The sequence below is a fragment of the Polaribacter aquimarinus genome (assembly GCF_003129485.1).
Lineage (GTDB): Bacteria > Bacteroidota > Bacteroidia > Flavobacteriales > Flavobacteriaceae > Polaribacter > Polaribacter aquimarinus.
In genome coordinates this window covers 115,344-173,014 of the sequence record NZ_QFFG01000002.1, presented here as the reverse complement: position 1 = coordinate 173,014, position 57,671 = coordinate 115,344, and the positions used below count along the sequence as shown (strand labels likewise).

The window sequence follows — 57,671 nt, the reverse complement described above, 5'->3', positions numbered from 1 at the left end:
GTTATTAGCATTCCAAGAATTTTTGAAGTTTAAATAATTAGCTTGATCTTCAACATATGATTTGTCTAATTGTCCAAAAATTACACCGTAAACAACACCGTTTTCAACATTTAAATGGGGAGTAAATAGAAAAAAATCTGGTCTTCTATAATCTCCAATAACTTCCCAGTTGCTTTTCTTTTCAGTTATTTTAGGTAATATTATTATTAAATGGTCATTAATATTTCCTAATTCTGATGCTGCCATTGAGAAAATTCCATTACAATCAAAATCAACACCATCCCAGATTCTTATAGATGTTCTCTTTTCTTGACCTCTTAAAACATCTATGATTTCAAAATTGATACCATCATTATCAATATGAGAAATTTTCCCATAAACAATTAAATCATTTAGATAAGATGAGCTTTGACTTGTAGCACAAAAAGAATCTGGTATCCACTGACATGCTATTAGTTTTATAGGTATTATAAAACTAAAAATGATGAATAAATATATATTTTTCATAATTTAATTTTTTCATTTTTTTCAAAAAACTAATTTGTATGTAACTGATTTTAGAATAATTACAATTTCGTTATAATCAATTATAATAGGCTAAGCTAAGTTTTTTTTTGAATTAAAAGAATAATAAGAAAACACCTATTTTAAAGTAAGTTAATGTATTAATTCATCAATTTTTTCATTAGGAATAAAACCTTTAAGCATTAAAAAGACGCCACAAACAATTAAGATAATTCCCATAATTCTTTTTAAACGATAAATTACAATTGGGGTTAGTTTGTTTTTAAGTTGTTTTGCTAAAAGAATTTTTCCTAAATCTGTTATTATGTAACCTATAATTACAGTAACAAAATACCAAAAAATATGAGTTGGATTCATGTCTAAAGTTGGTCCAACTACTACGATAATTCCCAACCAACCTGCTAAAACGCCTACATTTATGAAGTTGAGAAAAAATCCTTTTAAAAAAAGTTTAATGTAATTGTTTTGGACTGGTACTTCAACCATTTGGGCAGATTTTAAGGCTTCCTTTCGGTTCTGTTTATCAAAATAGGTAATGAGTCCATAAATGATAAGAACTAAACCTCCAATAAAGAATAATCGTGGGTCATCTTTAATTTTTTCTAACAAAGATTTACTGCCATAATAAGCGATTAAAATAAAAGAAATATCGCCTAAGATTACACCTAAATCAAAAGCAATTGCAGCTCTTGCACCTTTTAAGATGCTGGTTTGAATTAGCATAAAAAAAACAGGTCCAATCATAAATGCCATGAAGAAACCTATAAAAAAAGCATTTTTAAAGTCGTAAAAATCCATTGTTTAAAAATACTGTTTTTAATTGAAGCATAAAAAGAAAGGATGGAAAAACCATCCTTTTATCTCTTAAATTTATACTTCTAAATGTTTAAACATCGTCAAAATCAATTACAATTTTTGAAGTTGTTGGATACGCTTGACATGCTAGAGTTAATCCTTCTTCAATTTCGCTATCAGTTAAAATGGAATTCTTAGTCATTACTGCTTTTCCTTCAGTAACTTTACACATACAAGAACTACATACTCCACCTTGACAAGAGTATGGTGCATCTAAATCGTTACGTAAAGCTGCAGCTAAAATATTATCTGTTTGAGACATTGTAAAAGTAGTTTCTTCATCATCTAGTAAAACAGTAACTTCTGTTTCGCCTTCTTTAATTTGCCCTACATTGTCTTCAGTAATAGAAGCAGTAAATAATTCAAAATGAATATTTTCATCAGTAAAACCACGTTCAATTAACGTAGCAGAAACTTCGTTAATCATTGCTTCTGGTCCACATAAATATGCAGCATCAAAAGACGTGTCTTTATAATTATTGATATAAAAGTTCGTATGCGCTTTGTCGATTCTACCAAATAAAGAATCTTCTATTTGTTCTCTACTACAAATGTAATGCAGGTTAAAACGATTTGGATTGGCTTCTTTTAAATCATCTAATTCCCCTTTAAAAATAGTATCAGCTACTGTTTTATTTCCATAAATTAAGGTAAAAGTTGATGTTGTTTCACTACCTAAAACATCTTTTATCATCGATAAAATAGGTGTAATACCTGAACCAGCAGCAAAAGCAATGTAGTTTTTATTAGGTTTAGGTTCTAAAATAAATTTACCTTCAGGTTCAGAAATTTCGATAAAATTCCCTGACTTTAATTCTTTTGTAGCGTAAGTAGAAAAAGTTCCGTTTTCAACAGCTTTTATAGCTACTTTTAAATAAGAATCGCTAGGAGAAGAACAAATGGAATAGGCTCTTCTAACTTCTTTACCGTTAATTGTTTTTTTAAGTGTAAGATATTGCCCAGAATGAAATGCAAATTTAGATTTTAAATTTCCGGGTATATCAAATAAAAGAGAAACCGCGTCTGCGGTTTCTTTTATAACTTCTTGTATGCTTACTTTATGAAATGTTGCCATTAAAAATATCTGTTTTATACCAAATTATTTTCCACTAAATATTCGGCAATTTGAACTGTATTTGTAGCAGCACCTTTACGTAAGTTGTCTGCAACAATCCACAAATTTAAGGTATTTTCTTGAGATTCATCGCGTCTAATTCGTCCTACAAAAACTTCATCTTTGTCATGAGCATTCACTGGCATTGGATAAATATTGTTTGCCAAATCATCTTGAACGACAACTCCAGGAGTTTCACTTAAAATTTGACGAACTTCTGCCACATCAAAATCATTTTCAAACTGAACATTTACAGCTTCAGAATGTCCACCAGCAGTTGGAATACGCACTGCAGTTGCAGTTACAGCAAAAGAATCATCTCTTAAAATTTTCTTAGGTTCTTTAACCAATTTCATTTCCTCTTTGGTGTATCCATTTTCTAAGAAAATATCACAATGTGGTAATGCATTTCTACCAATTTTATGAGGATAAGCCATTTCGCCTTCAATACCAGCTTCTTCGTTATCTAATTGTTGAACCGCTTTTACACCAGTACCAGAAACAGATTGATAGGTAGAAATTACCACACGTTTCATATTGTATTTTTTGTGTAATGGAGCTAAAGCCATTACTAACTGAATTGTAGAACAGTTTGGATTTGCAATAATTTTATCATCTGCAGTTAATACGTCGCCATTAATTTCTGGAACTACTAATTTTTTAGTTGGATCCATTCTCCAAGCAGAAGAATTATCGATAACAGTTGTACCTACTTCTGCAAATTTTGGAGCCCATTCTAAAGAAGTATCACCTCCAGCAGAGAATAAGGCTACATCAGGTTTCATATTTACAGCATCTTCTAATGTAACTACGGTGTAGTCATTTCCTTTATAAGATAATTTTTTACCAGCAGATCTTGCTGAAGCCACAGGAATTAATTCTGTGATAGGTAAATTACGTTCTTCTAATACTTTTAACATTACTGTGCCAACCATTCCAGTTGCACCAACTACTGCTATTTTCATCAGTTTATATTTAATGATTTTAATTGTTGTGCAAAGATGCTAACAAAAAAGATTATGACCATCATTTTGAAAAAAATTTACCAATATAATTCGTAATGTTTAAAATTTAACAAGTTGATATAATTTTTCTTTTAAAAAGAAAAACCTTTCAAATTATATTGAAAGGTTTCTTGTTATTAATCGATGATTATTTGAGAAAAATTAAGCTACCATACTTAATTTATGTTTTTTTAAATTTTGAGACTTTGTGATTGACATCTTCATTAAGATGGATACAATTAAAGCGACCACAAATAATCCTGCAAAAATCATAAGGGTTGTATCTAAAGAACCTGTTTGTTCTTTAACCATATCGTAAATAGTTGGACCAATAACTCCAGCTAATCCCCAAGCCGCTAAAACCATTCCGTGAATTGCACCTAATTGTTTTGTGCCAAATAAATCGCCTAAGAATGCGGGTAAAGTTGCAAAACCACCTCCATACATGGTGATTACCGTAAATAATACAATTAAGAATACACTTTCAATTCCGATTTTTGGCAAGAAATAAAAGGCTAAAATTTGAAATGCAAAAAATATGATAAAGGTATTTGCACGTCCTAAATAATCTGATAATGTAGACCAAGTTATTCTTCCTAATCCATTAAACACTCCTATAAAACCAACTATTGCTGCTGCCTGCATTGGAGTGTAATCTAATTTTTCTTGCATCATTGGGCTTGCTGCAGAAATGATTGCAATACCACAGGCAATGTTTATAAACATCATAATCCAGATGTAGTAAAAACGAGGTGATTTCAAAGATTCATTTGCGGTAACATTAGAGATATCTTCTTTAATGGTTTTACCTTCTTCTGCAGTAAATCCTTCAGGAACATAACCTACAGGTGGTCTCTCTATATACCTTGCCGATGATAAAATCAGTATCATATAAATAATTCCTAAAATGTAAAAAGCGTTAGAAACACCAACAGTTTCAAATAATTTTGCCATAACTGGACCAAAAATTAAAGCTGCAAAACCAAAACCCATAATTGCCATTCCTGTGGCTAAACCACGTCTGTCTGGAAACCATTTTACCAATGTACTTACAGGTGTTATGTATCCCAAACCTAAACCAATTCCACCAATAACACCATAACACAAGTAGAATAACCATAAAGATTCTATTTGGACAGCCAACCCTGATCCTAATATTCCTACTCCGTAGAAAATTCCGGCAGTAGTTCCACTAATTTTTGGTCCCACTTTTTCTACCCATCTTCCTAAAAAAGCTGCTGATAATCCTAGTAATAAAATAGCAATTTTAAATGCCCATTTTATCACACTTCCTTCGACTTCAAATACGTCTTTTACGGGGTTTGTCATTACAGAATAAGCATATACAGATCCAATAGAAATGTGAATTCCCACAGCTGATGCAGCAATAAGCCATCTGTTTTTTAATTTTTTTGAATTCATAATAAAATTCTTTAGTTAATTTTTACTTTTTTAAAGTAGTTACTCAAGATACTTGATGCTTCCTTTAGTTCTTCTTGGGTGTTTTCTCTAGCACCTTTTAATTGATATTCCCATCCTAAAGCTTCCCATTTATGGATGCCTAATTTATGATAAGGTTGTAATTCTATTTGTTCTATGGTTTTATAATCTTTGAAATAATTTCCTAATTGATGCAATAGTTCGGGTGTATTAGTAATTCCTGGAATTAATACATAACGTAACCACATTTTTTTGCCAGATGCTTCTCTGTGTTTCGCAAAATTAAAAGTCGTTTCCTTGTTTTGGACCCCAGTAATTTTTCGAAAACCTTCTTCAGTCATATGTTTTATATCTAGCATCACCAAATCCGCATAATTGTCTAACAATTCTATTGCTGGATGATTTAATAAACGTCCATTGGTATCTAAATTGGTATGAATACCTTCTTCTTTTAATCGTTTAAAAAAAGGGACTAAGTTGTGAGCTTGTAACAAAGGTTCTCCTCCAGATACAGTTACACCGCCTTTATCACCAAAATAGGACTTCATATTTACTGCTTTTTTTACCAAATCTTCGATATGAATTTCTTCGCCTCCATGAGTATCTATAGTGTCTGGATTATGACAATATTGACACTTTAATTTACATCCTTGTAAAAAAACCACCATTCTAATCCCTGGACCATCATGAGTTCCAAAAGATTCTATCGAATGCACATTTAATATGTTCTCTTTTATTTTGATAACGCTAAGTTTTAATTGGAAAAGAAAGGGGTTCAAAAAATACTTGATGTGCTTTTCTTCCTGAAAAGCGAACTCGATAATGAGTTAGTTCTATTTTTTGAACCCCTAAGAAAATACATAAAAGGACTACATAGATCCGTGGAAAGAACGTGAAATTACTTCCATTTGTTGTTCTTTTGTTAATCGAATAAAATTAACAGCATATCCAGAAACTCTTATAGTTAATTGGGGGTGGTTTTCTGGATGCTCCATGGCATCTAATAAAGTTTCTTTGTCTAATACATTAACATTTAAGTGTTGTGCACCATGTTCGAAATAACCATTTAAAGACGCTACTAAGTTGTCTATTCTATCTTCTTTAGTAGCTCCTAAAGACTTAGGAACAATAGAGAATGTATTAGAGATTCCGTCTTGAGAATCTTTGTAATCAATTTTTGCTACAGAGTTTAAGGAAGCAATTGCACCATTTGTGTCTCGCCCATGCATTGGGTTTGCACCAGGAGCAAAAGGAACACCTAAAGCTCTACCATCTGGAGTTGCTCCAGTTTTCTTACCATAAACTACATTAGAAGTGATGGTTAATACGGACATTGTTGGGTCTGCATCTTTGTATACTTTTAACTTTTTTAATTCATTATTAAAGTCTTCTACAGCATTGTGAGCGAAAATATCCACTCTATCATCGTCATTTCCATATTTAGGGAAATCACCATCAATTTTAAAATCTACAGTTAAACCTTCTTCATTTCTAATTGGAGTAACTTTGGCATATTTTATAGCTGCTAAAGAATCTGCTACAATTGATAAACCTGCAATACCGTATGCGATATTAATTTCTGGATTAGTATCAATTAAAGCCATTTGTGCTTTTTCGTAGTAATATTTGTCGTGCATATAATGAATGATATTCATTGCGTCATTGTACACTTTAGCTACTTTAGTCATCGCGATTTTAAAGTTTTTCATCACGTTGTCAAAATCCAATACTTCGCAAGTACAAGGTTCAATACCATCTACCATTTGAGTTCCTGTGATTTCACATTTACCACCATTAATAGCTAATAATAGTGTTTTAGCTAAGTTAGTTCTTGCTCCAAAAAATTGAATTTGTTTCCCTATTTCTTGATACGAAACACAACAAGCAATTCCATAATCATCAGAACCTCTTAACTCACGCATTAAATCATCGTTTTCAAATTGAATTGAAGAAGTATCAATAGAAACTTTAGCACAGAAATTTTTAAAATTTTGAGGTAAAGTTGGAGACCATAATACTGTAATATTTGGCTCTGGTGATGGACCTAAGTTGTATAAAGTATTTAAGAAACGATACGCAGTTTTAGTAACTTTTGTTCTTCCATCATTTAACATTCCACCAATAGCCTCTGTTACCCAAGTTGGGTCTCCAGCAAAAATTTCATCATAGGCAGCCATACGTAAGTGACGTACCATTCTTAACTTCATAACGAATTGATCAATGTATTCTTGCGCCTCATCTTCTGTGATTACACCATTCTCAATATCTTTTTCAATAAAGATATCTAAGAAGGTAGATACATTACCCAAAGACATTGCAGCTCCATCTTGTTCTTTTACAGCCGCTAAATACGCCATGTAAGTCCATTGAACAGCTTCTTGTGCATTAGTCGCAGGACGATTTAATTCTAAACCATAATGATTACCCATTGTAATCATATCTTTTAAAGCTCTAATTTGCTCAGAAACCTCTTCTCTTAGTCGAATTACTGCGTCTGACATCGGACCTTCTATGTTGTTTAGGTCTTCTTTTTTTACTTCAATTAATTTATCAATACCATATAAAGCAACACGTCTATAATCACCTATAATTCTTCCACGTGCATAGTTATCTGGTAATCCAGTTAAAAATCCTAAAGAACGGAATTTTCTAATTTCAGCATTGTAGGCATCAAATACACCGTCATTATGTGTTTTTACATATTTTGTAAATAACTCATTAATTTCTTCACTAGGTTTTAAACCATGTTCCTGTAGTGCTTTTTGAACTACTTTGTAACCTCCAAAAGGCTTCATGGCTCTTTTTAGTAAACCATCGGTTTGTAAACCAACAATTACTTCATTTTCTTTATCAATATAACCTGCACCAAAACTAGCAACTCCAGAAATAGTTTCTGTATCAACTGAATGTACACCATTGTTTTGTCTTTCTTGTTTCATACCCTCTTTACAAACTTCCCAAAGTTTTTGGGTTTTTTGAGTTGGGCCAACTAAAAAAGTATCGTCTCCATAAAAAGGAGTTATGTTCTTAAAAACAAAATCTCTGACATTAATACTCGTGTTCCAGATACCTTGTTTAAATTCTTGTTCTTGTGGTTTTTCTAAGATTGCCTCTAATTCCATGATTTTATGTATTTAATATTTTATGTATTCTAAATTCTATAACAAATTTACCTTTGAAACCGTTTTTAAAATATGATAAAAGTTAGGTTTTTAAATTATTTAAGAAATCGTTGTAGTAAGTTTAAGTCTGATTTTGAGAAAGTTAAAACTTGGTAATTACTGTTTTAAATAAATAACTACATTTGCAAAAAAAAATAAGTTTAACCTAATTCGTATAGCATGCAACTGTACAATAAGTTAAGCGCTAAAGAACGCGCTGCATTAATTGATGAAGCTGGTAAAGATCGCATCACTATTTCTTTTTATCAATACCATCAAATAAAAAACCCACAGATTTTTAGAGACAAATTATTTTTAGAATGGAACCTTTTAGACGTTTTAGGAAGGACTTATGTTTCTTATGAAGGCATAAATGCCCAAATTTCGGTTCCCTCAGAAAATTTTTTGGACTTAAAAGAGCAATTAGATAGTATTTCTTTTTTAAAAGGAATTCGGTTGAATGTTGCTATTGAGCATGATAATAAATCATTCTTAAAACTAAAAGTAAAGGTTCGTAACAAAATTGTTGCAGATGGTTTAAATGATGAAACTTTTGATGTTACCAACAAAGGTGTGCATTTAAATGCTAAAGAATTTAATAAAATGTTAGCGAATCCGGATACGGTTTGTGTGGATATGCGTAATCATTACGAAAGTGAAATAGGCCATTTTGATGGTGCAGTAACTCCTGATGTAGATACTTTTAGAGATTCATTAGATATTATAGAAGAAGATTTAAAAGACCACAAAGAAGACAAAAATTTGTTAATGTATTGCACTGGTGGTATTCGTTGTGAGAAAGCATCTGCTTATTATAAACATAGAGGGTTTAAAAATGTTTTTCAATTAGAAGGCGGTATTATTGAATATACACGTCAGGTAAAAGAAGAAGGTTTAGAGAATAAGTTTTTGGGAAAGAATTTTGTGTTTGATCATAGAAGGGCAGAAAAAATTTCTGAAGATGTTATTGCTAATTGCCATCAATGTGGAAAACCATGCGATACGCACACCAATTGTGCTAACGAAGCCTGTCATTTGTTGTTTATTCAGTGTGATGAATGCTCAGAAAAAATGGAAAATACATGTTCTACAGATTGTCAAGAAATTATTCATTTGTCTTATGAAGAGCAAAAAGAATTGCGAAAAGGTAAAGGGAATAGCAATAAGATTTTTAAAAAAGGACGTTCAGAAAAATTGAAATTCAAAAACTAAGAAGATGCAAAAGATTGAATTAATGGCACCTGCAGGCAACTTCGAAAGTTTACAAGCTGCTTTAGACAATGGTTGTGATTCTATTTATTTTGGAGTTGAACAACTTAACATGCGTGCAAGAGCATCTATCAATTTTACCTTAGACGATTTAGAAGAGATTTCTAAAAGGTGTATTGCCAAAAATGTTCGTACCTATTTAACGCTAAATACTATTGTATACGATCATGATTTATCCATCGTAAAAACCTTGATTAAAAAAGCAAAGGAAGCAAATATTACCGCTGTAATTGCTATGGATCAAGCAGTAATTGCTATGGCTAGAGAACAACAAATGGAGGTGCATATTTCTACACAAATTAATATCACAAATATAGAAACTGTAAAGTTTTACGCACTATTTGCAGATACTATAGTATTGAGTAGAGAGTTGAGTTTACGTCAAGTAAAAAAAATAACCCAGCAAATAGAAAAAGAGCAAATAAAAGGACCTTCTGGAAGATTGGTTGAGATAGAGATTTTTGGTCATGGAGCTTTGTGTATGGCCGTTTCTGGGAAATGTTACATGAGTTTGCATTCAGCAAATTCATCTGCAAATAGAGGTGCTTGTAAACAAAATTGCAGAAAAAAATATACAGTTATCGATCAAGAAACTGGCTTTGAAATGGAGTTGGATAATGAATATATTATGTCTCCAAAAGACTTATGCACAATCGATTTTTTAGACAAAGTAGCTGATGCAGGTATTAAAGTTTTAAAAATTGAAGGTAGAGGTAGAGCTCCAGAATATGTAGCTAAAGTAATCAAATGTTATAGAGATGCTATTGATAGTCTTGCAAACGAAACCTACAATAAAGAAAAAGTAATTTCATGGATGCAAGAATTAGAAAAAGTCTACAATCGTGGTTTTTGGAATGGGTATTATCTAGGACAAAAACTAGGAGAATGGAGTAAAGAATCTGGGTCTCATGCCACACAAAAGAAAGTATATTTAGGTAAAGGAGAACATTATTTTGACAAAGCAAAAATTGGGCAGTTCAAGATAGATGCTTATGATGTTAATGTTGGTGATACGATTTTAATTACGGGACCAACAACGGGTGCCAAAGAAATGGAATTGAAAGAAATGTTTGTAAACGATAAACCTTCTGAGAAAGCCACAAAAGGAGATGAGGTTACTATGAAACTCGATTTCAAAATCAGACGTTCAGACAAGTTGTATAAAATTGTAAAAACAGAATTTTCTCAGAATTAATGGTTGTTATTACACTTCAAAGAAATAAATGTATTGGCTGCAATTACTGTGTAGAGTTAGCGCCAGAACAATTTCAAATGTCAAAAAAAGACGGCAAAACGGTCTTATTACATGCTATAGAAAAAAAAGGCTTTTTCACTATAAAATCTTTTGATGAATCTATTTTTGACACCTCAGTGGAAGCCAAAAAAGCATGCCCTGTTAAAATTATTGAAGTAAAAAGAATATAAAACCCTGTTTCTTAACACAAATAACAAAGTTTAACACTAATTCTAATTCTATTCATACAAATTCTAAAGTCAAGATTTAATGGCTAGTCTTTAAAACTATATTTGTTGTGTTGTTAAATAAAAAGAGTTGAGATAACTTTTAATAATCTATTTTTTCATTCTTTAAGAATACGTATATTTACGAATTAGACTTTGTTAAGTTGTTAATTTCTATCAACTTGATAATCAATTTATGAATCAAAAGTTTTTTAACTTTTAGAAGGTGTTTTTTAGTCTTATCACTAAAAACTAATAGCTAAAATCTAAAAACGATATAATATATTTACTTACATGGCATGTGGAAGTTGCGGTACAACAGAAAACGGAGTACCAAGAGGGTGTAAAAGTAATGGTAATTGCGGAACAGGAACTTGCGGAAGCGGTAGCAATAAATTAGCCGTTTTCGATTGGTTGTCTAATATGACGTTACCAAGTGGACAAGAAAGATTTAACATTTTTGAAGTCCGATTTAAAAACGGTAGAAAGCATTTTTATAAAAATCCAGATAATTTGCCAATCACAATGGGAGACATTGTGGCTGTAGAAGGAAATCCTGGTCATGATATTGGAACAGTTTCTTTAGCTGGAGAATTGGTGAAAGTACAAATGAAGAAACGTGAGGTTTCTTCAGATAGTGAAGATGTAAAGAAAATCTATAGGAAAGCAACCCAAAAAGATATTGATATTTGGCAAAAGGCCAGAGCAAGAGAAGAAGAAACACAACGTAGAGGAAGAGAAATTTTAGGACGCTTAGGTCTACAAATGAAATTGTCTGATGTAGAGTTTCAAGGAGATGGTAACAAAGCTACTTTTTATTACACAGCAGACGCAAGAGTAGACTTTAGACAGTTAATTAGAGATTTAGCAAGTGCATTTTCTATTCGGGTAGAAATGAAACAAGTAGGTGCAAGACAGGAAGCCGCTAGATTAGGTGGTGTGGGTTCTTGTGGTAGAGAATTGTGTTGTTCTACTTGGCTGACAGATTTTAGAAAAGTTACTACTTCTGCTGCTCGTTATCAACAATTATCATTGAATCCATTAAAGTTAGCAGGACAATGTGGAAAGCTTAAATGTTGTTTAAATTTTGAGTTAGATACCTATTTAGATGCTTTAAAACCATTTCCAAAACAAGACGTGGTTTTAAAAACAGAAAAAGGAGAAGCTGTTTTTGTAAAAATGGATATTTTTAAAAATCATCTTTGGTACACATATAAAGAAGAGCGTTTTAAATGGTTTAGACTTACTTTAGAACAAGTTTTAGAAATTATAGAACTGAATAAAAATAATGAGAAATCTGCTACGTTAGAAGAATACGAATCTGATGTTGTAATTCCAGAAAAAGTTGATTTTGAGGATGCAGTTGGTCAAGATAGTTTAACTCGTTTTGATGCGCCAAAGAAAAGCAAACGAAATAGAAATAACAGAAATAAAAGAAAGAAAAAACCTGTTGTTGGCGCAAATAATAATCAGCAGAAACCAAATCAAAAAAGAAAACCTCAAGGGAATAAGCAGAGTAATCAACAGAAAATCAAACAAAAAGGGAATCAAAGTACCCAAAAAGGAGAGGTTAAAAAGAATAACAAACCAAGAAGGAATAACAGAAATCGCAACAATAATAACAACCAAAATGGCAACAATTCTGAAAAGAAATAGACTTTCTTTTTTTTTAGGATTTCTTTTTTTGATATTTTCTTGTGATGATAAAACTGATTTTAATCAATATAAATCAATAGGCACAGAAGGTTGGAAAACAAATGAAAAAGTTTACTTTGAGTTTAATGTAATAGATACCCTTTCGCAGAAAAATCTTTTTATCAATATTAGAAATAATAACAGCTATGAGTTTAGCAATTTGTATTTAATTACAGAATTGAATTTTCCAAATGGAACTGTAATAATAGATACTTTGCAATATGAAATGGCAAATGAAACTGGAGAGTTTTTAGGCTCAGGTTATACAGAAATAAAAGATAATAAATTATTCTACAAAGAAGAAAAGACGTTTCCTGTTACTGGACAATACATGTTTACTGTGCGTCATGCTATGCGAAAAAATGGAGAAGTTAATCCGATTGGACATTTAAAAGGAATCCAAGATGTTGGTTTTAGCATCGAAAAATTAGATTAGATTCTCGATTTCACGGAAATGATAAAAAATATGAAATTTCGACTATGTCGAAAAACTAAATTAAAATGACAAAAAAGAAAACAACAAATTTTAAAAAATATATAAAATGGTTTTGGATGTTTGTCCTTGGAGGATTCTCATTTATAATACTATTATTTTTATTTGCTTCATGGGGTTTTTTAGGAGCATTACCCACTTTTGAAGAATTAGAAAACCCGGAAAATAATTTAGCAACTGAAGTTATTTCTGCCGATGGAAAAACGTTAGGAAAATACGCAACAGAAAATAGAACTCCTATAAAATATAAAGATTTACCACAAAATATAGTTAATGCATTAGTAGCAACTGAAGACGAACGTTTTTACGAACATTCTGGTATCGATTTTTATAGTACAGCAAGAGCCGTTTTAAAACCAGGTAGTGGAGGAGCAAGTACAATTACTCAGCAATTAGCAAAAATGTTATTTACTGGTAGAGCTTCTAGAAATATCTTTTTAAGATTGGGTCAAAAGGTAAAAGAATGGGTGGTAGCTACTAAATTAGAAAGACAATATACCAAAAATGAAATTCTAACAATGTACTTAAATAAGTACGACTTTTTAAATCGGGCAGTTGGTATTCGTTCTGCAGCACGTATTTATTTTGGTAAAGAACCTAAAGATTTAGATATAGAAGAATCTGCAATGTTGGTTGGTATGTTAAAAAACTCGTCGCTTTACAATCCTTTACGAAGAGAAGAAAGAGTAAAACAACGTAGAAATGTAGTTTTAAAACAAATGAATAGAAGTGAGTTTATTACACTTCAAGAAAAAGATTCTTTACAAAAATTAGAGTTGGGTTTAGATATTCATAGAGAAGGTCATAGTGATGGTTATGCAACTTATTTTAGAACGCATTTACAAAAAGTTTTAAGAAAATGGGTAAAAGAAAACCCAAAACCAAATGGAGAACAATACAATATTTTTAGAGACGGATTAAAGATTTATGTAACTATAGATTCTAGGATGCAAAAATATGCAGAAGAAGCCATTCAAGAACATATGTCTAATCTTCAAAAATATTTTTTTAAAGAACAAAAAAGAAATAAAACAGCACCTTTTTATGATTTAGATAAAAGTGAAATTAATACAATAATAATTAGAGCAAAGAAAAACTCAGATAGGTATAAGCGATTAAAATTAGCTGGTAAATCAGAAAAGGAAATTGATAAAATTTTCAATAAAAAAACAAAAATGAGTGTGTTCTCTTGGAAAGGAAATATTGACACTATCATGTCTCCTAATGATTCAATAAGATACTATAAATATTTCTTACGCTCAGGATTATTATCAATAGAACCTCAATCAGGTCATATAAAAGCTTGGGTAGGTGGTATTGATAACAAACACTTTAAATATGATGCGGTTGCTCAACAAAAAAGACAAGTAGGTTCAACTTTTAAACCCTTTGTTTATGCAACAGCTATCAATCAATTAAAAATGTCTCCCTGTGATGAATATCCAAATACACCCTATACAATTCCTAAAGGAAAATATGGAATCCCAAAAGAATGGACTCCTAAGAATTCTGATGACAAGTATGGAGGAATGTTAACCTTAAAAGATGGTTTAGCTGGTTCTATAAATACGATGTCTGCAAGATTAATAGATATGGTATCACCAGAGAATGTTGTTCGTTTGGCAAAATCTTCTGGAATAGAAAGTGAGATTCAGGCGAATCCTTCTATAGCATTAGGTTCTGTAGATTTATCATTGATAGAAATGGTAAGTGCTTACTCTACTTTTGCCAATAAAGGACTACGAGTAGAGCCAATGATTTTAACAAGAATAGAAGATAAAAACGGAACAGTTTTACAAGAATTTACTCCAAAAACCAAAGAGGTTTTAAGTGAGGAATCTGCTTACGTGATTTTAGATTTATTAAAAGGAGTAACACAATCTGGATCTGGTGTTCGTTTGCGTTTACCTTGGAAAAAACCAGATTATGTTACAGGTCATCCTTATAAATTTGATAATCCAATAGCTGGAAAAACTGGAACAACTCAGAATCAATCTGATGGTTGGTTTATGGGAATTGTACCCAATTTAGCAACTGGAGTTTGGACAGGTGGAGAAGATAGAGCAACACATTTTGCAGGTATTACCAAAGGTCAAGGAGCAACAATGTCATTACCTTCTTGGGCTTTATTTATGCAAAAATGTTATGCTGATAAAACCTTGAGTGTTAGTAAAGAAGATTTCGAAAAACCAGAAAATCTTACAATTAATATTAATTGTGGTGATAATAAGGATGAGAAAGAAGATGTCAAAAAAGAGCAAATTTTAGAAGAAGATACAGATTTTTAAGGTTTTATTAGGAGCATTATTTTAAACTTATTTTTAGAATCTTATTATTTTTATTCACCATAAAACAATAAATATGATAAACAAAAAAGTAGACAATGTACAAGAAGCTTTACAAGGTGTAAAAAGTGGAATGACATTAATGTTAGGCGGTTTTGGTTTATGTGGTATTCCAGAAAATGCAATATCAGAATTGGTGAGATTAGATATAAGAGAGGTAACTTGTATTTCTAATAATGCTGGTGTAGATGATTTTGGATTAGGACTTTTATTGCAAAATAAACAAATTAAAAAAATGATATCTTCATATGTAGGTGAAAATGATGAATTTGAACGCCAAATGTTATCAGGAGAATTAGAGGTCGAGTTAACTCCTCAAGGAACTTTAGCAGAAAAATGTAGGGCAGCTCAAGCAGGTTTTCCTGCATTTTACACACCAGCAGGTTATGGAACTGAAGTTGCAGAAGGAAAAGAAACAAGAGAGTTTGATGGAAAAATGTATGTTTTAGAACCGGCTTTTAAAGCAGATTTTGCTTTTGTAAAAGCTTGGAAAGGAGATGCTGCTGGGAATTTAGTTTTTAAAGGAACTTCAAGAAACTTTAATCCAAACATGTGTGGAGCTGCAACAATTACTGTCGCAGAAGTAGAAGAGCTTGTTCTAGTTGGAGAATTAAACCCAAATAATATTCATATTCCTGGAATATTTGTACAAAGAATATTTCAAGGAAAGCACTACGAGAAAAGAATTGAACAACGAACAGTAAGACAAAAACAATAGTTATGGCTTTAGATAAAAACGGAATCGCAAAGCGAATAGCTCAAGAAGTTCAAGATGGATTTTATGTAAATTTAGGAATCGGTATTCCAACATTAGTGGCTAATTATGTGAGAGATGATATAGAAGTTGAGTTTCAGTCTGAAAATGGTGTTTTAGGTATGGGTCCTTTTCCTTTTGAAGGTGAAGAAGATGCAGATATTATAAATGCTGGTAAGCAAACGATAACTACAATGCCAGGAGCTAGTTTTTTTGATTCTGCAACAAGTTTTTCGATGATTAGAGGTAAACACGTTCACTTAACCATTTTAGGAGCCATGGAAGTTGCTGAGAATGGAGATATTGCCAATTGGAAAATTCCCGGGAAAATGGTAAAAGGTATGGGTGGTGCTATGGATTTAGTGGCATCTGCAGAAAACATTATTGTAGCGATGATGCACACCAATAAAAGAGGCGAATCTAAATTGCTAAAAAAATGCTCTTTGCCTTTAACTGGTGTTGGTTGCGTAACAAAAATCGTAACCAATTTAGCTGTGATTGAAGTTAAAAATAGTGCTTTTCATTTATTAGAAAGAGCTCCAGGAGTTACTGTAGAAGAAATTCAAAATGCAACAGAAGGCACTTTAATTGTAAATGGAGAAATACCAGAAATGGACGTTTAATTTTTTTAAATGTTTTTAACAGTTAGAGTCTAGGCTAGAACTAAAAAAATATTTAAGAAAGAGGTTTCTTCTTTAAGATAAAATAAATATGAAAATAATATCATACAACGTAAACGGAATTAGAGCAGCACTAAAAAAAGGTTTTTTAGACTGGTTACAAGCTGCTAATCCAGATGTAATTTGTATACAAGAAACCAAAGCTCATAAAGAACAACTTGATTTGACACTATTTGAAGAAGCTGGATACCCTTTTCATTATTGGTTTTCAGCTCAAAAAAAAGGTTATTCTTCAGTAGCTATTTTTTGCAAAGAAAAACCAAATCATATCGAATACGGTACAGGAATTGAAACTATGGATTTTGAAGGTAGAAATTTACGTGTAGATTATGATAATGTTTCTATAATGAGTCTCTATTTACCATCTGGAACAAACTTAGATAGGTTGAACTTCAAGCTAAATTATATGGATGAATTTCAAGTATATATCAATAATTTAAGAAAAGAAATTCCAAATTTAGTAATCTGTGGAGATTACAATATTTGTCACGAAGAAATGGATATTCATAATCCAAAAATGAAAGGAGTTTCAGGGTTTTTACCAGAAGAACGTCAATGGATTGGAGAGTTTATTCAAAGCGGATTTGTAGATAGTTTCAGATATCTAAATCCTGATAAACGAGAATATTCTTGGTGGAGTTACAGAGCCAATGCAAGAGCAAACAATAAGGGTTGGCGTTTAGATTATGCGATGGTTACAAAACCTTTAAAAGATAAGATTACCAGAGCCTATATTTTACCAGAAGCAAAACACTCAGATCATTGTCCAATTGCTTTAGAACTGGATTTTTAAGATTATGAAAAAGTTTTTCCCCTTCTTATTTTTTACAATTTCATTTTTTTCGCAAGAGAAAGACAGTATCCAAATTCTTAAAAAAGATTCCCTATTCATTACTAATGATTCTATAAAAATAATTGCGCCCGATTTATTTTCTGATGAAGATTTAAGAACAATAGATAGTTTGCTAATTGAAGATAAATTTGATTCAGATTTAATAGATACTTTGGAGTATATTATTAACGATAAGGATATTATTGGAAATACAAAAACAGCAGTTACAACAGGTTTATTAAAAAAACGTCTCTCTAATTTAAACCAAAGTACACCTTTTAATTTAGGGTATAATCCCTCTTTAGAAAAGGTAATTAATAGTTATTTATTGTATCGAAAAAAATATTATCCAGCATTAATCGCGAAAGCAAAATATTATTTTCCGATGTTTGAGCAATATCTAGATCAATATGATATTCCTTTAGAAATGAAATATTTAGCTATAGTAGAATCTGCTTTAAAGCCTAGAGCTAGGTCAAGAGTTGGAGCATCTGGGTTATGGCAATTTATGTATGGTACAGGGAAACAGTTCGATTTAAAAGTGAGCTCTTATGTTGATGAACGATATAATCCTGTAAAATCAACTATTGCTGCCTGTAAATATTTAAGTCAGTTGTACAAAATTTTTGGAGATTGGGATTTGGCTTTGGCAGCATACAATTCTGGACCAGGAAATGTAACAAAAGCGATAAAACGATCTGGCGGATATAAAAATTATTGGAATATTAGACCTTTTTTACCAAGAGAAACGGCAGGTTATGTTCCAGCTTTTTATGCAACAATGTATATTTTCGAATATGCTAATGAACATAGAATTTATTCAGAATTACCGAAGCTTTTTAGTTTTCAAACAGATACAATTCGAATAAAAAGAACCCTTAGTTTTGATCAAATTACAGAAACTATAGGAGTTGATGAAGAAGTATTAACTTTTTTAAACCCGGAATATAAATTAAATATTATTCCTTTTGTAGAAGGAAGAAATTATGCGTTAAGGTTACCAATCACAAAAGTGATTTCTTTTTTAAATAAAGAAAAAGAATTGTATGCATTAGCAGAAGCAGACGATGCTAAAAGAGAAAAACCTTTGGCTAAATACTTTGAAATGGATAAACGTATTCGTTACAGCGTTAAAAGTGGAGATTTTTTAGGTAAGGTAGCCAACAGATATGGTGTGCGTGTAAGCGATTTAAAACGATGGAATCGTTTAAAAACAAGTCGTTTAAGCATAGGGCAGCGATTGTATATTTATCCAAAAAAAGTTCCTTTTTCTACAAGTAAACCAATAGTTAAAAGAGATAAAGGTCTATCCAGTAATTCAGGAAAAAAAGGAAAGCACGAAATTTATATTGTTCAAAAAGGAGACTCACTTTGGAGTATTTCTCAAAAATTTAAAAATGTTTCTGTGGACAAACTAAAAAAATGGAACAATATTTGGAGTGCTAAAGATTTAAAACCTGGAACTAAACTTAAAATATTTAAAAGTTAATCTTATGAAAAAAATATATTCTTTAATAGCAGTTACTTTTCTTTTGTTTTCTTGTGGAGGTAATGATAAGTTTGTGTTAAGAGGCTCTGTAGGGAAAGTGAATAAAGTAATGGTTGTTACAGACATTAATTCATGGGACGGAGATATTGGGAAAGAAATTCGAAACTCTTTTGGCGAGTTAGTTGTTGGTTTACCTCAACCAGAACCTACACTGTCAGTTTCTCAAATTGCTCCTAACGGATTTGGAAAAATGATGAAAGTTTCTAGAAATATTATGATTATTGGCGTTAGTGATGAAGATAAGTTTTTTATAAAAAATAATGTTTATGCTCAACCTCAAACGGTAGTTTATGTTTATGGTAAGGATAAAGAAAGTGTTATAAAGGTATTTCAAAAACACCAAAAAGAAATTATAGATACTTTTTTAGATGCAGATATTAAGATGCTACAAACACAGTTTAAAAAAACAAAATTAGATGATACTCAATATAAAACCCTTCAAAAATTAGGGATTTCATTAACTATACATAAAAAGTTTAATACAGTAGACGATACTGGAGATTTTCTATGGTTACGTCAACATTTAAAAAGTGGTATTGCTAAAACAGGTAGTAATAATATCTTGGTGTATTCAGTTCCATTAGAAAATGAAACTACTGTATCAGATAGTATCGTTGCTGTAAGAAATAGAATTGGTAAGAAATATATTCCAGGTTCAGACCCAGAAACAATGCATATGATTACAGAAGAAGCCTATACACCATCTACTTTTGATGCAATTATTGACGGAAAAAAAGCATTTGAAACACGTGGAAAGTGGGAAGTTAAAAACGATTTTATGGCAGGGCCTTTTTTAAATTATACTGTAATTGATAAAAAGAACAATAGACTAGTAGTTTTTGAAGGATTTACTTATGCACCTTCTGTAAATAAAAGAGCATTTTTGTTTGAACTAGAAGCAATTGCGAAGTCGATGAAGATTCAGTAAAAGTGTTTTTTAAAAGAAAATATCAACGAAACAAAACGCCTGCAAAAATTATGGGTTCTAGATTTTTGCCCATTTTTTTGTTAATATTTATTTTATTTACATATGGTTTCTCTAGTTCTTATGATTCATCTTGGAATTTTGATTGGAATGGAATTCGACCACAAATTAAAGATGCTGTTTTAGCTTTAAAAAATTATGGTCAGATATCTTTTGGAAGTAGAGGTAATGGGAAAATTGAAACTGTACAGTTTAATAGACAAATATGGATTTCAAAAAATGCTTTTAACTATGAATTGACTAATCTTTTAGATTATCCAGATGGTACAGTAAAAGGGTTAAGTTATCAAGCACTTTTAAGAAAGAACAAGAAATTAAAATTTCAACTTCTAAAAAGAGCTTTAAACGATAGTATAGCTTTTGTTCATTTTCAAATGGGTTGTGTAGGAAGTAGTCTTATGTTAAATGAATACCTTTCTTTTTTTACTTTTGATGAATTTCATAAAAATGATTATTCTCATTTAAGAGAAAATTTGACTGAAAGAGAGTTTATTGAGCTCAAAACTTTATTCATTAATAGAAAAAGGAAAGAAGAGTATTTTCAGAATTTGTACAAACAGACAATAAGGTAGTAAGTAAATTTTACTAGATATTAACCATCAATTTCAGATTTCTTATATTTGGTATTCAACCAAAAACTTTTTTATCATGGAAATGAATATTTTATTTATTGCAATTGCAGCTTTAGTCCCTTTAGTAATGGGGTTTGTCTGGTATGGACCACTATTTGGAAATGCTTGGATGAAAGAAATGGGATTCTCGAAAGAATCTATGGAAGGTCAAAATATGACAAAAATATTTATATTATGTCTTATCTTTAGCTTCTTATTGGCTTTTATCTTACAAACTTTAGTAATACACCAATGGGGTGTTTATTCTTCTTTAATGGGAGAACCTGGTTTTGCAGAAGGAGCAACAGGAGAGGCTACAACTTACTTTAATAATTATATGGAAACTTATGGAGACCGTTTTAGAACCTTTAAGCATGGTGCGCTACATGGTTCTATTTTAGGATTGTTTTTAGTATTGCCAATCTTAGCTATTATTGCAATGTTCGAAAAGAAAAGTGCAAAATACATTGCTATAAATGCAGGATATTGGATTGTAACACTAGCAATAATGGGAGGAATTGTCTGCCAATGGGTATAATGCAAGGTATATGAATTAAAAAAAACCACGCAATTAACGTGGTTTTTTTCTAAACTTAAATTTTGATTAGTTTAATATCCAACTTTAGCACGAACTCTATGCAAAACATCATTGGCAACTAGAGTTGCCTTTTTTGCTCCAAGTTGTAAAGCTTCATCAATCTCATGTTTGTTTTCCATAAAATGATGATAACGTCCTCTAACAGTAGTAAATTTATCTATAATTAATTCGTATAAAGCTTGTTTAGCATGCCCATAACCGTAATTTCCACCTTCATAATTTGCTCTCATTTCTGCAATTTGAGCATCAGAAGCTAGTAGTTTATACAAAGCAAAAACATTATCAGTATCAGGATCTTTTGGCTCTTCCAAACCTTTACTGTCGGTCTTAATACTCATTATTTGTTTTCTTAACTTTTTATCAGCTAAGAAAATATTAATAATATTATTTCTAGATTTACTCATCTTTTCTCCATCAGTTCCAGGAACTAATTTAGTGTGTTCTTGTATTTTTGCTTCTGGAGCTACCAAAGTTTCTCCAACAACATTATTTAATCTATTCGCAACATCACGTGTCATTTCTAAATGTTGTAATTGATCTTTTCCCACAGGAACAATTTCTGCATCATACAACAAAATATCAGCAGCCATTAACATAGGATAGGTAAATAAACCAGAGTTTACATCTGCTAAACGATCTGCTTTATCTTTAAAACTGTGTGCTAATGTTAAACGTTGGTATGGGAAAAAGCAGCTCAAATACCAAGATAATTCTGTTACTTGAGGAATATCACTCTGCCTGTAAAAAACAGTTTTATTAATGTCTAAACCACATGCTAACCAAGTTGCAGCTGTACTATAAGTATTTTCTCTTAGCTGATTTCCATCTTTAATTTGTGTTAAAGAATGCATATCTGCAATAAATAAAAAAGCTTCATTTTCTGGGTTATTAGCCATTTCTATGGCAGGTAAAATAGCACCCAATAAATTTCCCAAATGTGGTGTTCCAGTACTTTGTACACCCGTTAAAACTCTAGACATAATTTTATTTTCTCTTTTTTTATATATGTAAGATAGAAAAACCATCTACGATGACAAAAGTAAGGTTTTGATTGATAAAATCCATCAAACAAAAGAATATTACTACATTTGGTTTTAAATGATTTTTATTTATATCAAGTTAACATATAATTAAAATTATGAAATAGCGTTTTAAGATTCTGTGAAGTATATAAAAATTCCTTTTTTATTGATTTGGCGATTGTGGTTTTACATATTAATGTTTACCACAATTATTTTAATGTCTCCTTTATTAATCATTTTTACTGCAAAAGAAGATTACTATCACTTACTCTGGAAACTAGTCAGAATTTGGTCTAAAGTATTAATTTATGGTATGGGTTTTCGACTAGATATTCAGCTTGATCAGGAAATAGAATCTAATAAAAGTTACATGTTTTGTCCTAATCATGCATCACTGATGGACCCATTTATACTAATTGTCTTGAGTAAAAATCCAATAGTTTTTGTAGGGAAAAAAGAGTTAGCACAAATTCCAATTTTTGGTTTTTTTTATAAAAAAACGGTAATAATGGTAGATAGAAGTAGTATAAGAAGTAGAAAAAGAGTATTCGAAATGGCTAAAAAAAGATTACAGAATGGTGTTAGTATGGCAATTTTTCCTGAAGGATTAGTGCCAACCGAAGATGTTATTTTAGCACCTTTTAAAAAAGGTGCTTTTAGTTTGGCTATTGAGTTTCAAATTCCAATTGTTCCTCAAGTCTATTTTGATTGCAAACGTTTATTTTCATGGGACTTTTTAAAAGGTAAACCTGGAGTTTTTAGAGTGCGTCAACATCAATTTATTGCAACCAAAGGGTTAGAAGCTAAAGATATGAAACCACTACAACAAAAAACATTTGAAGTTATTTATGAAGATTTAGTAAATGATAATAAATACATGAAAGACACAAATAGAAAAAAATGAGTAAAAAATTTAATTACAGCTATTCAGAAACTGAAGAACGACTCAATATTTGGTCTCATGGATTTGGTTTTATCATTAGTATAATTGCTTTTCCTTTTCTAATTCTAAAAGCAATCACTTATACAGGTTTCTGGAAACCAACTAGCATAATTATTTATGGTTTAAGTATGATTATTTTATATGCAGCCTCAACTTTTTACCATGCAGCGATAGACCCTAAGAAAAGAAGACGTCTCAATATTTTTGACCATGCAGCAATCTATATATTAATTGCAGGAAGTTATTCTCCTTTTTGTTTGGTAGCTTTAAATTCTAGCCTAGGCTGGTATATGTTTTTAGCCGTTTGGATTTTTGCACTAATAGGCATTGTTTTAAAATTATTTTTTACAGGAAAATATAACAAAGTCTCTACAGCTATGTACTTATTAATGGGTTGGCAAGTTGTTTTTTTTATTAAACCCTTAATGAATGTTCTAAGTGAAAAAGCATTAATTCTACTATTTGTTGGGGGTATTTTTTACACCATTGGTGCAATTCTATATTCTATTAAAAAGCTACCATATAATCACGCTACTTTTCATGTTTTCGTTTTATTAGGAAGTGCAAGTCATTTTTTTGCTATTTATACTTTGTAGTACATTAATTAGCAAATATTTAACGGGGACTCTAAAAAAATAAAAAGTATTCAAAATTTTAGTAATTCATAAAAAAAAATTACTTTTGTAATACTTAATAAAATTGACATATGTTAATTAGTTAAGTATTATAAATCTTATTTAGGGGGTAGGTTTATTAAATTTCCTCGAACTTTTGTTCGAGGTTTTTTTATGACCAATTTTTAAACGGATGCTTGCTAATGCTTGAGTTATAGTATTTTACATTACCTGTAACTTCTTTTCCTAACCAGTTTGGTTTGTCAAATTTTTCATCTTCAGCATCTAATTCAATTTCTGCAATAATTAGACCTTGGTTATCACCAAAAAATTCATCAATTTCAAAAATATGTTTACCTCTTTTGACTAAATACCTTGTTTTATCAATAATTGAGGGCTCGCACAAAAGAAGTAATTTTTCAGCATCTTTGACATCGATTTTTTTTTCCCACTCAAATCTTGATGTTCCAGATGCGTTAGACTTACCTTTAACAGTTATATATGCGCTATTATTCGTAATTCTTACCCTTACATTTCTGTTCTTATTTGTGTTTAAATACCCTTGTTTTATCTGTTTTTTTTGAAAACTTTGCTTTTTGAAATTATCACTTTTAACTAAAAATTTTCGTTCTATTTCAATACTCATAAATTCTTATTGATTTTTGTACTAATGTAAGCTGTTTTATCGTTATTATAACATTAAATAAATATCTTTGAGAATCAAAACTAAACAATGAAAAAACTTATTTTATTTTATTTTTTCTTTCTTAGTGTCCTTTTACATGCTCAGACAAATTATAGCGATTCTTGGGAAGACTTTTATTCATATAATAACGTAAAAGATTTTGTAAAAGTAGATGCTATTATTTATGCTCTAACAGATAATGCAATTTTTACATACAATATTAATAATCAAGAAATAAATAAAATTTCATCAATACAAGGCTTATCTGGAGAAACAACATCTTCAATTTTTTATGATACCCAATTTAAAAGATTGGTAATTGGATACAAAAACGGTTTAGTAGAAGTGGTTGATGAAGATGGAACCATTACAATTTCATCAGATATTGTAAATTTTAATCAATCTGGAGAAAAAAGCATTAACCATATTTCTAAGTTTGATAATAAATTATACTTAGCTACTCCGTTTGCAATTGTAGTGTATGATATCGAAAAGTTAGAATTCGGAGATACTTACTTTATCGGTAACGGCTCAAGAGCAATTAAAATTAATAAAACTGCTATTTTTAATGGAAGCATTGTTGCAGCTACAGGAGATGGACTTTTTACTGCCAATGTTTCTAATAATGCTTTAATAGATTTTAATAATTGGAAGCAAGATTTTTCTGGAAGAAATTTTACAGAAATTACTCAATTTAACAATCAATTATTTGTAATCGAAAATACAAAGTTATATCGTATAAATGGGCAAACGATAACAGAAGCTAGAGATTTTTTTCAAGAAGTAAAAAGTATAAAATCATCAAGCTCTAGACTTTCTGTAGCTTTTAACAATTCTGCGTTAATATTAGATTTAAATTTAAACAATAGTGCTCAATTCTCAAATGCTAGCGATTTTAACTTTACACTAAATACCGCTTTTTTTGATAATGATACAGTGTATCTAGGGTCTAAAGAATTTGGAGTTTTAGTAGCTCAACAAAATCAACCAATTAGTTATTCTGAAATTCATCCAGAAGGACCATTATCGAATGATGTATTTTCAATTGCAGCTCAAAACAATAGTTTATGGGTTGTTTATGGAGGTTATGATGCTACTTATGCCCCGAATTTAAAAGAACAAGGTTTTTCTCATTTTAATGGGGAAAAATGGATTAATACCAGGTATGATCCTAATTTTCCTGTAAGAGATTTAAACTACGTTTCCATAGATCCTAATGCAGAAAATCGTGTATTTATAAGTTCTTTTGGTAGTACAAAAGATGAGAATAGTGTTTCTACAGGTGGTTTGTTAGAAGTAGAAAATAATATTATAAAAACATTTTACAATAATAGAAACAGTACTATTGAGAATTCTAGTTCAGACCCTACCACAGTTAGAATAAGAATTTCAGGGACAGCCTTTGATAATAGTGGAAACTTATGGGTTGCTAATGTTGCTGTTTCAGAAGAACTAAAAAAACTATCATCATCTGGTCAGTGGTCTAGTTACGATTTGTCTTCTATTACTAGTAATCAAATTGCTATTGGTTTAACAGAAATAATTATAGATAATAGTGGTACAAAATGGATTGGAACAAGAAGAAATGGAGTATACGCTTTTAATGAAAACGGAAATAGAAAAAAAGCTCTTGTAACTTCACCTAATGTTGGGAATTTACCAGATTTAAATGTAAGAACTGTAGCTGTAGATGGAAGTAATAGAGTTTGGTTAGGCACTAAATCAGGTTTATCTGTTTATAGTAATGGATCTGGTGTTTTTGATGATAGTACCCCAAACGCAAGACCAGTTGTTATTAATGCCAATGAAGATGGTTTTGGAGATCGATTATTAGGTGATCAAACTGTAAACTCAATTGTAGTAGATGGTGCAGATAATAAATGGTTTGGAACAGATAACGGTGGGGTTATTTATACAAATCCAAATGGACAAACAACCATTGCAAACTTTAGTAAGCAGAATTCACCTTTACCATCTAATAGAATTATTAAAATAGCTGTAGATAATAAAACGGGTAAAGTCTATTTTGCTACTGACAAAGGAATTGTGGCTTACAATAGTAAAGTTGCTCCTTTTGGTGAGGTTTTGGCGGATGTTTATGCATATCCAAATCCAGCTTTAAAAATACATCAAACTGTAACTATTGATGGTAGAAATGGAACACATTTACCAAAAGGGACCAATGTAAAAATTTTAGATGTATCTGGGAACTTAGTTTATGAAACGAATGTAGTTGAAGGACAAGAGTTACAAGGTGGAAAAGTAGTTTGGGATAAAACAAATTTAGCCGGTAATAAGGTTTCTACGGGTGTTTATATTGTCTTATTGTCTAATGATGATGCCTCAGAAAATGCAGTTACTAAAATTGCAATCGTAAATTAGAATGGCAACTGTAACCACTAAAGCAATTGTTTTCAGTACTCTCAAATATAGCGATACTAGTTTAATAGTTAAATGCTATACCCAAGAAGAAGGATTGAAAACGTACATAATTAAAGGAGTTTTAAAAGCTAAAAAAGGTGGAATAAAAGTAGCATATTTTCAACCACTAACGAACCTTAAAATTGTAGCAAATCATAATAACAAAGGAAAGCTTAACACTATAAAAGAGGTACGGATTTCTAACCCTTATAAGACAATTTATAAAGACATTGTTAAACAATCTGTAGTCTTATTTTTATCGGAAGTTTTGACTTATGCGATTAAAGAGGAAGAAAAAAATGAGTTGTTATTTAAGTATATAGAAACTAGTCTTATTTGGTTAGATTTACACAATAAAATAGCTAACTTTCATTTATTATTTTTATTAAACCTAACAAAATATTTAGGGTTTTATCCTGATTTGTCAGAAAAAGAAAAACTAGGATTTAACCTAATTGAAGGTAATTTTACAGAGGTTTCTTCGCAAAAAAGCATCATTTCTGGAAATGAATTTTATCAATTTAAAAAGTTGTTAGGCATACATTTTGATAGTATAGAAAAAGTGTCTTTTAGTAAACAAGAAAGGCAAATAGTTTTAAAAATAATAATTCGATATTTTGAACTACATTTGGATGGATTTAAAAACCCAAAATCGTTACAAATTTTAGAAGCAGTTTTTAGTTGATGAAGTATATAATTTTCGTATTGATTTTTTTAATTTGCGGTGTAACTTTTTCTCAAAAAATCAAAGTTTTAGATCAAAAAACAGGGAAGGTTGTAAAAAATGTTAACGTTTTTAATGAAGCATTAACTATTAATTTATCTTCTGATAAAGAAGGTTTTGTTGTTGTTTCTTCTTTTAAAGAAAAAGAAACAATTATTTTTTCTCATCTTTCCTACGCTATACAAAGAATAAAAAAGAACTCATTAAAAAAACGAAACTATATTGTTTATTTAACAAAACAGTCAGAAGAACTAGATGAAGTTGTTTTATCTGTTTTTAAAAAGGATGAAAAAACAAATAGAATTGCAGAACAGATAGCCGTTTTATCTGCAAAAGATATTCAGAAAGTTTCTCCTCAAACGTCTGCAGATTTATTAGCTACCATACCTGGTATTAAAGTGCAAAAATCGCAATTTGGAGGAGGTAGTCCAGTAATTCGCGGAATGGAATCTAACAGAGTTTTGTTAGTAGTTGATGGAGTTCGAATGAACAATGCCATATACAGAAAGGGACATCTACAAAATTCGATAAGTGTTGCGCCAAATATGTTAGATAAAACCGAAGTTGTTTTTGGGCCATCATCTGTAATTTATGGTTCAGATGCTTTAGGGGGTGTGATTCATTATTATACTAAAACACCAAAAATATCAGAAGATAAGCAAGTTAAAAGTCAGTTGTTTTCTAGGTTTTCAAGCATAAATCACGAAATTACAACGAATGTTTCAGCCGAAGTAAGTTTTAGCAATTGGGCATCTTTTACTAGTATTTCTTATAGTGATTTTGGAGACTTAAAATCGGGTTCAAACAGAACTCATAGTTTTAAAGATTGGGGAAAAGTTTTTTATTATTCAGAAAATGTAAATGGAAATTACAATGCAAATCCAACATTAAATTCTGATACAGAATTATTGAGAAATACTGGTTATAATCAGACAGATGTATTGCAGAAGTTTTATATTCCGTTATCAAAAAACACAGATTTAAAATTTAATTTACAATATTCTACTTCTTCAAATGTACCCCGTTTTGATAGACAAACTGAACTAAAAGATATAACAGATACTTCTTCTTTAAAATTTGCAGAATGGTACTATGGGCCACAAAATAGATTTTTAGTTTCTTCTCAGTTATTGATTAATCCTAATAAAAATTGGCTAGAAAGTGGCGCAATTACGGCTGCTTATCAAAACATAGAAGAAAGTAGAATTCAACGTAAATTTGGTAGTTTAGAGCGATCATATAGAAAAGAAAGTGTTGATGTTTTTAGTTTAAATGGAGATTTTTCTGTGCCTTTAACTAATGATAAAAGTAGAAATCTTTCTTATGGTTTTGAACTTGCTTATAACAATGTTAATTCTAACTCTTATGGAAAAGAATTAAATATTGTAAATGGGGAAATTAAAGGTTTCTCTAACGATTTTAAAGTCCAATCTCGTTATCCAGATGCAGGAAGTAGTTATTTTAGTGCAGCTGCTTATATTGGTTATAGGCAAGATTTAAACAGAAAGTCTACATTAAATTCTGGTATACGTTATACAAATACTCACCTAGAAGCTATTTGGAAAGATCAAACATTTATACAATTACCAGAAACAGATATTAGTACAGATAATTCTGCAATAACTGCAACTTTGGGTTATGTATATAGACCTAATAGAAATTGGCAACTAAATGGTGTTTTATCTTCTGGTTTTCGTTCTCCTAACATAGATGATGTTGGAAGAGTAAGAGAAAAAGCAGGTAATGTAACTGTACCAAATATAAATGTAAAACCAGAATTTGCTTACAGTGGAGAAGTGAGCGTTCAAAAATATTTTAATAAGAGAAGATTTCGTCTAGGAGCTAATGTTTACTATACTTTGTTAGATAATTATATTCAAAGAGATTTTATTTTAAATGATGATGGAAGTAAAAAACAAGTAGAATTTGATGGAGAATTTGGTAATGCAGTTTCTAATCAAAATAAAGGAACTGCTTATATTTTTGGTTATACATTAAATTATTTAGGTAAAATTTCTAACACCATTAATACCTCTGGTTTTATTACTTACACAAAAGGAAGAACTTATGATACAGAAGAGCCAATGTCTTCTATTCCGCCTTTGTTTGGGCAATTTGAAATGATATATAAAAAAGATAAAATTGAATTTAGTGCAGACTTTAGATTTAATAGCAAAAAAGATATCGAAGATTTTAATTTTACAGAAGGTATAGATAATCATGATTTAACACCAATTGTAGACACTAACGCGATTAACGATACAGATAAGTTCTATGGATCTCCAAGTTGGATGACTATTGGTTTAAATGGAAGTTATTTTATGAATGATAACTTTTCGGTACAGGCAAGAGTTAATAATTTATTTGACGAACATTACATAGAATTTGCCTCAGGGATTTCTTCACCAGGAAGAAATTTATCACTTTCTTTTGTGGCTAATTTTTAAAAGTAATTATTGTATTTTTATCAGCAGAAATGATAAAAACAAACAATAAAGAAAGAATAAACTGGATTGATGTCCTCAAAGGGTTTGGTATTATTTTAGTTGTTTATGGGCATAATTATCCTTTTTTAGAAACTTATATTTACAGTTTTCATATGCCGTTATTCTTTTTTTTGGCAGGCATATTTCACCCAAAAAGAATTAACTTTTCAGTTATAAAGAAAAGAGCTTTTCAAATTCTTATACCTTATTTTTTTTGGAGTACATTTTTATTCCTCTTTTGGTTTTTTATTGGAAGAAAATTTGGAGACTCTGCTAATTTAGGGTTGAGTGTGTTTAAAAATTTCACAGGAATTTTATTTGCACAAGGTGGTCATGAGTATATGAATTGGGGATTGCAAATGTGGTTTTTACCAGCTATATTTTTTACTTTTTTATTTTTTGGATTTATTCTTAAAATAATTAAAGAAAGCTATCAAATATTGTGTTTAATAGCTCTCATAATTCTAGGTTTCTTAATCCCTAAAGTATTTCACATTCATGTTATTTGGAGTTTAGATGTTGCTTTAGTTTCACTCTTTTTTTATGCGCTAGCCTATTATTTTAGAGAACTTTTTTTAGATAAGAAGTATAAATACGAAACTATAATCCTATTTTTTTTATTTATCATACACCTTATTTGTTCTTTAAATCTTAATGTCAAAGTAGACATGTATAGATCTATTTATGGTAATGAATTTTTATTTTTATTCAATGGAACTATAGGAATCAGTTTTTGGATGTTATTTTTTAAAAGATTTCAAAAAATTCCAATTTTAGGGTTTCTTGGCAAGAATACAATTCCAATTTTAGCTCTGCATATTAGGTCTTTAACTTTTATTAAATTGTTGTTACTTGTGTTTTTAGGAGCAAAAAATTTTAGTTTTAGTGAATTAGAAAAAATAATTTTGGTAGTAATTCAATTAATTATTTTATATCCAATAATTTTAATTATTAATAAAAAACTACCCATACTAAATGGAAAAAAGAAAACTTTTGAAACAAGAACTTAGATTTCATTTAGGCTTACATGTTTTAATAGCAATCTTTATTACTATTGCTTCTTATGTGCATTTTCCTTTTCAGAGTTTTAAAGGCAATTTGGTCTATTTAGCACATTTTTTATTATTACACTTCTCTTTATTTGGTTTTATATATCTATTTAGTTTGGTAGGTAAAGTCTTTAAAATTTTATTTCCAATTTTATTCATAATAGTAGCCTCATTCTCTTTTTGGGTTTATACACAAGACCTTACTATTGGTGTAGGAATGATTCAAGCAATTTTAGAAACTAATATTGATATAGCTGTAGATGTTTTTAGTTTTCAGTTTGTGTTTTTTCTTTTACTTTCTCTTGTTTGCATTCTATTGTTTTTTAAGTTTCATAAGAATTCGAAGAAAAGCAGTATTAAATCACCTTTGTTTTTTGTTGCTATTTTAGGAGTTTTATGCTTTTTTATAGTAGAAAACTATAAATACGATGCTTTTAAAAATAGGCTTCCTTATAGTGTTTATTTTGGTGGTTTAAAGTATTTTAAAAAGTCCAAGATTAAATTAAAAAAGATTGAAGAAGACGTCTTTACCAAAGAGAATAACGTACATATAGTGCTAGTTTTAGGAGAATCTGTAAGAGCAGACCATATATCTTTAAATGGGTATCATAGAAATACTAATCCGTTATTATCACAACAAGAAAACTTAGTTAGTTTTAAAAAAGTATTTACTCCATTTACATTTACAGCTAAAAGTATACCGCAGATTTTAACTGATAAATCAATTTATCAAAAAGAAGCATTTTTAGAATCTACAAGTTTATTTTCTGTTCTGAATAAAGCTAGTTTTATAACAGAATGGATAGGGAATCAATCTTTAGAAAAAAGTTATAAAGACATTATTTATTCCAATACAACAGTAAAATTAATTGATAAATTTCATTCTTTTTTAAGTTTTAAAAAAGAAAAAGATTTAAAATTGTTAGAGTATTTTTCTGCAGATGGTTCTTTGAATCATAATAAAATATCTACACTACATATGATTGGTAGTCATTGGTATTACAATGATAGAGTAAGTGAAGAATTCGAGGTTTTTAAACCAGTAACTTCAAGTAAACATTTGGGCTCTTCATCTCATAAAGCGATTATAAATTCTTATGATAACACCATTTTATACCTAGATAATTTTTTAAATAAATTGATAGAAAAATTAAAAAAATCACCACAAAAAACAATTCTAATTTACATTTCAGATCATGGAGAAACTTTAGGAGAAGACGGAAAATGGTTACATGCTCAAGAACATGTTGCCTCTAAAAATCCTGCAATGTTGGTTTGGTATTCACATAAATTCAAAGAAAGTTATCCTTTAAAAATAAATCAATTAAAAACTAAAAAATACGATTCTATTTCAACAGATTTTCTGTTTCATAGTATTTTAGATCTTTCTAAAATTGAGAATTACCAATACAAAAAGGAGCTAAGTATTTTTAATTAATTACGATTACTTCTCCTTTCCCTCTTCCGTAAAGTTATCAGATATAGCTCTTTCTGTTTTTATAATACTTACTAAAACAGACAATAAGACTAAAACCATTGGTTGCCAAGAAAGTTCTATAGTTGCAAAATTTGCAAAAATTAAACCACCGATAAATGAAATACCAGCGTAAACCAATAAATTTTTACAGAATATTGCATTTGCAAAATCCCATATTTTTTGATTCAACATCGATTTATGTGTTCTGTAACCATACCAATTGTTAATTTTCTTTGGCGGAAACTTCCAAAAAATAATACTTAATAAAAATAACAAACCATTAGTGGTTAAAACGTATACAAATGGACTCATATTTTAATTTTTTATTAGTTTTCGATACAATTTTTCGTGCCTCAAAATCACTCTAACTGATATTATATTTTTACTTCCAACTTCCAACTTCCAACTTCCTACTTTTTAGGTCTTAATAATCCTTCTTGGGCAAAAGAGGCAACTAATTTTCCATCTCTTGTAAAAATATTTCCTTTTGCCAAACCTCTAGCTCCAAAAGTATTTGGAGATTTTGCTGAAAATAACATCCAATCATCAAAATCAAAATCTCTAAAAAACCACATAGAATGGTCTAAACTAGCAGTCATTGTGTTTCCAAAATTATATTTACTTGCATTCGGATTAAAAGCAGCATTTAATATATTATAATCAGAAATATACGTAAGAATTTCTTGTTTTGTTCTATAATCAAGAGTTTGTTTTTCACCTTTTAAACGAAACCAAACGTGTTCGTTAGCAGGTAAATCTTTTGGGTCTAAAGGATTTGGAACTCTAACAGGTTTAAATTCTATAGGTCTTTTAATACTTAAAAAATCTTTAGTAGATTTTGGTAAGAAATCACCAAATTGTGCTAACATATCATCCCAACTTAACAATTCTTCTGGCTGTTTGAGGTCTTTGTTTATTTCGGTTTGATGCTCAAAACCTTCTTCTTTTTTATGAAAAGAAGCTGCTAAAATAAATATGGTTTTGCCTTCTTGACTTGCAGTAACTCTTCTTGTAGAAAAACTACCACCATCTCTCATTTCTGCTACGTGATAATTAATAGGGATTTCTAAGTTTCCAGCTTCCAAAAAGTACGAATGTAAAGAATGTAAAAAACGTGTTTCTCTTATGGTTCTATATGCTGCATTTACAGCTTGCGCTAAAACCTGACCTCCAAAGACGTGTGGACTTCCAATTGTAATGCTATTTCCACTAAAATTATTTTCACCTAAATCTGTAAGATTTAAAAGCTCAATAAGTTCTTTGCTATTTTTCATTGATAGGAGTTGTTTTTTTAAAAGGAAATTTCTGTTGAAATGGAGTAGGTTGTACACGTTGCAAAAATAACTTTAAAATTTTATTAGTAATGGTTTTTTTATGACGAAGATACATCGTTAAATCTTGTGGAACAGCACCCACAGAACTTTTTATTTCACTAGCAGTTCTTCCAAAATTAAGTGTTTTTAGTTGTTTGTTAATCGCAATTTCAATATAATCATAGAGCATTCTTTGATAAATAGCGTATTCTCTATTTAACTCATAATCAATACCCACAAAATGTGCATCTAAAGAATTTTGATTGATGATACCTGAGATAAAACCGACTATTCTATCCTCTAACCAATAGGTTTTTAGAATGTAATTTTCGCCTAATTTTTCTTTAAAATCTTTATAAGTTGCTAAATTAAAATTGCCCAAATTAAAATCTGCATTATCTGCTACTTTTTGATATAAAGCTGTCATTTTTGGCAATTGTTCGTCTATATTTTTAGAAGTAACTTCTTCTATTTTAAGAAAATTACTTTGTTTGAATGCTTTTCTAGCTTTTACTCGAAATTTAGTTTTCATTGAGGCTAAGTAATCATCAAAAGTTTTCCAATTTTTAGATATTGTAAGCAACATATTTGGCTCTACCAAAAAAGGGTGATAATGATCTTCTTTTAATTCATTTGTAATAAATAGCGATTCATTTACAAAATCTTTTAAGAGATAAGCATCAGCTTTTAGCTTTTTATTTGAACTAGAAAAATGAGAAATTGCTTTGGCTAGTTCTTTAATAATTAATTTTTTATTTTGGTTTTTTTTGATAAAAACACCATGTTCTCCACTTACAAAAGTATTTCCACAGATTAATAATTTTAACGGTTTTTTATTTGGAATGATATGTAATTTTCTTCCAATATTTTTGATTTTCCGAACTAATAGTTCTAAATCATTTCGAATTCCATCAATATAAAAGTTGACAATTTGAATTGAAGCAAAAGCAGTAGTATTTTTATCTTCATCTATTAAAACAATGTAAAAAAAGGTAATATTTGAGTGATTTTTTTCAATAGATTTTAAAAAGCACCTGCCAAAATACTTATTATTTTCACAATTTAAAGATTGCCATATTTTCTCTGGAATTTCATCCACAGAAAAGAAAAATAAAGCGTTGTTTGTGTTAGAGCAAAAAATCAAATTAATTCATATAATAGGTTAAACTTTCTAAATTATCCAAAATTTTATTTTTATGATGCATTACTCTGGTTTTAATTTTCTTAAATATAAAGATGCTAAAAAAAAGTGATTTAGGCTCGTTTTGACTTTAGAAATAGGAATTATAACTTTTTTTTAACAAACAAAACTGCCTCAATTCTAGATAACTTTTAGTTTAAAAGTATCTTTGTAGAACTATTAAAATTCATTTTTATAATTTAAAATGAATTGATAACTAACCAACTATGAGAAAAATAATACTTTCTGTTTTAGGCATATTAATTATTGTAGGTGCAATTTTCTTAGGAGAATATTTAATTGATAAGAATCAAAGGCCTAGACCTAAATTTAAAAAATCTATTAAAACTGTTTTTGTAAAAGAAGTTAAGAATACAGAAATCCCTATTCTTTTAACCGCAAACGGAAGTTTAGTTGCAAAGAATAAAATTGATATATTTTCTGAAGTTCAAGGTGTTTTAAAACCATCAAAGAAAGCCTTTAAGCCAGGTACAAAATATGGCAAAGGAGAAATATTGCTAAGTGTAAATAGTGATGAGTTTTACGCGAGTTTACAATCTCAAAAAAGTAATTTATACAATTTAATTACTTCGATTTTACCAGATATAAGATTAGATTACAAGTCAGAATTTAAAAAATGGGAAAGTTATTTGCAAAGTTTTGATATGCAAAAGGCTGTGGAAAAACTTCCAAAATTTAATTCAGACAAAGAAAAATATTTTATTTCGGGAAGAGGAATTTTAACTGCATATTATAATGTTAAAAATTTAGAAGTTCGTTTTTCTAAACATCAAATAAAAGCACCGTTTTCGGGTGTGTTAACAGAAGCATTTGTAACTCCTGGAACTTTGGTGAGAGTAGGTCAAAGATTAGGAGAATTTATAGATACAAGTGTTTATGAAATGCCAGTTTCTATCAATGCAAAATTCGCCGATTTATTAAAAGTCGGTAATACTGTTAAGCTAACAAATCTAGGAAAAACAAAATCTTACACAGGGAAAGTAGTTCGCGTTAATGGAAAAATTGACCAAATATCACAAACTATAAATGCATTTATCCAATTAAAACATTCAGATTTAAAAGAAGGAATGTTTTTAGAAGCTAGTCTCGTTGCAAAATCAGAAAAAAATGCCATCGAAGTATCAAGAAAGTTGTTGGTAGATAATAAAGCAATTTATGTGGTGAAAAAAGATAGTATTTTAACCTTAAAGGATATCAATCCGGTTTATTTTGGAGCTAAAAATGTTGTGATAAAAGGGTTAATAAATGGAGATAGAATCTTAACAAAACCATTACCAGGAGCTTTTGATGGAATGGTGGTGAAAATTAATAAAACAAAGTAAGCTATGAGAAAAATCATTTCTTATTTTATTAGATATTCAGTTGCTGTTAATGTGCTCATTTTTGCATTCATTATCTTTGGATTGGTTGGTGCTTTGAATATGAAATCTTCTTTTTTTCCATTAGTAGATTCGCAACTTATTAGAATTACTTTAGCTTACCCTGGTGCCTCTCCGGCAGAAATGGAAGAAGGTGTTGTTTTAAAAATAGAAGACAATTTAAAAGGAATTGTTGGGGTAGAAAGAGTAACATCTGTATCAAGAGAAAATGCAGCAAGTGTAAATGTAGAAGTAGAAAAAGGTAAAAATATTGATGTTGTTTTATCAGATGTAAAAAATGCAGTAGATAGAGTTCCTTCTTTTCCTTCAGGAATGGAGCCTCCTGTAATTGCAAAAGTAGAAAGTATTAGACCTACCATTAGTTTTTCTGTAAGTGGAGAAAACATCTCTCTTAAATCTCTAAAACAATATGCAAGAAGTATAGAAAATGATATTCGCGGAATTGATGGAATTTCACAAGTTGTCATTTCTGGTTTTCCTGAAGAAGAAATCGAAATTGCTGTTCGCGAAAATGATTTACGTGCATATAACTTGTCTTTTACAGAAGTAGCAAACGCTGTTCGAAGTTCCAACATTTTAATTACAGGTGGTAACATTAAAACGGCTCAAGAAGATTATTTAATTCGTGCTAGTAATCGTTCCTATTACGGTATAGAACTACAAAATTTAATTGTTAGAACACAGCAAAACGGAACTATAATTAGATTAAAAGATATTGCAGATGTTAGAGATACATGGTTAGAAAACCCAGATAGATTATTTTTTAATGGCAATTTAGCGATAGATATCACCGTAAGCAATACCAATAACGAAGATTTAATCTCGTCTGCAGATAAAATTAAAGCATATATTTATGAGTATAATCAAAAACAACAAAATGTACGTTTAGATGTAACTAGCGATAGAAGTATTACCTTAAATGGAAGAACTAAATTGTTAATAGAAAACGGAATTGTTGGAATACTTTTAGTACTCTTTTTCTTGGCACTATTTTTAAATATGCGTTTGGCTATTTGGGTAGCTTTTGGTTTACCTATAGCTTTTTTTGGAATGTTTATGTTTGCGGCGCAATTCAATGTAACCATTAATGTTTTATCGCTATTTGGGATGATCATTGTAATTGGTATTTTAGTCGATGATGGAATTGTTATTGGAGAAAATATTTACCATCATTATTACGATTTAGGAAAATCTAAAATACAAGCGGCAATTGATGGGACCATAGAAGTAATTCCGCCAATTATTTCTGCTATTTTAACCACAATTATTGCATTTTCTACCTTCTTTTTTGTGGATGGGAGGTTAGGAAGTTTCTTTGGCGAAGTTTCTACCATTGTATTATTAACACTGTCGGTTTCTTTAATAGAGGCTTTAATTGTTTTACCTGCTCATATTGCTCATTCCAAAGCGTTAGATAGAAAACGAACAGAACAAGGGTTAGAAAAAAAGAGGAATCCTATAGATCGTTTTTTTTATAAAGTAAATAACGCTGCAGATAAAGGATTAAGCAAGATTAGAGATAATTATTATGTACCGTTTTTAAAATTTTCATTAAAAAATAAAATCTTCTCTTTTGCAGTACCTATTGCGGTTTTAATCTTTAGTTTTTCTGCTATTGGAGGAGGAATTGTAAGAACATCATTCTTTCCAAGAATAGCAAGTGATAGAGCACAAATTACACTAACTATGCCGCAAGGTACCAATGAGCAAATTACAGATTCTATTATTTCATTTATAGAGAAGAAGGTCTGGGAAGTCAATGATGAATTCACTAAAAAACAAACAGGTAATTTACAAGTTGTAGAAAATGTAATAAAGAGAGTAGGTCCAGGTAGCGCTAATGCAACATTAACCGTAAATCTTTTACCGGGTGAAGAACGTGATTTTTCATCACCCCAAATTACCAATGCTATTCGAACTAAGGTTGGCAAAGTATACGGGGTAGAAAGTTTAGTTTTTGGTTCTGGTGGTAATTTTGGAGGAAGCCCAGTTGCTATTTCTTTATTAGGTAATAATATTAAAGAGTTAAAAGCCGCAAAAGACGAACTAAAGTTCGAAATGGAAAATAATTCCCTATTAAAAGATGTGGTAGATAATGATCCTGCAGGAATCAAAGAAGTAAAAATTGAACTGAAAGACAACGCATATTTATTAGGTTTAAACCTACAAACCATTATGACTCAAGTGCGTTATGGTTTCTTCGGATTTCAAGCCCAACGTTTTCAACGTGGACAAGATGAAATTAAAGTTTGGGTGCGTTATGATAAAAAAAATAGATCTTCTATTAAAGATTTAGATGATATGCGAATTGTGGCACCAAATGGAACTCGAATTCCGTTTTCTGAAATTGCTACGTATACCATTGCAAGAGGTGATATTGCAATTAATCATTTAGATGGTAAAAGAGAAATCCAGATTTCAGCCGACTTAAAAGATTCTAAACAAAGTGCAACCGAGATTTTAGATGATATTAGAACTCGAGTAATGCCAGAAATATTGTCAAAATATTCTTCCGTTACTCCGATTTACGAAGGACAAAATAGAGAACGTAAAAAAACAACTGACTCTGTAAATGTTGTTGGTCCAATTATTTTATTACTTATATATATAGTTATTGCATTTACATTCCGTTCTTATAGTCAGCCTATTTTGTTAATTATTATGATTCCTTTTAGCATGATTGGTGTTGTTTGGGGGCATTATTTTCACAGTTTTCCAATCGGAATTTTATCCTGGTTAGGTATTATTGCTTTAATAGGAATTATGGTAAATGATGGTTTGGTACTCATAGGAAAGTTTAATAATTATCTTAAAGAAGGAATGAAATATGACGATGCTTTGGTAAGAGCAGGTCAATCTAGATTTAGAGCTATTTTCTTAACTTCATTAACTACGATTGCAGGTTTAGCACCTTTATTATTAGAAAAAAGTAGACAAGCACAATTTTTAATTCCTATGGCAATTTCTATTGCTTACGGAATTGCAATAGCAACAGTATTGACTCTAATTATGTTACCACTTTTGTTATCGGTTTCTAATTCGTTAAAAGTAAATACTAAATGGTTAAGAACTGGAAATAATATTACCAAAGAAGAAGTCGAAAGAGCAATTATAGAAGCAAAATATGACGAAGAAAATCAAGAAGAAGCAAAGTTTGTGAAACCAAAATCTAAAGTTTATGAAATTGAATAAAAAAGCAATCTTTATTGTCGTTCTTTTATCGACTTTACAAGTATTTTCACAAAAATTTTTAACCAAAAAAGAAGCTTTAAAAATCACATTAGAGAATAATTTTGGAATAAAAATTGCCAGTAATAATGTTAAAGTTGCTAAAAATAATTCAAGTATTTACAACAGTAGGTTTTTACCAACTGCAACTTTAAATTCTGGAGCAGATTATAGAAGAAATAATCAAAGTTTAACTTTTACAGACAGAAATACAGGAAATGACTCTGAAATTTCTGGAAATGGAGTTGTTTCAAAAACCTATAATGCAACTTTAGGTATAAATTATGTTTTGTTTGATGGTTTGGGTAGAAAATACAATTATAAACAATTAAAAGAAACCTATAATTTAACTGAATTACAAGCTAAAGAAACGATTGAGAACACATATTTACAGTTGTTTACAGCTTATTTTCAAATTGCTCGATTATCAGAAAACACTAAAAATTTACAAGAAGCTTTAACTATTTCTAAAAGAAGATTACAAAGGGCCAAATATCAATACGATTATGGACAATCTACTAAATTAGAATATCTAAACGCTCAAGTAGATGTAAATAATGATAGCATCACACTAATTTCTGCTAAACAACAATTAATTAATGCCAAACGTGGTTTTAATGTTATTTTAGGACAACAAAAAGAAATAGCCTATGAAGTAGAAACAAAAGTTGATTTTTATAAAATATTGAATTATAATGATTTAGAAGATAAAACATTGAAAAATAATTCGCTTTTAAATCAGAATCAAAAAAATTTAGCAATAAGTGAGTTTAACTTAAAAGTGAATAAAGCAAATTATCTCCCTACTCTAGGGTTTAATGCATCTTATGGATTTAATAGAACAGAAAATGAAAATTTAATCAATCCCTTTGGAGCAAAATTAATAACTTCTGATGGTTTGAATGCAGGAATCAATTTAACATGGAATATTTTTGATGGAGGCGTTCGAAAAACAAGAGTTGCTAATGCAAAAATTGCGATAGAAAATCAGCAACTACTTTTAGCACAGCAAAAAATTACCATAGAAAATAATCTAAAAAACACTTGGGATAATTATCAAAATCAATTATTCATTCTAAAAGCACAAGAAACGAATGTGTTAACTACTCAAAATAATTTTGATAGAACACAAGAACGTTTCAAATTGGGACAAATTTCTTCAGTTGAGTTTCGTCAAGCACAAATCAACTTAATCAACGCAAAAACAGCATTAAACAACGCAAAATATGATGCAAAATTAATTGAATTACAATTGTTGCAACTAAGCGGAGATATTTTAAATGTTAAATTTTAAGAAACTGATTTTTATCATAATTTCCTTTTTAGATATCCTTTAAATTTACAATATCAAATAGTGATAGATGAGTTTTTTAATCTTACCCCAGGTTTCTTGGACGAATGGTACCATTATGATTGGTGTCTTTGCCTTGGTTGTTGTAGGCTTAGTCGTTGCACTTTTTCTATTGATGAATAGTGATAAGAAACCAAAGAGTAAATAGTAGTTTAGTCAAGAAAAATCCGAGTTTAACTCGGATTTTTCATTTTTTATTCCTTCCATTTTAGTAAATTTATACCAATAAATTAGATTTTAATGTCAAATATTAAAAACAACTTACAAGTAAATTTTGGTTATTTGTTTGAAAACAAATTAATTGCTGAAATCAATGAAATTGGAACGTATAAAACCATAAAAAAAGATGAAGCAATTATAGAAATTGGTAACTATATTAAATTTATGCCTTTACTTTTAGATGGCGCTATTAAAATTTTAAGAGAAGACAAAAATGGTGAAGAATTAGTGTTGTATTATTTAGAAAAAGGTGATACTTGTGCAATGACTTTATCTTGTTGTTTAGGAGAAACTAGAAGTAAAATAAGAGCAGTAGCTGAGACAGATGTTAACTTGATTATGATACCTAAAGAAAAAATGGGAGTATGGTTAGGTAAGTACAATTCTTGGCAAGCATTTATTTTACAAAGTTATCACAACAGAATGGATGAGCTTTTAGAGGCTGTAGATACTATTGCTTTTTTAAAAATGGATGAACGCTTGTTTAAATATTTAAAAGACAAAGCTATGGTAAATCATGATGATGTAATTTCAATCACACATCAAGAAATATCAGAAGATTTGCATACTTCTAGGGTTGTAATTTCACGATTGTTAAAGAAATTAGAAAACGAACAGAAAATACAACTTTTTAGAAACAGTATAAAGGTCTTAGAACTGTAACATTGGTTACAAAAATAGTAATGTAACTTCGCTATTTTTGTAATAAAATTATGAAGTATTTTATAGTCACATTCGTTTTGTTTTTTGTCTTTAGCTGTCAAAAAAAACAAAAACCTTCTTACGCAAAAGTAAATTCTCAAGTTAATTCAAATCATCCAGGGAAAAGCATAATGGAAAAAAAATGTTATGTTTGTCATAATCCATCAGCTTCACATGATAATAGAATTGCACCTCCAATGATTGCGATTAAGAAGCATTATATTTCTTCAACAACTACAAAAGAAGAATTTACAAAAGAAATGCAAAATTGGATTCAGAATCCAACTATAGATAGAGCAAAAATGAAAGGAGCAGTTAGAAGATTTGGAATAATGCCAAAACAATATTACTCTAAAGAAGATATTAAAGAAATTGCTGAATACATGTTCGAATATGAAATCGAAAAACCAATATGGTTTGATAAGCATTATAATAAGAAAAGAGGCAATGGAGAAGGCATGGGAAAACATCAACAAGGAAACAATTTTAAAAATTTGCCTTATGATGAAAGAGGATTAAAATATGCGTTAACAACTAAAGCTGTTTTGGGTAAAAATTTGATGGGTAAAATTCAAAAAGAAGGTACTTTAGCAGCTTTAAAATTTTGTAATATAAAAGCACACCCTTTAACAGATAGTATGTCTGTTATGTATAAAGCAACCATTAAAAGAATTTCAGACAAACCAAGAAATCCTAAAAATTTATCAAATTTAGAAGAAAGTAGTTACATTAATATCTTTAAAGAAAAGATAAATTCAGCTAAAGATTCAAAACCAATTGTGATAGAGTCTACCAATAATGTAAAAGTGTACTATCCTATTAAAACCAATAGCATGTGTATACAATGTCATGGTAATAAAATATCAGATATAAAAACAAATGTTTTAGCACAAATAGATAAATTATACCCAAAAGATATGGCAACTGGATATAGTACAAATCAATTAAGGGGTATTTGGAGTATCACTTTTAAAAAATAAATAAAATTCTTAGGCATGAGTAATTTTTCAGAAATTATTAATCAAGATAAACCAGTTTTAGTAGACTTTTTTGCTACTTGGTGTGGACCTTGCCAAACAATGGGGCCTATTTTAAAACAAGTAAAAGATGAGTTGGAAGAAAAAATAACAATCATTAAAATTGATGTTGATAAAAACCAAGCATTAGCCAGTAAGTTTCAGGTAAGAGGAGTGCCAACATTTGTTCTTTATAAAAATGGAAAACAAGTTTGGAGACAATCTGGCTTGGTACAAAAAAATGAGTTAGTATCAGTAATAAAAAGTTTTTACTAGATTTTTTAGTTATAAAATTGATTTATCTAAAACAGCATTAGAGACATACAAAAAAGAGTACATAATTTCCCGACTTCACAACTTATTTTAGAAGATTTTTTGATGTAAAGGATGCGGTTGATTTAGTTATAGAACAAACTTTTTTCTGCGCAATAAACCCAATTTTTAGAGAACGATATGTTGCCAAAATGCAGTAACTTTTAAAACCACAAGGGAAGTTGGTTGTAGCACTTTTTAATGTCAAATTAAATAAGGACAGACCTCCTTTTAGCAGGGATAAAGAAGAATACTTAACGTATTTTAAACCATATTTTAAGATAGAAATTTTTGAGAAGTAATATAATTCTAATAAAAGTAGAATAGGGAGAGAGTTGTTTGTAAAGTTGGTTTGCAAATATTAAAAAATGCCAGTAGTTAACCCAAATCTATATTAAAAAACCCACCACGAATTTTTTGCACCTTGTTTAGTATCTTATTCTATATTTTTAAAAATGTAATTTACCAATCCTGTGTTTGTTTTAATTCCTAATTTTTTGTGAATATTTTTTCTGTGAGTATCGATGGTATATCTACTTAGTTTTAATTTTTCAGCCATTTGTAGTGAAGTACGACCATTAGCCAATAGATTTAAAATCTCTTTTTCTCTGCGCGTTAAATACGGTTTTGTACTATGTTCTTTATAAAACCATTTTTTTATGTCCTTTGGTAAGTTTTCGCTAAAATATTGTTCTCCTTTTTTTATAGCATGTATAGCTGTAATTAATTCATTTGTTTCAATATCTTTAGTGATATATCCTTTAGCCCCTGCATCCAACATTTCAGTAACATCTATACTTAATTCATGCATACTCAAGGCCAAAACTTTTATTTTTGGATAGTTTTTGGTCAGTAGTTTTGTGGTAGATACTCCATCTAAAATTGGCATATTAATATCTAGAAGAACAATATCAGGGCGCATCCCTTTTTCCAAAAGCTTAAATAATTCAGAGCCATTATTTCCACTACCAATAACTTTTATACCAATTTCATTATTTAGAACTGCTATTAAACCATCTACGAAAAGTTTGTGATCATCAATAATAATAAGTTTTATTTCCATAAGGGTATATTTAAAATTATAGTAGTTCCATTACTTATAAAACTATCAATATTTATTTTTCCATGAATGTCTTTAATTCTTTGTTTAATGTTAATCAACCCAATACCATCTTTAACTTTGTTTAGGTCAAAACCTACTCCATTATCTTCAATTAAAATATTTAAATTGATGCTATCTTCGGAAAACTGAATAATAACCTCTGATGCTTTGGAATGTTTTATAATGTTTGTTAAAATCTCTTGAATGCATCTAAAAATTTGAATTTCAACCTTTTTTTCTAAAGGACTGGTACAATCTATATTAAGTACTTTTATTTTTAATTTATTAGAGGAAGATATTTGATCTGCAATTATTTCTGTTGATGCAATTAAACCTTTTTCAATGTAATTTACAAAGGTTTTACTATGAGCAATTTTTCGAACTTCATTGTAAATGTTATTGATTAACTCCTTTAGTATGTTCTGAATTTTTTTTTGTTGCGTTTTATCGTTTTCATCTAAGTTTTCTAAATGTTCTAAATAAAGTTTTAGTGTTGCTGTTTTACTACCTAGATTATCATGTATTTCTTTTGCAATTCTATCAAGTTCTCTCTCATGTGAATTAATTAAATTATCTATTTCTTTTATTTCCTGTCCTTTTATAAGATGCACTATTTTTTTATACTTCTTCCGATATAAATTTCTGTATTTTTTTACACATAATAACAATAAAATAATTGTTGTAACAATTACAATTACAATACAACGTGTAGTTAATTCCGTTTGAAATAAAACCTCCATAGCAATTGTTTTACTGTTAAAAAAAGTAAATCTATATACTCATATAAAATTGAGTGATACATTAAACATAACCGAAATTATGACCTTTTTTTCTGAATTTTTTTTTAAAAATTATAAAAATCGTATACCTAGAATTAGGTATATGAAGTGATAAAAACATACTTTAAATTTACTAAAATTTTAAATATTATGTGTTATGAAACTAAATTATTTATACTTTACAAAAGCACTTTTAGTTGTTGCCTTTTTACTTGTAGGCTGCAGCAATAGTGACGACGATACTGTTGCGTATAATACTGCTACAGTTGATCATTGGGGTTTTGATTTTTCTGAAGGAATAGGATTTAATGTAAACTCTACAAATCCACAAAATAGTGATGGAGAAACTATTAGTTGGCATCCAAAATCTTCTACAAAAAATCAAAACACTATATCTATTTGGTGGCGTACTAAAAATTCGCCAAATGAGACCAAAGATATGGGAACAGTTCCCCTAGAAACGATAACTCAAGCACCAACAACTTGGGATGGTTCTCCTAATATACCTCCTTTAAAAATTGGAAATTCTTATGTAGCCAAATGTTTGGATGGATATGTTAAATTTGAAGTTCTATCTTTTCCAACTTCAGATGATTGGGCAGTAGAAGTAAAATACTATTTTTCTACATCTGCAACTTTTAATGATTAAAATCTATGAATTAAGAAATTGTTTCAAACGGCTTTTGAGATTTTCAAAAGCCGTTTTTTTGTATAATTAGTTTGTAATTTTATATTCTATAAATAAATTCAAAATGTATGCCTATAGCTCAATTAGAGATACTTTTTAAACGAATTTTAATAAATTCTAATAGAATGACAGAAATAATTACACTTTTTAGAAACAAAAAGTGTAAAAAATTATCTATAGTTTAAATCACTTTAAAGGCTGGGTTTGATTACTATAATTCTTTTGTTAAATTCTTCAAGAGAAAATATAAATTAACACCTAAAGTTTATAGGGTTAGATTATAAAAATGTTTCAATTAAACTAAATCCATATTATAAAAACCACCACAATTGGTTGTCCTTTTTTTAGAAAACTGAGTAATTAAATACGCAGTTGTAATTAAGTTTCTTAATTCACATAAATCAACAGAAAGTTCAGAGTGATCATACAAACGTTTATTGTCTTCATACAAAACACGCAGTTTCTTTTCAGCTCTCTTTAAACGTTCATTAGAACGAACAATACCCACATAATTGGTCATAATGGTTTTTACCTCATTTCTATCGTGCGTAATTAATATGTTCTCCATATTTTTTACTACACCATTATCATTCCAAGTTGGAACATTTTCAGGGAATTTTGCTTTATCAAACTTTTTAGAAATATTTTCAAAAGCACTATGTGCATAGACTAAGCCTTCCAACAAAGAGTTAGAAGCCAATCTATTACCTCCGTGCAAACCTGTTCTTGTTACTTCTCCGCAAGCATATAATTTTTTGATAGAGGTTTTTGCTTTTTTATTCACATTTACACCACCACAAATGTAATGAGATGCAGGAACAATCGGAATATAATCTTTAGAAACATTAATATTTAAAGATTGACATTTTTTGGTAATATTTGGGAAATGTGCTGTAAACTTTTCCATATCTAAATGCGTACAATCTAAATATAAATGAGGTTTTCCACTCTTTTTTAATTCGTTGTCAATTGCCCTAGCAACGATATCTCTAGAGGCCAACTCTTCTCTTACATCATATTTGTGCATAAAGAAATCACCATTGTAATCTCTTAATTTAGCACCAAAACCTCTAACTGCCTCAGAGATTAAAAAAGCTGGATATTCTCCAGGGTTGTATAAAGCTGTAGGGTGAAATTGAATAAATTCCATTTCAGAAATTTCTGCTTTGGCTCTATAAGCAATTCCAATTCCATCTCCAGTAGCGACCACAGGGTTAGTTGTGGTTTCATAAACTTGCCCATTTCCACCAGAAGCTAAAATGGTAAATTTACTTACAAAGGTTTTTACTTTAGATTTTTTTACGTCTAAAACATAAGCGCCAAAACAAGAAATTTTACTGTTTCTTTTGGTTCTTTTTTGTTTTACTTGATGTTCAGTAATCAAGTCAATGGCATAATGATGTGTTAAAAAATCAATATTTGGCAACACATTCACTTGTGCCAATAAAGCACGTTCTATTTCTGCTCCAGTAATATCTGTATGATGTAAAATTCGATTTTGAGAATGACCACCTTCGCGCCCCAAATCATAATCACCTTCTTTATTTTTATCAAACTTTGTACCCCATTCAATTAATTCTTGTAATCTATCAGGAGCACTTTCTACAACCATTCTCACCACTTCTTCATCACACAAACCATCACCAGCAATTAAAGTGTCTTCAATATGTTGCTCAAAACTGTCTACAGTTTTATCATAAACAGAAGCAATTCCACCTTGTGCATACTTAGTGTTAGATTCACTTTGTTCATCTTTAGTAATAATGGTAATTTTTGCATTGGTAAACTTTGTAGCTGTTTTTAAGGCAAAAGTTAATCCTGCAATTCCAGAACCAATTACTAAAAAGTCTGTAGTAGTTATTTTTGTTTCAGGTTGCATAAACTATTTAGATAGCGCTAACATTCTGTTGATGGGTATAATTGCTTTTTTGCATAACTCCGCATCAACTTCAATGTCTGGTAATTCATACTTTAAGCATAAATATAGCTTTTTTAAAGTATTCATTTTCATATAAGCACATTCGCTACAAGCACAAGTATTGTCTTCTTTTGCAGGTGCAGGAATAATTGTTTTATCGGGATTTTCTTGCATCATTTGAAACAAAATTCCTGCTTCAGTAGCTACAATAAACTTCTCTTTTTTACTGTTTTTTACGTGATTTAATAACCCAGAAGTAGAGCCAATATATTTGGCAACTTTAAGCATATGCGCTTCAGATTCAGGATGCGCAATTAATTCTGCATCTGGATGTTCTTTATACAAATCAATCAATTTTTCCATAGAAAATGCTTCGTGAACCATACAAGCTCCATCCCAAAGTAACATATCTCTACCAGTTTCTTTGTTTAAATAATCACCTAAATTTCTATCTGGAGCAAAAATAATAGGTTGATCTTCTGGAAAAGAGTCAATTATTTTTTTTGCATTAGAAGAGGTACATACTATATCACTTAACGCTTTTATTTCTGCAGAACAGTTGATATATGTAACCACTTTATGATTAGGGTGCTTCTTTTTAAATTCAGAAAATTTTTCTGGAGGACAAGAATCTGCTAAGGAGCAACCCGCTAACAAATCTGGTAATAATACTTTTTTAGTCGGATTTAAAATTTTAGCAGTTTCTGCCATAAAATGAACTCCTGCAAACACAATGATATCAGCTTCCGTTTTAGCAGCCTGTTGTGCTAAAGCTAAACTATCGCCAACAAAATCGGCAATTTCTTGAATTTCATCAATTTGATAATAGTGTGCTAAAAGCACTGCATTTTTCTCCTTTTTTAACCTTAGAATTTCTTCAACATAATTAATCTTTGGAGTTTCAATATCTAAAAAACCTTTTTCTGTAAGTTTTTCTTTTGCAGTGTCTAAAGTTTCCATAAAAAGTATTTATTTTGGACTGAACTGCAAATATAATTCCTATTTTTTTGGTAGGGAAATGATTGCAGTTATTCTATAAAATTATAACTATATCATTAGAAATGTTGAATTTAAACGATAAATTTTGGGAAAATAAGTACAAAACGAATAAAATAGGATGGGATTTGGGAGAAATTTCTCCTCCTTTAAAAACTTACTTTAATCAACTAACTAATAAAGATTTAAAAATATTAATTCCTGGAGGAGGTAATTCTTATGAAGCTGAATACCTTTTTCAACAAGGATTTAAAAATGTTTATGTAATAGATATAGCCAAACAACCTTTAGAAAACTTAAAATTTAGAGTTCCAAATTTTTCAGAAAATCAAATATTACATGCCAATTTTTTTGACTTAGATAACACATTTGATTTGATTATTGAACAGACTTTTTTCTGTGCAATAAACCCTAAATTAAGAGCAAAATATGCAGCCAAAATGCATTCCATTTTAAAGCCTAATGGGAAATTAGTTGGAGTGCTATTTAATACAGTATTAAATGAAGATCATCCGCCATTTGGTGGTAATAAAACAGAATATTTATCTTATTTTGAACCTTATTTTAATCCAATTTATATAGAACATTGTTATAATTCATATTATAACAGACAAGGTATGGAGCTATTTGTTCGACTTCTAAAAAAGTAATAAAAAAAGAGCTTTAAAAGCTCTTTTTTTATTAAAAATTATACTGAAAAAATGCTGTAAGATTCCTTCCTGGTTCATTTATAGGTACCCTACCAAAATTAGCTTGATTGGTAAAACTAAAGTTTAAATGATTGTTATACGTTTTATCAAAAATATTTATAGCAGCAAAGCCTAAATTTGCATTTTTAAAAGGTTTAAAACCAAAACGAATATCAATAGTTTGGTAACCATCCGTTCTTGTTTCTCCAAAACTTTGGGCAATTTCATTTTGTGAACTGGTAATATTGTAGTGTACATTGGCCCAATATTTTTCTTTGTTTGTTCCTAAAATTATTCTTGTATTAAATGGTGGTGTTAAAGGCAAAGACTCATTTAAATCTTTATTTTTAGCGTACACAAAAGCCATTTCAGATTTAAAATAGTAATCATTAGTTAGGGCAGTTTCAAAACTAGCTTCAAAACCTGTTCTGTAAGTGTTTTCTAAATTTTGAAACACTTTTGGATTTAAAGGTGGTTTAGTTGGCATAAACTTTCTGGTTTTGGTTGCATCTACAATACCCACAATAAAGTTTTCTAAATCAGAATAATACACAGAAGCAGCATATTTAATACTGTTTTTAGTGTTTTTTGCTTTAAAACCAATTTCAAATTGGTTGTTAATTTCTGCTTTTAAATTTGGGTTACCAATATATTCATAAGGATCTTGCCCAACATTAAAGTTATTAATATATCGCTCAATCATATTTGCAGATCTTACTCCTCTACCAAAAGCAGCTTCTAGAGTAAGATTTTTAGAAATAACTTTTTTTAATGAAACTGTTGTGCTAACATTATTTTCGGTTCTTTTTTCTAAGTTATACAGTGCTGCGAAATCTGCTTCTGGGTCTTTGATGTCAGAAATTATCCTATCATATCTTATACCCGTAGTAAACAAAGTGTTTTCTGTAAACAACCATTTTGCTTCTGTAAATAACCCAAAATCATTTACATAAGAATCTTGCCAAACTTTATCATTAAACTCTCTTGGTGTTGGTAATGTATTTCCGTTCATTATTTTTACCAAACGTCTTCTACCACCATCTCTACTTATTAGCATAGCATCTACACCAGAAAAAATATCTACATTTTTAGAAGCTTGCCAATACAGTTCTATTTTTCCACCTATTGTGGTTGCTTCTACAGCAGAAGAGGCTTCCATCATCATAAAAGAAGGTCTGTTTGTATTTGTCATTAAATGGTCTACATAACTATAATATGCTTTGGCAGAAATGCTATTTAATTTTCTTGAAATATTCGATTTTTTATAATCTATAGAAGCGATACTGCTATTGTCATATTCAGTATCCATAGGCAAACCAGCATGTAAAACATCTCGTCCAAAAGATTGTCTCCAATGGAATTGTAACCTTTCAAAATCTGTAAAACTATATCCGACTTTTATACCGTAATCTGTGCTTAAAAATGAAGATGGTATTTTTGTACCATCACCATCTTCATAATTTCCAAAATCTCGATAACCGAAATTTCCTACTATATCATATTTGTCTTTTATATACTGTAATTGTAACATCTTTAAAGTAGAATTTCCATTGGTTTCAAAACCAGAAGAAAATTTTCCGTGAAATCCATTTTCTAAATAATTCGCTTTTTTAGAAACCATATTTACAATTCCACCAAAAGTTGCTCCATAACGTACTGTATATGGTCCTTTTATAATTTCTATTTTAGAAATTTCTTCTGGAATAATATGCGTAGTAATAGGATCCATCCTATTAGGACAAGCATGCATTGCTTTGGTACCACCATCATATTGAATGTTTAATTGCTCATACTGACTTCCTCTAAAAGAGGGGTCTATGGCGTAATTACCTCTCTTTATAACAGAAAAACCATTGATAGTATTAAATAAGTCTGCAACGTTTTTTGGCTGAACAATATTTTTATCATATCTATTAGAAATAATAGCATGTATAGGATCTATTTTTATTTTGCCTGTGATGATTACTTCATCTAATTTTACTCTCTTTACGGTATCTTTTTTAATTTCTTGAGAAAAAGATAAAGTAGAGATAAGTGCGCATAAAAGCACACTAAAAATTGTTTTCATTTTAAAATTTTTAGTTTTTTATAAGATTATATCCCCTTATTTTTTTAATAAGAGATTTTTTATTTTAAAAAAAAACTAAACTCGTGGAGGGTGAAAACTAGAATTACTTATTAAGTATTTGTAATAATTCTGATAACTAAAAACTGTTTTTTGAGAGGTAGGTTTTTGCTCAAAATGAATTTCTAAAGTTGTATGCTGATGTAGTAAAATGTCTTTAAAATCATTAGGTTGAAGAGGAATTTTATCAGAGCTTTGGCTGCTTTCTGTTACTTTTTTTAAATGACATTTTCCATTACATTGCAATTCTGGTTGGTCCTTATTTTCACATAATTCTTCAATAAAACCAATAGGGTCTAGAGTATAATATAAATATGTAAAAGAAACTTTTAACATATTATATAATATAAGACTACTTAAAAAAATAGTGTAAAAAAGGGTTTTATTTTTGGATATAAAAACCAATAAATATAATGTTTTGTCTAAGTGACAATTAAAATACAAATATAAGTTTCAAAAATGGATTAGTAGTGTAACTTAGGTTACTTATTACCTCTTTTTTTTATAATACCTTTATAGAGAGAATTTTAAATTTTAGTAATTATGAAAGCAAAAAATAAAATACAGTACCTATTTACATTTATCTTATTGATACTGATTGCAAATGCATGTTCTAAAGACATTGAAGATGAATTTATAGTAGATGTTACAGAAGAAAATGTAACCATTATACAAGAAGATTCTGAGGCTTTATTGTTTATGTTAGAAGAAGAAAAATTAGCAAGAGATACCTATAAGTATCTACATGAAAAATGGAACTTAAATCAGTTTGCAAATATTAAAAATAGTGAACAATCTCATATGAATGCAATTGAAAATCTATTAAAACAATACAAACTTTCGTATACCATTTTACCAGAAGGAGTTTTTAACAATCCAGAATTACAAACCCTTTATGATACCTTTAAAATAGATGGAACAAAAAGTGTTATTGAGGCTTTAAAAATAGGCGCAACTATAGAAGATTTAGATATAAAAGATTTAGAAACTTATGTTTCTCTAACTAAAAATAATACACTTATAAAAGTCTATCAGAATTTGATATGTGGCTCAAGAAATCATTTGAGAAGTTTTATAAAGAGTTTAGAAAAAAAAGGTGGTACATACACACCAAAATTTATAACACAAGACGCTTATAATAACATTTTAAATAGTAGTCAAGAAAAATGTAATTAAGTTTAGATTTTCAGGTTAATTAAAAAAGCACTTAAATAATAAAGATTTAAGTGCTTTTTCTTTGGTAACTAATGTTACTTAAAATAGAGTTTATTCAATTTAGTTTTGCATTGTTAAAATTAAATAGATGAAAAAAATAGTAAAAAGCATACTTATAATTGTGTTATTGTTTTCTAAACAATTGAGTGCACAAGAAATAATTTCGATTGAAAAATATGAGGTTTTATCTAAAATTGCTAACAATAACTTATCCTTAAAAATTTCTAAAGAAGCGTTTAATGCTGCCAAAGCAGATTACAAACAGACCAATGCTGTTTTTTTACCAAATATAACTGCAAGTCATACAGGTATTTCTACAACAAACCCTTTAATGGCATTTGGATCTATATTAAATCAAGGAATTTTAACCCAGAATGATTTTAATCCTTCATTGTTAAATAACCCAGAACAAACACAAAATTTTGCAACAAAAATAGAAATACAGCAACCTCTTATTAATCTAGATGGTCTTTATAAAAGAAAAGCAGCTAAATCTAAAATGGAAGCTATGTCTTTAAAAACTGAAAGAATACAAGATTACTTGGTTTTTGAAGTAGAAAAAGCATATATGCAATTGCAATTAGCTTATAAAGCTGTTAATGTTTTAGAAAAAGCATTAGAAACTGCGAATGCTAATAAAGAAATGGCAAACAATAGTTTTAAACAAGGGTATTTACAAAGAGCAGATATTTTAAATGTTGATGTTAGAGTAACAGAAATTAAAAACCAGTTACATACAGCTAAAAGTAATGTGCAAAATGCTTCAAATTATTTGTCTTTTTTAATGAATGATAAAGACTATGTTGTATACAAACCTTCAGAAAGCTTAACAATTTCTACTCTAAATATTGATGATAAAAGAATTTCTGAAAATAGATCAGATATTAAAGCAATGCATTTAGCTTCTAAAGCTTATGAGCAAATGAATAAAGCAGATAAAATGGCTTTTTTACCAAGATTAAATGCTTTTGGAAGTTATGAAATGTATGACAATAAAATATTTCAGGGTGGAGCTAATGGTTATTTAATTGGAGCGCAACTAAGTTGGGATATTTTTCAAGGTTCAAAACGTTTTGGAAAAGCTCAAAAAAGTAAAGCTGAATTAGAAAAATCTAAGTTAGAATACAATCAATATATATCTAAAAGTAATTTAGAATTAAACAAAGTAAAACGTCAGTTAATAGATGCAAAAAACAAATTAGAGTTAACAAGTTTAGCCGTAGAACAATCTAAAGAATCTTTAAGAATTAGAAAAAACAGATTTAAAGAAGGTCTAGAAAAAACTTCAGATTTGTTACAAGCAGAAACAAAGTTTTTACAAAAACAATTAGAATACAATCAAACAATTTTTGAGTACAATTTTACCCAAATTTATTTAGAATTTTTAACCAAAGAATAATCCATTAAAATGAAAAAATATATCTACATAATATCGTTTATAGCTGCATCATTGTTTATTACAAGTTGTGGTAGTGAAGACAAAAAAGCTGAAGTTGATAATACACCAGCAATTAAAGTTACAGTAAGTAATATTACAGAAAACAGTAACAATCCGTTTTTGTCTGTAAGTGGAAAAATACAAGCTTCTAATAGTGCAGATTTAAGTACAAGAATGATGGGTTTTGTAACCAAAGTTCATGTAAATGTTGGCGATAAAGTTAACAAAGGTCAGTTATTAGTTTCTATAAATAATAGCGATTTAGAAGCAAAAAAAGCACAAGTTAATGCAGGAATTGCCCAAGCACAAACTGCATTTAATAATGCAGAAAAAAATTACAAACGTTATAAAAATTTATTTGCAAGCAGTAGTATTTCTAAAAAAGAAATGGAAGATATGACTGTTAATTTCGAAATGGCAAAAGCTGGTTTAGAAACTGCTAAACAAATGAAAAACGAAATTAACGCACAATTTACATACAGTAATATTACTGCACCTTTTAGCGGTGTAATTACAAGTAAAAATATTGATAATGGAGATATGGCAAATCCTGGAATGCCTTTAATTAGTATAGAAACTCCTAAAGATTTTGAAGTAATTGCAATGGTACCAGAATCTGAAATTTCTAAAATTAAAAACGGAACTGAAGTTAATGTGTTGGTAAAATCTATTAACAAAACAATAAAAGGTAAAGTAAGTGAAGTAAGTAGTTCTGCTAAAAACACAGGAGGGCAGTTTTTAGTAAAAATTGATTTGGCAAAAACAAACGCTTCTATTTTGTCTGGAATGTTTTCTACAGTTCAATTTCCTGTTGAAAAATCTGCTTCTTCATCTATGGTTCTAATACCAACAGAAGCTCTTGTTAAAAACGGACAATTATCTGGTGTTTATACAGTAAGTCAAAGCAAAACAGCTTTATTAAGATGGTTGCGTTTAGGAAGAACTTATGGTAATCAAGTAGAGGTATTATCTGGTTTATCTACCTCAGAATCTTATATACTTTCTGCTGAGGGAAAATTATATAATGGTGCTAAAATTACAATTCAATAACTAATTAGTTGCGTTAAGGATTGACGTGGAAATCCTTTTTATGTCAGTTCGAGTGAATTTGCCTTTGCAAATTTGTATCGAGAACAAATAAAAAGATTGAAACAGAAAGCCTGTTAAAACGCCCAAAAATAGAAAAGATATGAAAGAAGGTTTAGCTGGAAAAATTGCAAAAGTCTTTATAAGCTCTAAATTAACAGTGTTGCTAATGATCGTTTTTATGGTGATTGGTGTGTACAGTTCGTTTTTAATACCAAGAGAAGAAGAGCCGCAAATAGATGTGCCAATGGCAGATATTTTTGTGGGTTATCCTGGAGCGAGTCCTACAGAAATTGAAAATAGAGTTGTAAAACCTTTAGAGAAATTAATTTCGAATATTAAAGGTGTAGAGTATGTGTATTCTACTTCTATGAACGAAAAAGCAATGGTTATTGTTCAGTTTTATGTGGGCGAAGATATTGAGCGTTCGTTTGTAAAATTATACAACGAAATTAACAAACATATGGATCAAATGCCACAAGGTGTTACACTTCCGTTAGTTAAAACACGTGCAATTGATGATGTACCAATGTTAGGTTTAACATTGTGGAGTGAAAACTACAATGATTATCAATTAAGCCAAATGGCGCAAGAATTAGAAACCGAAATTAAAAAGGTAAACGACGTTTCTATTACCCATAAAATTGGAGGAAGAAATCGTCAGTTAAGAGTGGTTTTAGACAAAGACAAATTAGCTGCTAGTGGATTGGATTTCTTATCTGTTTCTGATATGATAAAAGCCAATAATACCCAATTAACATCTGGTAGTTTTGATAAAAATGATACTGAGTTTTTGGTTAACACAGGTAAGTTTTTAGCTTCTGTAACAGATGTAGAAAATTTGGTAGTTGGTGTGCAACAAAATCAGCCTATTTATTTAAAACAGATTGCAACAATTGTTGATGGACCAGAAGTTCCACAAAATTATGTGTCTTTAGGATTTGGAAAAGCAAGTGAAAAATCTGCTGATTATAAATCAGAATATCCAGCAGTTACTATTTCTGTAGCAAAAAGAAAAGGAGCAGATGCCATGAAAATTGCAGAAGTTATTTTAGATAAAGTAGATCATTTAAAAACAACTTTAATTCCTGATGATGTACATGTAGAAGTAACTAGAAATTATGGTGAAACTGCATCTCATAAAGTGTCAGAATTATTATTACACCTTATTGGTTCTATTTTTGCAGTTACACTTGTGGTAATGTTAGCAATGGGTTGGAGAGGAGGATTGGTTGTGTTTTTATCTGTACCAATTACGTTTGCTTTAACTTTATTAAGTTACTACATGTTAGATTATACCTTAAATAGAATTACACTTTTTGCGTTGGTTTTTGTAACAGGTATTGTGGTTGATGATTCCATTATTATTGCAGAAAATATGCATAGGCATTTTAAAATGAAACGTTTGCCTTTTAAACAAGCTGCATTGTATGCAATTAATGAAGTTGGTAACCCAACAATTTTAGCAACATTTACAGTAATTGCGTCAGTTTTACCAATGGCTTTTGTATCTGGTTTAATGGGGCCTTATATGGCACCAATGCCAATTGGAGCATCAATTGCAATGATTTTATCTTTGTTTGTAGCCTTAACAATTACACCTTATTTAGGTTATATTTTCTTAAGAGAAAAAGATAAAAAAGGAGCTGAGGAGAAAAAAGAAAAGCCTTTAGAAGAAACTTTAATTTATAGAATTTATAATAAATTAGAAAGACCATTATTAGAAAACGGAACAAAAAGATGGTTATTTTTAGGAGGAACATTTTTATTATTAATGGCAACTATGGCATTATTTGTCACCAATTCTGTTGCTGTAAAAATGTTGCCATTTGATAATAAAAATGAGTTTCAGGTGGTAATTGATATGCCAGAAGGAACCACATTAGAAAGAACAGGAGTTGTTACTCAAGAAATTGCTCAGTATTTATCTACAAGACCAGAAGTGGTAAATTATCAAAATTATGTAGGTACTTCTGCTCCTATAACTTTTAATGGATTAGTGCGTCATTACGATTTACGTGGAGGTTCTAATATGGCAGATATTCAAGTGAATTTGGTTGATAAAGGAGAACGTTCTATTCAGAGTCATGGAATTGCAAAATTACTAAGACCAGAAATTCAA

Annotated in this window: 50 protein-coding genes (2 of these 50 cut by a window edge); 32 read left to right on the top strand and 18 right to left on the bottom strand. The window is 29.7% G+C overall.

The window, feature by feature from the left end; all coding sequences use genetic code 11:
* The 7 genes from DIS07_RS04245 to pflB form a co-directional block, all read right to left on the bottom strand.
* Positions 1 to 507, bottom strand: partial view of a T9SS type A sorting domain-containing protein gene (locus DIS07_RS04245; RefSeq protein ID WP_109403995.1) — the 5' portion only. Its footprint begins 273 nt before the window's first position; the window shows 507 of its 780 coding nt (coding positions 1-507); its start codon is at positions 505 to 507; its stop codon lies off the left edge, out of view.
* A gap of 150 nt (positions 508 to 657) precedes the next feature.
* Positions 658 to 1,323 carry a LysE family translocator gene (locus DIS07_RS04240; protein WP_109403994.1) on the bottom strand — a complete coding sequence of 222 codons (666 nt, stop codon included), beginning with the start codon at positions 1,321 to 1,323 and terminating at the stop codon, positions 658 to 660.
* An 88-nt stretch (positions 1,324 to 1,411) separates the two neighbouring features.
* Complete coding sequence (locus DIS07_RS04235; protein ID WP_109403993.1) at positions 1,412 to 2,455, bottom strand: ferredoxin--NADP reductase; 1,044 nt, start codon at positions 2,453 to 2,455, stop codon at positions 1,412 to 1,414.
* Positions 2,456 to 2,469: 14 nt separating this feature from the next.
* On the bottom strand, positions 2,470 to 3,459 hold the full coding sequence (locus tag DIS07_RS04230; protein ID WP_109403992.1) for an aspartate-semialdehyde dehydrogenase: 990 nt from the start codon (positions 3,457 to 3,459) through the stop codon (positions 2,470 to 2,472).
* A 201-nt stretch (positions 3,460 to 3,660) separates the two neighbouring features.
* Positions 3,661 to 4,920, bottom strand: coding sequence for an L-lactate MFS transporter (locus tag DIS07_RS04225; RefSeq protein WP_109403991.1), 1,260 nt, complete (start codon positions 4,918 to 4,920; stop codon positions 3,661 to 3,663).
* Between the two features lie 11 nt (positions 4,921 to 4,931).
* Positions 4,932 to 5,654 (bottom strand): pyruvate formate-lyase-activating protein, encoded by a 723-nt coding sequence (gene pflA / locus DIS07_RS04220; RefSeq protein ID WP_235869090.1) that lies wholly within the window; start codon positions 5,652 to 5,654, stop codon positions 4,932 to 4,934.
* Positions 5,655 to 5,807: 153 nt separating this feature from the next.
* Complete coding sequence (pflB, locus tag DIS07_RS04215) at positions 5,808 to 8,060, bottom strand: formate C-acetyltransferase (protein WP_109403990.1); 2,253 nt, start codon at positions 8,058 to 8,060, stop codon at positions 5,808 to 5,810.
* 219 nt (positions 8,061 to 8,279) lie between these two features.
* Here pflB and trhO point away from each other — a divergent pair, with 219 nt between their 5' ends.
* The 13 genes from trhO (at position 8,280) to DIS07_RS04150 (ending at position 21,311) form a co-directional block, all read left to right on the top strand.
* Entirely contained in the window at positions 8,280 to 9,311 is a 1,032-nt protein-coding gene (trhO, locus tag DIS07_RS04210) for an oxygen-dependent tRNA uridine(34) hydroxylase TrhO (protein WP_109403989.1), read from the top strand.
* A 4-nt stretch (positions 9,312 to 9,315) separates the two neighbouring features.
* Positions 9,316 to 10,563, top strand: a complete 1,248-nt coding sequence (locus DIS07_RS04205; protein WP_109403988.1) for a peptidase U32 family protein — start codon at positions 9,316 to 9,318, stop codon at positions 10,561 to 10,563.
* On the top strand, positions 10,563 to 10,793 hold the full coding sequence (locus DIS07_RS04200; protein ID WP_109403987.1) for a ferredoxin: 231 nt from the start codon (positions 10,563 to 10,565) through the stop codon (positions 10,791 to 10,793). The genes DIS07_RS04205 and DIS07_RS04200 overlap by 1 nt, the downstream gene beginning before the upstream one ends.
* A 330-nt stretch (positions 10,794 to 11,123) precedes the next feature.
* The gene (locus DIS07_RS04195; protein ID WP_109403986.1) at positions 11,124 to 12,485 is read left to right on the top strand and encodes a PSP1 domain-containing protein; all 1,362 of its coding nucleotides are present in this window, start codon (positions 11,124 to 11,126) and stop codon (positions 12,483 to 12,485) included.
* Entirely contained in the window at positions 12,460 to 12,960 is a 501-nt protein-coding gene (locus DIS07_RS04190) for a gliding motility lipoprotein GldH (RefSeq protein WP_109403985.1), read from the top strand. The genes DIS07_RS04195 and DIS07_RS04190 overlap by 26 nt, the downstream gene beginning before the upstream one ends.
* A gap of 65 nt (positions 12,961 to 13,025) precedes the next feature.
* Positions 13,026 to 15,305 (top strand): penicillin-binding protein 1A, encoded by a 2,280-nt coding sequence (locus tag DIS07_RS04185; protein ID WP_109403984.1) that lies wholly within the window; start codon positions 13,026 to 13,028, stop codon positions 15,303 to 15,305.
* 73 nt (positions 15,306 to 15,378) lie between these two features.
* On the top strand, positions 15,379 to 16,080 hold the full coding sequence (locus tag DIS07_RS04180) for a CoA transferase subunit A (protein ID WP_109403983.1): 702 nt from the start codon (positions 15,379 to 15,381) through the stop codon (positions 16,078 to 16,080).
* Between the two features lie 2 nt (positions 16,081 to 16,082).
* On the top strand, positions 16,083 to 16,739 hold the full coding sequence (locus DIS07_RS04175; RefSeq protein WP_109403982.1) for a 3-oxoacid CoA-transferase subunit B: 657 nt from the start codon (positions 16,083 to 16,085) through the stop codon (positions 16,737 to 16,739).
* A gap of 88 nt (positions 16,740 to 16,827) precedes the next feature.
* On the top strand, positions 16,828 to 17,589 hold the full coding sequence (locus DIS07_RS04170; protein ID WP_109403981.1) for an exodeoxyribonuclease III: 762 nt from the start codon (positions 16,828 to 16,830) through the stop codon (positions 17,587 to 17,589).
* 4 nt (positions 17,590 to 17,593) lie between these two features.
* Positions 17,594 to 19,117: a lytic transglycosylase domain-containing protein gene (locus tag DIS07_RS04165; RefSeq protein WP_109403980.1), complete on the top strand. Its 1,524-nt coding sequence runs from the start codon at positions 17,594 to 17,596 to the stop codon at positions 19,115 to 19,117.
* A 4-nt stretch (positions 19,118 to 19,121) separates the two neighbouring features.
* Positions 19,122 to 20,105 (top strand): DUF4837 family protein, encoded by a 984-nt coding sequence (locus tag DIS07_RS04160; protein ID WP_109403979.1) that lies wholly within the window; start codon positions 19,122 to 19,124, stop codon positions 20,103 to 20,105.
* Positions 20,106 to 20,155: 50 nt separating this feature from the next.
* Positions 20,156 to 20,734 carry a hypothetical protein gene (locus DIS07_RS04155; RefSeq protein WP_146190707.1) on the top strand — a complete coding sequence of 193 codons (579 nt, stop codon included), beginning with the start codon at positions 20,156 to 20,158 and terminating at the stop codon, positions 20,732 to 20,734.
* Positions 20,735 to 20,810: 76 nt separating this feature from the next.
* Positions 20,811 to 21,311 carry a DUF1761 domain-containing protein gene (locus DIS07_RS04150; protein ID WP_109403977.1) on the top strand — a complete coding sequence of 167 codons (501 nt, stop codon included), beginning with the start codon at positions 20,811 to 20,813 and terminating at the stop codon, positions 21,309 to 21,311.
* Positions 21,312 to 21,382: 71 nt separating this feature from the next.
* Here DIS07_RS04150 and trpS read toward each other — a convergent pair whose 3' ends face one another.
* Positions 21,383 to 22,351, bottom strand: coding sequence for a tryptophan--tRNA ligase (gene trpS, locus DIS07_RS04145; RefSeq protein ID WP_109404543.1), 969 nt, complete (start codon positions 22,349 to 22,351; stop codon positions 21,383 to 21,385).
* A gap of 259 nt (positions 22,352 to 22,610) precedes the next feature.
* On the opposite strand from trpS, the gene DIS07_RS04140 reads away from it, so the two are divergent.
* Together DIS07_RS04140 and trhA are read left to right on the top strand one after the other, a co-directional pair.
* The gene (locus tag DIS07_RS04140; RefSeq protein ID WP_181374529.1) at positions 22,611 to 23,297 is read left to right on the top strand and encodes a lysophospholipid acyltransferase family protein; all 687 of its coding nucleotides are present in this window, start codon (positions 22,611 to 22,613) and stop codon (positions 23,295 to 23,297) included.
* On the top strand, positions 23,294 to 23,932 hold the full coding sequence (gene trhA / locus DIS07_RS04135; RefSeq protein WP_109403975.1) for a PAQR family membrane homeostasis protein TrhA: 639 nt from the start codon (positions 23,294 to 23,296) through the stop codon (positions 23,930 to 23,932). The genes DIS07_RS04140 and trhA overlap by 4 nt, the downstream gene beginning before the upstream one ends.
* A gap of 190 nt (positions 23,933 to 24,122) precedes the next feature.
* On the opposite strand, the gene DIS07_RS04130 is transcribed toward trhA, so the two are convergent.
* Entirely contained in the window at positions 24,123 to 24,596 is a 474-nt protein-coding gene (locus DIS07_RS04130) for a CYTH domain-containing protein (RefSeq protein WP_109403974.1), read from the bottom strand.
* 87 nt (positions 24,597 to 24,683) lie between these two features.
* Here DIS07_RS04130 and porZ point away from each other — a divergent pair, with 87 nt between their 5' ends.
* The 5 genes from porZ to DIS07_RS04105 are packed head-to-tail and all read left to right on the top strand — an operon-like array spanning position 24,684 to position 32,753.
* Positions 24,684 to 27,017, top strand: coding sequence for a type IX secretion system anionic LPS delivery protein PorZ (porZ, locus tag DIS07_RS04125; protein WP_109403973.1), 2,334 nt, complete (start codon positions 24,684 to 24,686; stop codon positions 27,015 to 27,017).
* 1 nt (position 27,018) lies between these two features.
* Positions 27,019 to 27,741, top strand: a complete 723-nt coding sequence (gene recO / locus DIS07_RS04120) for a DNA repair protein RecO (RefSeq protein ID WP_109403972.1) — start codon at positions 27,019 to 27,021, stop codon at positions 27,739 to 27,741.
* The gene (locus DIS07_RS04115; protein ID WP_109403971.1) at positions 27,741 to 30,227 is read left to right on the top strand and encodes a TonB-dependent receptor; all 2,487 of its coding nucleotides are present in this window, start codon (positions 27,741 to 27,743) and stop codon (positions 30,225 to 30,227) included. Before recO ends, DIS07_RS04115 begins: the two co-directional genes overlap by 1 nt.
* 29 nt (positions 30,228 to 30,256) lie before the next feature.
* Positions 30,257 to 31,276, top strand: coding sequence for an acyltransferase family protein (locus DIS07_RS04110; protein ID WP_109403970.1), 1,020 nt, complete (start codon positions 30,257 to 30,259; stop codon positions 31,274 to 31,276).
* Positions 31,242 to 32,753: a phosphoethanolamine transferase gene (locus tag DIS07_RS04105; RefSeq protein WP_109403969.1), complete on the top strand. Its 1,512-nt coding sequence runs from the start codon at positions 31,242 to 31,244 to the stop codon at positions 32,751 to 32,753. Before DIS07_RS04110 ends, DIS07_RS04105 begins: the two co-directional genes overlap by 35 nt.
* A 6-nt stretch (positions 32,754 to 32,759) precedes the next feature.
* On the opposite strand, the gene DIS07_RS04100 is transcribed toward DIS07_RS04105, so the two are convergent.
* From DIS07_RS04100 to DIS07_RS04090, 3 genes are all read right to left on the bottom strand, one after another.
* Positions 32,760 to 33,104, bottom strand: a complete 345-nt coding sequence (locus DIS07_RS04100) for an SdpI family protein (RefSeq protein ID WP_109403968.1) — start codon at positions 33,102 to 33,104, stop codon at positions 32,760 to 32,762.
* A gap of 98 nt (positions 33,105 to 33,202) precedes the next feature.
* On the bottom strand, positions 33,203 to 34,066 hold the full coding sequence (locus DIS07_RS04095) for an acyl-CoA thioesterase (RefSeq protein ID WP_109403967.1): 864 nt from the start codon (positions 34,064 to 34,066) through the stop codon (positions 33,203 to 33,205).
* Positions 34,056 to 35,249, bottom strand: a complete 1,194-nt coding sequence (locus DIS07_RS04090; protein WP_235869089.1) for a peptidogalycan biosysnthesis protein — start codon at positions 35,247 to 35,249, stop codon at positions 34,056 to 34,058. The genes DIS07_RS04095 and DIS07_RS04090 overlap by 11 nt, the downstream gene beginning before the upstream one ends.
* Before the next feature lie 263 nt (positions 35,250 to 35,512).
* On the opposite strand from DIS07_RS04090, the gene DIS07_RS04085 reads away from it, so the two are divergent.
* The 6 genes from DIS07_RS04085 to trxA all read left to right on the top strand — a co-directional run bounded on the left by DIS07_RS04085 (position 35,513) and on the right by trxA (position 43,477).
* Positions 35,513 to 36,628, top strand: a complete 1,116-nt coding sequence (locus tag DIS07_RS04085; RefSeq protein ID WP_109403966.1) for an efflux RND transporter periplasmic adaptor subunit — start codon at positions 35,513 to 35,515, stop codon at positions 36,626 to 36,628.
* Between the two features lie 3 nt (positions 36,629 to 36,631).
* Complete coding sequence (locus DIS07_RS04080; RefSeq protein WP_109403965.1) at positions 36,632 to 39,877, top strand: efflux RND transporter permease subunit; 3,246 nt, start codon at positions 36,632 to 36,634, stop codon at positions 39,875 to 39,877.
* Positions 39,864 to 41,207: a TolC family protein gene (locus DIS07_RS04075; protein ID WP_109403964.1), complete on the top strand. Its 1,344-nt coding sequence runs from the start codon at positions 39,864 to 39,866 to the stop codon at positions 41,205 to 41,207. Before DIS07_RS04080 ends, DIS07_RS04075 begins: the two co-directional genes overlap by 14 nt.
* 297 nt (positions 41,208 to 41,504) lie before the next feature.
* Complete coding sequence (locus DIS07_RS04070; protein ID WP_109403963.1) at positions 41,505 to 42,146, top strand: Crp/Fnr family transcriptional regulator; 642 nt, start codon at positions 41,505 to 41,507, stop codon at positions 42,144 to 42,146.
* Positions 42,147 to 42,196: 50 nt separating this feature from the next.
* Positions 42,197 to 43,165, top strand: a complete 969-nt coding sequence (locus DIS07_RS04065; RefSeq protein ID WP_109403962.1) for a Tll0287-like domain-containing protein — start codon at positions 42,197 to 42,199, stop codon at positions 43,163 to 43,165.
* Between the two features lie 15 nt (positions 43,166 to 43,180).
* Positions 43,181 to 43,477, top strand: a complete 297-nt coding sequence (trxA, locus tag DIS07_RS04060) for a thioredoxin (RefSeq protein ID WP_109403961.1) — start codon at positions 43,181 to 43,183, stop codon at positions 43,475 to 43,477.
* Positions 43,478 to 43,949: 472 nt separating this feature from the next.
* Here trxA and DIS07_RS04055 read toward each other — a convergent pair whose 3' ends face one another.
* Together DIS07_RS04055 and DIS07_RS04050 are read right to left on the bottom strand one after the other, a co-directional pair.
* Positions 43,950 to 44,576, bottom strand: a complete 627-nt coding sequence (locus DIS07_RS04055; protein ID WP_109403960.1) for a response regulator transcription factor — start codon at positions 44,574 to 44,576, stop codon at positions 43,950 to 43,952.
* Entirely contained in the window at positions 44,567 to 45,355 is a 789-nt protein-coding gene (locus DIS07_RS04050) for a sensor histidine kinase (protein ID WP_109403959.1), read from the bottom strand. Before DIS07_RS04050 ends, DIS07_RS04055 begins: the two co-directional genes overlap by 10 nt.
* Before the next feature lie 196 nt (positions 45,356 to 45,551).
* Here DIS07_RS04050 and DIS07_RS04045 point away from each other — a divergent pair, with 196 nt between their 5' ends.
* Positions 45,552 to 46,043: a hypothetical protein gene (locus tag DIS07_RS04045; RefSeq protein WP_109403958.1), complete on the top strand. Its 492-nt coding sequence runs from the start codon at positions 45,552 to 45,554 to the stop codon at positions 46,041 to 46,043.
* 334 nt (positions 46,044 to 46,377) lie between these two features.
* Here DIS07_RS04045 and nadB read toward each other — a convergent pair whose 3' ends face one another.
* Together nadB and nadA are read right to left on the bottom strand one after the other, a co-directional pair.
* Positions 46,378 to 47,961 (bottom strand): L-aspartate oxidase, encoded by a 1,584-nt coding sequence (gene nadB, locus DIS07_RS04040; protein ID WP_109403957.1) that lies wholly within the window; start codon positions 47,959 to 47,961, stop codon positions 46,378 to 46,380.
* 3 nt (positions 47,962 to 47,964) lie between these two features.
* On the bottom strand, positions 47,965 to 48,960 hold the full coding sequence (nadA, locus tag DIS07_RS04035; protein ID WP_109403956.1) for a quinolinate synthase NadA: 996 nt from the start codon (positions 48,958 to 48,960) through the stop codon (positions 47,965 to 47,967).
* Positions 48,961 to 49,061: 101 nt separating this feature from the next.
* Between nadA and DIS07_RS04030 the strand changes: the two genes are divergently transcribed.
* Complete coding sequence (locus tag DIS07_RS04030) at positions 49,062 to 49,646, top strand: methyltransferase domain-containing protein (protein ID WP_394340962.1); 585 nt, start codon at positions 49,062 to 49,064, stop codon at positions 49,644 to 49,646.
* A gap of 31 nt (positions 49,647 to 49,677) precedes the next feature.
* Here DIS07_RS04030 and DIS07_RS04025 read toward each other — a convergent pair whose 3' ends face one another.
* Together DIS07_RS04025 and DIS07_RS04020 are read right to left on the bottom strand one after the other, a co-directional pair.
* Positions 49,678 to 51,753, bottom strand: coding sequence for a TonB-dependent receptor domain-containing protein (locus DIS07_RS04025; RefSeq protein ID WP_109403955.1), 2,076 nt, complete (start codon positions 51,751 to 51,753; stop codon positions 49,678 to 49,680).
* Between the two features lie 75 nt (positions 51,754 to 51,828).
* The gene (locus DIS07_RS04020; protein ID WP_109403954.1) at positions 51,829 to 52,146 is read right to left on the bottom strand and encodes a hypothetical protein; all 318 of its coding nucleotides are present in this window, start codon (positions 52,144 to 52,146) and stop codon (positions 51,829 to 51,831) included.
* Between the two features lie 207 nt (positions 52,147 to 52,353).
* Here DIS07_RS04020 and DIS07_RS04015 point away from each other — a divergent pair, with 207 nt between their 5' ends.
* The 4 genes from DIS07_RS04015 to DIS07_RS04000 all read left to right on the top strand — a co-directional run.
* On the top strand, positions 52,354 to 52,986 hold the full coding sequence (locus DIS07_RS04015) for a DUF2202 domain-containing protein (protein ID WP_109403953.1): 633 nt from the start codon (positions 52,354 to 52,356) through the stop codon (positions 52,984 to 52,986).
* A gap of 127 nt (positions 52,987 to 53,113) precedes the next feature.
* Positions 53,114 to 54,424 carry a TolC family protein gene (locus DIS07_RS04010; protein WP_109403952.1) on the top strand — a complete coding sequence of 437 codons (1,311 nt, stop codon included), beginning with the start codon at positions 53,114 to 53,116 and terminating at the stop codon, positions 54,422 to 54,424.
* A 9-nt stretch (positions 54,425 to 54,433) separates the two neighbouring features.
* Positions 54,434 to 55,513: an efflux RND transporter periplasmic adaptor subunit gene (locus DIS07_RS04005; protein WP_109403951.1), complete on the top strand. Its 1,080-nt coding sequence runs from the start codon at positions 54,434 to 54,436 to the stop codon at positions 55,511 to 55,513.
* 139 nt (positions 55,514 to 55,652) lie between these two features.
* A protein-coding gene (locus DIS07_RS04000; protein ID WP_109403950.1) for an efflux RND transporter permease subunit crosses the window boundary here: on the top strand, positions 55,653 to 57,671 show its 5' portion. 1,176 nt of this gene lie beyond the right edge of the window; 2,019 of the gene's 3,195 nt are visible here — the first part of the coding sequence; it begins with the start codon at positions 55,653 to 55,655; its stop codon lies off the right edge, out of view.

What these genes read in the sequence shown, in the direction of transcription:
- trhO (WP_109403989.1), top strand. Translation starts at nt 8,280, where the DNA reads ATGCAACTGTACAATAAGTTAAGCGCTAAAGAACGCGCTGCATTAATT.
- DIS07_RS04075 (WP_109403964.1), top strand. Translation starts at nt 39,864, where the DNA reads ATGAAATTGAATAAAAAAGCAATCTTTATTGTCGTTCTTTTATCGACT.
- DIS07_RS04165 (WP_109403980.1), top strand. Translation starts at nt 17,594, where the DNA reads ATGAAAAAGTTTTTCCCCTTCTTATTTTTTACAATTTCATTTTTTTCG.
- nadB (WP_109403957.1), bottom strand. Translation starts at nt 47,961, where the DNA reads ATGCAACCTGAAACAAAAATAACTACTACAGACTTTTTAGTAATTGGT.
- DIS07_RS04110 (WP_109403970.1), top strand. Translation starts at nt 30,257, where the DNA reads ATGATAAAAACAAACAATAAAGAAAGAATAAACTGGATTGATGTCCTC.
- DIS07_RS04140 (WP_181374529.1), top strand. Translation starts at nt 22,611, where the DNA reads ATGTCTCCTTTATTAATCATTTTTACTGCAAAAGAAGATTACTATCAC.
- DIS07_RS04230 (WP_109403992.1), bottom strand. Translation starts at nt 3,459, where the DNA reads ATGAAAATAGCAGTAGTTGGTGCAACTGGAATGGTTGGCACAGTAATG.
- DIS07_RS04045 (WP_109403958.1), top strand. Translation starts at nt 45,552, where the DNA reads ATGAAACTAAATTATTTATACTTTACAAAAGCACTTTTAGTTGTTGCC.
- DIS07_RS04070 (WP_109403963.1), top strand. Translation starts at nt 41,505, where the DNA reads ATGTCAAATATTAAAAACAACTTACAAGTAAATTTTGGTTATTTGTTT.
- nadA (WP_109403956.1), bottom strand. Translation starts at nt 48,960, where the DNA reads ATGGAAACTTTAGACACTGCAAAAGAAAAACTTACAGAAAAAGGTTTT.
- DIS07_RS04185 (WP_109403984.1), top strand. Translation starts at nt 13,026, where the DNA reads ATGACAAAAAAGAAAACAACAAATTTTAAAAAATATATAAAATGGTTT.
- DIS07_RS04155 (WP_146190707.1), top strand. Translation starts at nt 20,156, where the DNA reads ATGGGTTCTAGATTTTTGCCCATTTTTTTGTTAATATTTATTTTATTT.
- DIS07_RS04010 (WP_109403952.1), top strand. Translation starts at nt 53,114, where the DNA reads ATGAAAAAAATAGTAAAAAGCATACTTATAATTGTGTTATTGTTTTCT.
- DIS07_RS04050 (WP_109403959.1), bottom strand. Translation starts at nt 45,355, where the DNA reads ATGGAGGTTTTATTTCAAACGGAATTAACTACACGTTGTATTGTAATT.
- DIS07_RS04195 (WP_109403986.1), top strand. Translation starts at nt 11,124, where the DNA reads ATGGCATGTGGAAGTTGCGGTACAACAGAAAACGGAGTACCAAGAGGG.
- DIS07_RS04205 (WP_109403988.1), top strand. Translation starts at nt 9,316, where the DNA reads ATGCAAAAGATTGAATTAATGGCACCTGCAGGCAACTTCGAAAGTTTA.
- DIS07_RS04130 (WP_109403974.1), bottom strand. Translation starts at nt 24,596, where the DNA reads ATGAGTATTGAAATAGAACGAAAATTTTTAGTTAAAAGTGATAATTTC.
- porZ (WP_109403973.1), top strand. Translation starts at nt 24,684, where the DNA reads ATGAAAAAACTTATTTTATTTTATTTTTTCTTTCTTAGTGTCCTTTTA.
- DIS07_RS04115 (WP_109403971.1), top strand. Translation starts at nt 27,741, where the DNA reads ATGAAGTATATAATTTTCGTATTGATTTTTTTAATTTGCGGTGTAACT.
- DIS07_RS04015 (WP_109403953.1), top strand. Translation starts at nt 52,354, where the DNA reads ATGAAAGCAAAAAATAAAATACAGTACCTATTTACATTTATCTTATTG.
- DIS07_RS04235 (WP_109403993.1), bottom strand. Translation starts at nt 2,455, where the DNA reads ATGGCAACATTTCATAAAGTAAGCATACAAGAAGTTATAAAAGAAACC.
- DIS07_RS04180 (WP_109403983.1), top strand. Translation starts at nt 15,379, where the DNA reads ATGATAAACAAAAAAGTAGACAATGTACAAGAAGCTTTACAAGGTGTA.
- DIS07_RS04175 (WP_109403982.1), top strand. Translation starts at nt 16,083, where the DNA reads ATGGCTTTAGATAAAAACGGAATCGCAAAGCGAATAGCTCAAGAAGTT.
- trpS (WP_109404543.1), bottom strand. Translation starts at nt 22,351, where the DNA reads ATGTCTAGAGTTTTAACGGGTGTACAAAGTACTGGAACACCACATTTG.
- DIS07_RS04190 (WP_109403985.1), top strand. Translation starts at nt 12,460, where the DNA reads ATGGCAACAATTCTGAAAAGAAATAGACTTTCTTTTTTTTTAGGATTT.
- trxA (WP_109403961.1), top strand. Translation starts at nt 43,181, where the DNA reads ATGAGTAATTTTTCAGAAATTATTAATCAAGATAAACCAGTTTTAGTA.
- DIS07_RS04170 (WP_109403981.1), top strand. Translation starts at nt 16,828, where the DNA reads ATGAAAATAATATCATACAACGTAAACGGAATTAGAGCAGCACTAAAA.
- trhA (WP_109403975.1), top strand. Translation starts at nt 23,294, where the DNA reads ATGAGTAAAAAATTTAATTACAGCTATTCAGAAACTGAAGAACGACTC.
- DIS07_RS04055 (WP_109403960.1), bottom strand. Translation starts at nt 44,576, where the DNA reads ATGGAAATAAAACTTATTATTATTGATGATCACAAACTTTTCGTAGAT.
- DIS07_RS04065 (WP_109403962.1), top strand. Translation starts at nt 42,197, where the DNA reads ATGAAGTATTTTATAGTCACATTCGTTTTGTTTTTTGTCTTTAGCTGT.
- DIS07_RS04025 (WP_109403955.1), bottom strand. Translation starts at nt 51,753, where the DNA reads ATGAAAACAATTTTTAGTGTGCTTTTATGCGCACTTATCTCTACTTTA.
- DIS07_RS04200 (WP_109403987.1), top strand. Translation starts at nt 10,563, where the DNA reads ATGGTTGTTATTACACTTCAAAGAAATAAATGTATTGGCTGCAATTAC.
- DIS07_RS04100 (WP_109403968.1), bottom strand. Translation starts at nt 33,104, where the DNA reads ATGAGTCCATTTGTATACGTTTTAACCACTAATGGTTTGTTATTTTTA.
- DIS07_RS04160 (WP_109403979.1), top strand. Translation starts at nt 19,122, where the DNA reads ATGAAAAAAATATATTCTTTAATAGCAGTTACTTTTCTTTTGTTTTCT.
- DIS07_RS04225 (WP_109403991.1), bottom strand. Translation starts at nt 4,920, where the DNA reads ATGAATTCAAAAAAATTAAAAAACAGATGGCTTATTGCTGCATCAGCT.
- DIS07_RS04085 (WP_109403966.1), top strand. Translation starts at nt 35,513, where the DNA reads ATGAGAAAAATAATACTTTCTGTTTTAGGCATATTAATTATTGTAGGT.
- DIS07_RS04105 (WP_109403969.1), top strand. Translation starts at nt 31,242, where the DNA reads ATGGAAAAAAGAAAACTTTTGAAACAAGAACTTAGATTTCATTTAGGC.
- DIS07_RS04080 (WP_109403965.1), top strand. Translation starts at nt 36,632, where the DNA reads ATGAGAAAAATCATTTCTTATTTTATTAGATATTCAGTTGCTGTTAAT.
- DIS07_RS04240 (WP_109403994.1), bottom strand. Translation starts at nt 1,323, where the DNA reads ATGGATTTTTACGACTTTAAAAATGCTTTTTTTATAGGTTTCTTCATG.
- DIS07_RS04005 (WP_109403951.1), top strand. Translation starts at nt 54,434, where the DNA reads ATGAAAAAATATATCTACATAATATCGTTTATAGCTGCATCATTGTTT.
- DIS07_RS04095 (WP_109403967.1), bottom strand. Translation starts at nt 34,066, where the DNA reads ATGAAAAATAGCAAAGAACTTATTGAGCTTTTAAATCTTACAGATTTA.
- DIS07_RS04020 (WP_109403954.1), bottom strand. Translation starts at nt 52,146, where the DNA reads ATGTTAAAAGTTTCTTTTACATATTTATATTATACTCTAGACCCTATT.
- DIS07_RS04150 (WP_109403977.1), top strand. Translation starts at nt 20,811, where the DNA reads ATGGAAATGAATATTTTATTTATTGCAATTGCAGCTTTAGTCCCTTTA.
- pflB (WP_109403990.1), bottom strand. Translation starts at nt 8,060, where the DNA reads ATGGAATTAGAGGCAATCTTAGAAAAACCACAAGAACAAGAATTTAAA.
- DIS07_RS04030 (WP_394340962.1), top strand. Translation starts at nt 49,062, where the DNA reads ATGTTGAATTTAAACGATAAATTTTGGGAAAATAAGTACAAAACGAAT.
- recO (WP_109403972.1), top strand. Translation starts at nt 27,019, where the DNA reads ATGGCAACTGTAACCACTAAAGCAATTGTTTTCAGTACTCTCAAATAT.